This window comes from Xanthomonas sp. AC360 (genome assembly GCF_979258225.1).
Window position 1 is genome coordinate 574,573 of sequence record NZ_OZ409846.1, and the last position, 54,874, is coordinate 629,446.

Genomic DNA, 54,874 nt, shown 5'->3' on the forward strand with positions numbered 1-54,874 from the left:
CGCAGGCCTTGCGCTTGCGGCCGCTTCGACCGGCAGTTGGGCTGCCAACGGCAAGGTGGCCATTGCGCCGTCCACACCGTTGCCGCCGCCCGATGCATTGCCGATTCCCTTCGCTGCCGCGCCTGCACTGACGCCGATGCGCGCATCGGTCGATCGCATCATCGCCATCGACGGCTGCACGCGGCCGTTCCGTGCGCAGGGTCCGCGCATCGAGGCAGAACGCATCGGGCGCAAGACCGTGGTGCACAACTACGGGCACGGCGGCAGCGGTTGGTCGTTGTCGTGGGGCGCAGCCGAACACACATTGCGACTGGTGCGCGCGGCCGATGCAAACGTGCGCGAGCTGGCAGTGATCGGCTGTGGCGCGATTGGGCTGACCACGGCGGTGGCAGCGCAACGCGCCGGCCTGCGCGTGCGCATTTATGCGCGCGAGCGGCTGCCGGACGTGCGCTCGTTCTATGCCACCGGCGTGTGGTCGCCGGATTCGCGCGTCTGCACCAGCGAGTACGCCACAGCCGATTTCAAGACGCGCTGGGAAGAGATGGCGCGGATCTCGTTTCGCCGATATCAGACGCTGCTTGGCCTGCCCGGCGAGCCGATCGAATGGCGCGATGGCTATGCCTTGTCGGATGTGCCGTTCGATCAACCGGTCACCTCGGCCGAGGCGCACGAACCAGACTACCCGCCACTGGAGCGCACGCTGCTGCACGACCTAGGCCCGCGCTCGCAAGCACCGACTGCCGGCAACCACCCGTTCCCGGTGCCGTTCGTGCGGCGCTACAGCCAGCTGACCTTCAACATCAGCGCATATGCGCGGCTGTTGCTGCAGGATTTTCTGCAGGCGGGCGGCGAGCTTTACACGCGCAGCTTCGACGATCCGCGTCAGTTTGCCGACCTGCGCGAAAAAATCGTGGTCAACGCCACCGGCTACGGCGCGCGTGCACTGCTGGGCGACGACAGCGTGATTCCGGTGCGTGGGCAGACCGCACGCCTGATCCCGCAACCGGAGGTCACCTACGGTCTGGTCTGGCGCGGCCACAATCTCAATGTGGTGCCGCGTCGCGACGGGCTGCTGGTACAGGCGCAGGGCGCCAACGACTTCAATAATGCCGATGCAACTCCCGACCGGGCCGCAACCGAAGCGGCAGTACGCACGCTGGCGCAGTTGTTTACGACGACCTGAGCCAAGCGGATCATCGCGCTGCTATGCACGGCGCCTTGAGCACCTCACCCATCGCCGAGTGAGGCATTCAAGGCGATGGCCAGTGCGGCATCGCCGTTGACCAGCGCGTCCCAGCGCAAGCGCACGCCCTTGCGTTTTCCTTTCTCGACCAGCTTCAACCCGTCGGGGTCGATGATCAACGTATATGCCTGGTCGCCGATCTGTAGCTCGCGACGTAACGGTTTATCCAGCGGGGTCATAGGACATCTCGTGCAAGCGTGTGAATTGCGTTGTAGCGCATCCGTCTATGGCGCATGCACACACGCCATCGACATGCAGGCCTTCGCCGATATATTGCCTGCGCATGGCCTGTCGCTATTTCAGTAAGACGGCATCTGTAATAACGCCGCGTCGCATTTGTACAGCCCGATGCAGGCGGCAGCGATGCACGCACGCTCACGTAGAAACATCTGCCCGCCAGCTTGGCGTGCGCTAACGCGCGCCTACGTGAGCGATGCGTGTACGCACTCGTTACGGCACAGGTCGCCATCGCATCGGGATCACCGTTTCCACCAATCGCGCTAACACTCGCAAGACTAGCTTAGCGATCACGCGGTACGGCCTGAGGCCAGACGCTTTGGCCGGCTGGCTAATCACGTATCAGAAAACCATCGTGCTCGCGTTTGTCGAACGCGAGCAACCAAAACGCATTGTCGCCAGGCGGCGAACGCGATATTTCAAACCTCTGACCAACAACGGGAGCCACCCATGGCGATCAAGACGATCGAAGAACTTTTTATCCACGAGCTGTCGGACATCTATAGCGCCGAAAAGCAACTCACCAAATCGCTACCGCGTTTGGCACGTGCTGCGACCGAGCCGAAATTGAAAGACGCGTTCGAAACCCATCTGGAAGAAACCCAGGGTCAAATCGAGCGCATTGACCAGGTGGTCGACGTGCTGGGCATCAAGCTCAAGCGCATCAAGTGCGCGGCGATGGAAGGCCTGGTGGAAGAAAGCCGCGAAGTGATCGATGAAATCGAAGCCGGCCCCGTGCGTGACGCCGCACTGATCGGTGGCGCACAGAAAGTGGAGCATTACGAGATCGCTTCGTACGGCACCATTGCGGCAATGGCCAAGCAACTCGGCTACAGCGATGCGCTGCCGCTGCTGCTGGCCACACTGGAAGAAGAAAAGGCCACCGACGAAAAGCTGACCCTGCTTGCGGAACAAGGCGGCAACCAGAAAGCAGCCAGGACCAGCAAGGCGGCCTGATCGACCATGCGGAACGGCGATATTGCTGGGACGGCGCTGTGGATCAAGGACAGCACCGTACCACCAGTGGAATCGCCACCGCTCGGTACCACGGCACGCGCGCGCTTCAGCGCGCATGCCGTGACCGGGTTCGCCATTTGGCGGCGTAGCAAGGTCACGGTGCGGATCGCTCGGCGTCCATCGCTCTTCAGTTTGGCGATAGAAACGCTTTACTGGACGATTCAATCGTTTGGTCGGCGTCACTCAGCTCTTTGAGATTGACTGCAAACGTCGGTGGGTCATACCCAGCTCGTTTCCAGTATCTGCACAAGGTCACTGTCTACCACTGCATCGCACGGACAGACACTGCATCGCGCGGACAGACCAACTCCCCGCAGGTCCTAAGCTTCCATGTCCTGAAACAACACCACCTCGCCACGCGAAACCTCCGACTCGGAGGGCGGTTATACGAGTAGAGCCAACGTTGAGACATCGATGGGTTGGTATTTAAGGATGCACTGATCTGCACGCGCAGCGCTTCCGCACGACTGCTAACCGTCACCAGATCGCAGACCCAGCACACCCAGTCAGACGAGCACGACGGATCAGTTGTCGTCGGGCGGCAGTGCTGCCGGCGATGCCTCGGGGTGCGGGTCGTCGGCCAGTTGCTGGGCACGCTCTTGCTCGCCCAGCTGATTGAGCAATTCAGTGGCGGACTGATGCGCGTTACGCAGCGTCTCCATTGGCTTGGAGGTATCGCTGCGCAAGGCGTACAACGCAAAGCCCATCACGTTGAGACGGTTACGCAACTGATGCAGCAGCTCGCGCTGCCGTCCCTGCAATGCAGCGTCCGTCACTACGCGTCCTTGTCGCTCAACCGGTTGTGCAATGTCCGCACGCTGATCCCCAACTCGCGTGCCGCCGCCTTCTTGTTGAAGCGCGTACGTGCCAGGGCCGATTCGATCATGGCGTCCTCGGCCTGACGCATGGTCCAGCCGGCCGGAATCAGCAACCCGTCTTCGTCGGCCTGCGGCACGGTCTGCTCCACATCCGGCGCAGTCAGCAGATCGCCGTCCGAGCGCAGATACAGATAGTGGATGAACGAGCGCAGCTCGCGCACGTTGCCCGGCCAGGTGTGATACGCCAGATAGCGCAGCAGCGACTTGGTCGGCAGCTTGCGCTTGCCGTATTTCACGTTGAGTTCGTTGATCACGCGCAACCCCAGCACGCGCGCATCGCCGCGGCGTTCACGCAGCGCCGGCACCTGGATCGGGTACTCGTTGAGGCGGTAGAACAAATCCTCGCGCAGCACCGCGTGCTCGCGCTGCACATGCTGATGCGTGGCCGCAACCACGCGGGCATCCAGCGCAATCTCTTCGTTGCCGCCAATACGCATGAAACTACGCGACTCGATCGCCCGCAGCAGATAGACCTGCAACCGCTTGGGCATTTCGCCGATCTCATCCAGAAACAGCGTGCCATCGGCGGCCTGTTCCAGGAATCCGGCGTGACGACGGTCGGCGCCGGTGAAGCTGCCGCGCTCGTGGCCGAACAGCTGGCTGGCCAGCAACTCTTCCGGAATCGCGCCGCAGTTGACCGGCACGAAGCGACCGCGACGGCCGGACACCCGGTGGATGGCACGAGCGACCAGATCCTTGCCGGTGCCGGTCTCGCCGGTCACCAGCACATTCAAATCGGTCGGCGCCACGCGCACGATGTCCTTGCGCAACAGCACGATGCTGTCGCTATTGCCAATGATGCCCAGATTGCCCTGCTGCGCCTCACGCAGGCCGCCCAGCACGCGCTCCAGGCGCTCCGGCGCGAACGGCTTGGTCAAGAACTCGCTGACGCCGAACTGCTGCGCGCGGCCCTGGGTTTCATAGGCGTAATCGCCCGACACCACCACGATCTTCGGTGTGTGGTCCGGGTCCAACCGTTCGATGAGATCGAAACCGCTGCCGTCGGGCAGGCCAACGTCCACGACCAGTAGATCGGGGAAATTGCTGTCCAACCAACGGCTGGCTTCGCCAAGAGTGTGAATGCCCTTGGCACGGAAGCCGCTATCGGTGGCTAACTCCACCACCTGATCGCAGAACTCCACGTCGTCGTCGATGATGGCGCAGGAAAGACGGTCCATGAGCGCTTCTGTCCGCAATGACTAGTACATGTTCAGTTGAGAATTGTGACGGCGGCGCGAAGAGTGCGCCTGCGTATCACCACGAGATTGCACGCTGCAGTCACGACCATCGTGATCGAACGGCGCCCTTCCCCCTAAGTCGAGCTCGCCGCGTCATACGCGAAGTACGCACGGCTGGGCCTGAATTTGCCAGTGCCAAGCGTCATGGTCGGGGTCGGTGGCCGCGCCGGGCATGCCGAAACGCCAAACAGTGCAAGGTTTGCCAGCACGGTTGCCGCGCATTCTTGGAGTGCGCAGCCGGGCTGAACTCAATGGATCAGTTCGCTTGTGCTGTTGCATCGCAACCGGTGGTTTGGCCGGAAGTGACGTGACCTGATGCCGACATATGTATTAAACCAGTCGGCCAGTGAACGTAGCGGCCTGAGACGTGATCCACTGCCGGCGCGTGCCGTGTGGAGACGGCGTGCAGGCCATCCTCACAGCAACGTACTTTCAACGCGCAAACATTGCTCCCTGACCTAGCCGAGCGAGGTGTCTCATGCATGCAGTGTCGGTACATCGCCACGCCGATGTGCAAAACGAATTGACGTATTGGCGGGACCAGCATCGGCGTGGCCAGCTCGGCTATCACTCCTTCGATGGCATCCCCGAAAGTACTGTGCGCGCCGTCTGCGATGCCTACAACGCGCAGCCGGATCTGACCGAACATCAGGCGATCAAGGCAGTGCGCGACGCATTGTGTCTGACCCCGGGTTCGACCAATGCGGCCCTTGCCGACTGGCTGGCACCACGCTGCCTGCGGCATTTACGCAGCGCGTAGTCGGCGCGCCGTTGCAGGCAACGCTTCGGCCGGCACGGATAACGGGCGCGGCAACGCGGCCCTGCCACCTTGCAGTTGCGCTCGCTATGCCGGTTCACCCTTTAGTGCCGCATGCGCACACACTTGCGGTCCGCAGCATGACGAGGCGCACGCGATAGCGCAGCGCTTTCCCGAGATGCTGACGTTGTACGTCAGCCCCGATCCCACGATCACGATCACCAATAACCATCACCTTTGCCACGCCAGTGTCGCCGTGAACGTACCCACGCTCGTCCGGCACTAGGGAGATCCCTGTGGAAGCGCTGTTGTTGTCCCGCATCCAGTTCGCCTTCGTCATTTCGTTCCATGTGTTGTTCCCCGCCTTCACCATTGGCCTTGCGAATCTGCTGGGCTTTCTGGAATGGCGTTGGCTACGCACGCACGACGAGGGGTGGAAGCGGCTGTACTTTTTCTGGTTGCGCATCTTCGCCGTCTCCTTCGGCATGGGCGTGGTCAGCGGCATCGTGATGGCGTTCCAGTTCGGCGCCAACTGGCCGGAGCTCAGCCGCATTGCCGGCAGTGTGATCGGGCCGCTGCTGAGCTATGAAGTGCTCACCGCGTTTTTTCTGGAAGCAAGCTTTCTTGGCGTGATGCTGTTCGGCTGGGGTCGCGTGTCGGAGAAGCTGCACTTCTTTGCGACCTGCATGGTGGCGATTGGTACGCTGGTGTCCACCTTCTGGATCCTGTCGTCCAATAGCTGGCTGCATACGCCGCAGGGCTACGCGATGGTCAACGGCATCGTGCATCCGGTGAGCTGGATGCAGATCATCTTCAACCCATCGTTTCCTTATCGGCTTGCGCATATGGCGCTGGGCTCGTTCATCACCACCTGCTTCGTGGTGGGCGGTGTGGCGGCGTATTACTTGCGAAAGGGCGTGCATCTGACAGAGGCGGCGCGCATGTTGCGGCTGTCGGTGGCGTTTGCGGCCATCGTGCTGCCTATCCAGGTGATGGTCGGTGACCAGCACGGCCTCAACACGCTCGAACATCAGCCGCTCAAGGTGGCGGCGATGGAAGCGCACTGGCATAACGAAAAAGCCGGCGCCGGTGTGCCGCTGGTGGTGTTTGCGTTGCCCAATGCCGAGGCCGAGCGCAACGACTATGAAGTCGCTATTCCGCGTCTGGGCAGCCTGATCCTGACCCACAGCACCGATGGCGAGATCACCCCGCTGACCTCGGTGCCACGCGATCAGCGGCCACCGGTGGCGCCGGTGTTCTTTGCGTTCCGCATCATGGTCGGCCTGGGTATGGCGATGCTGTTGCTGTCGTGGATTTCCGCCATTGCCTGGTGGCGCGGCCGGCTGCACGCAAAAGCGCTGATCCTGGCCTGGAACGTGATGCTACCGGCCGGCTTTATCGCCCTGGTTGCCGGCTGGTTCGTCACCGAGATCGGGCGACAGCCGTGGGTGGTGTATGGACTGCTGCGCACCGCCGACGCGGTGGGCCCGCAATCGACAGCCACCGTGGCGGTGTCGCTGCTGGTGTACGTGCTGGGCTACGCGTTCGTGTTCGGTTTCGGCATCTTCTATCTGACCAAGCTGGTCCGCGCCGGCCCGCACCCCAGTCACGACGGCCCGGACGTAGCCGGCGGCGAACACACCCCAGCACGCCCGTTGTCGGCAGCAGACACCGCGTTGGAGCAGGAGAACGCACCGTGGAAATAAGTTACTGGTTACCGGTGGCGTGGTTTGGCGTCATCGGCTTTGGCGTGCTGATGTACGTGGTGCTCGATGGCTTTGTGTTGGGATTGGGCATGTTGGCGCCGTTCGCACGCGACGAGCAGGAAGTGGACCTGATGATGAACACCGCCGCGCCGATCTGGGACGGCAACGAGACCTGGCTGGTGCTCGGTGGCGCAGGCTTGTTCGCGGCATTTCCAGCGGCGTACGCGGTGATCCTGTCCGGGCTGTATCTGCCGGTGCTGTTGATGGTGATGGCGCTGGTGTTCCGCGGCGTGGCCTTCGAGTTCCGCTTCAAGGCGCAGCGCTCGCGGCGGCTGTGGACGCTGTCGTTCATCGCGGGCTCGATCCTTACCGCATTCGCGCAAGGCATCATTCTGGGAGCGCTGGTGGAAGGCATGGCGTTGGAGAATGGGCGCTATATCGGCGGGGTATTCGGCTGGTTCAGCCCGTTCACCATGCTCACCGGTGCGGCCTTGGTGTTTGGCTATGCGCTGCTCGGCAGCACCTGGCTGATCCTCAAGACCGAGGGGCGCACGCACACCCTGGCGCGTCAGCTGACCAAGCCGCTGGTCGGTGTGGTGGTGACTTTCTTGGTGCTGGTCAGCGCGTGGCTGCCGTTCCTGAGTTCGCACGTGATGGCGCGCTGGTTTGCGCATGGCAACTTTTGGTGGTTGTCGCCCATTCCGGTGGTGACCGCGGCAGTGGCACTGGCGCTGTGGCGCAGCAGCGACAGCTCACGCAGCGATGCCTCTCCGTTCTTGCTGACGCTGGCGATCTTCGTGCTGGGCTTTATCGGGCTGGTGCTGGGCATGTGGCCGTATCTGGTACCGCCGAGCTACACCATCTGGCAAGCGGCCGCGCCACCGTCGTCGCAGATCTTTCCGATGGTTGGCCTGGTCGTGCTGTTGCCGCTGGTGTTGGGGTATACGGTGTGGTCGTATCGCGTGTTCCGCGGCAAGATCGCGGCGGATGTGGGCTATCACCATTGAGCCTGCTCCAGCGCTGCGCGGCGTGGAGTGCGGACATGACATCGCAACGTGGCAGATAGCACAACGTCAGCATTTGCGGGCGCTGTGCTATCGAATTACGAGAAGATCTCAGCGCTTTTCCGATCCGTCCGGCCGTTCGTAATCGTGCTCCGGGTCGGCCTTGTTCACGTCATGGTCCTCGTCGGGCATGTCGTGCACTTTCCAGTCCGCATCTTCGTTGCGTCTTTCCTGCGGCGTAAATGGCTTGCTCTGATCGGCGTCAGGGCCCCATGGTTTTTTCGGTTCGGTCCCCATCCGCATCTCCTGCGTCACGGTGTGATGTCACGATAGGCAAAGGCACATTGCAGTGCGGTGAACGACATTGTGTGATGGCGTGAAGTGCTCTCTAGTGGGTCCGCCTAGTGTCTGCGCCGCGGGCTTACGACCACCATCATCCGCCGGTTTGCGAATGTGGCGCCTCGACCGGTTTGGATTGTGGCGAGTCCTTCTGGCGCAGCCAGATCGTCAAGACCACCAGTGAAAACACCGCCAGAAATTCGCTTTGCCAGTTTTGCATCGACTCGAACCAGAACCCGGCATCGGTGAAATGGTCGAGCACGCTGATCGGCGGCAGGCCCTTCTGTGCACGTTCCAGCAACTCCAACCGCCAACTGCCGATCAGATGCAACACAAAACTCATCAGGAACAGGATGCCAAACGCGATCGCCAGCGAATGCTGGTACAGGCGCAACCACAGCCCACCGGCACGTACCGGCCAAGGCGCAGGGCCTGGCTTGATCGACGTGTGCTCTTCATCGGGGTCGAGCGGGCGCGATTCCGCGGACCCCACCTGACGCAACTTGACCGTCAGCAACACGTACATGCCCATCTGCAAAAATTCGCTTTCCCAATTCTCGAACAACGCAGACATGAAGTGCGGGCTGTGCAGATAGGCCACCAGCTGCAGCGTGGGCAATCCATGCTCGCGCAGCTCCGTGTTGTAGGCGTGGAGCCCGGCATAGATCTGGCAGCCGATGAAAAACAAGGTCAGCGCAAGCAGACACAACGACAGCCCGTTACGGCGCAAAAACATGGTGGGTCTCCTGACAATGCGCTCAGTATCGAATGCAGTGAGCAAGAACACATGAAGTTCGCAACGACGCGCACGCCGATCAATGCAACGCCGTAACCGAACAGACAGCTGCGCCACCCACGCGTGGGTCGCCAGCACACGCGCTGCCGACATCGCCTAGTCCTGATGTTTACGTTTGCATGCTCACACTGGCTTTCACCGCAGCACTCGCGCGCTGCACGTCAGCGAACCCAATGTCAGGAGACGATCATGCCCGTACCCAATTATCCGCGTCCGCCATTCAAGCCCCAGCAGCAAAGCTTCCCGGGCCGCACCGAAAAGATGGACCCACGCCCGGACCACGGCGAAGACAGTTATGTCGGCCATGGGCAATTGAAGGGCAAGCGTGCGTTGATCACCGGTGGCGACAGCGGCATCGGTGCGGCCGTTGCGATCGCCTATGCACGCGAAGGCGCCGATGTGGCCATCGCATTTCTGCCTGATGAGCAGGAAGATGCCGCCAAGATCGGAGCACTGATCGAGAAAGCCGGCGTCAAGGCATTGTTGGTGGGATGCGACATCAGCGACCCTAGCCAGGCAGCCGCATTGATTGACAAGGTCAACAGCACCTTCGGCGGTCTGGATATCCTGGTCAACAATGCCGGCTATCAGAAATATTTCCAAAACTTCGAAGACATTACGTTGGACGAGTGGCGCAAGACCTTCGACACCAACGTACACGCCGTCTTCAATCTGGTGCAGCTGTCTGTGCCCTTGATGAAAGATGGTGGCTCCATCATCAACACTGCATCGGTGCAATCGAAGAAGCCGACCCCCAACATCCTGCCTTACGCGGCCACCAAGGGTGCCTTGGCCAATCTCACCATCGGCCTAGCCGGCGTACTTGCCGAAAAGAAGATCCGTGTCAACGCAGTGCTGCCCGGCCCGATCTGGACGCCATTCATTCCCTCCGGTATGGACGAAGAATCGGTGCAGAATTTCGGAGCGCAGACACCGATGGGACGTCCTGGGCAGCCGGTGGAATTGGCCTCGGCCTACGTCATGCTCGCAGCCGACACGGCCAGCTACACCTCGGGCACGCTGCTGACGATCTCCGGCGGCGCTGTCACGCTTTGACGCGCGCGTGATGTGATCGCGCCCGCGTCACCCGTAGGGGATGTGGGTTTGTTCGACCGAGATAGGGTTGCCGCTTACTTGGAATCAAGCCGGCATATCCGCGACAGCATGAGAAACACATTATTCGGCTTGCCGATTCAATCCAACGCAAGACCGCACTGCGTCAGTTGCGCCAGGTGGCTACAGTGCGCAGTCGCGCACCATACTTCAGTCAAAAAGACAGGCAGCTTTGGCTGCCTGTCTTATCTACGTTGCGCGATGATCAACTTGAAGTTCAATACTCGCGCCCGACGGTCACGTGACCCAATATTCAAATCACCCGCCTAAGACCATGGTCGAACATCACGATGTTGCTGGCTCTAGAGCGGCTAGTAGAGTGCCACTGACTTCTGTCAAATGGGGCGTGGAAGGTACTTTCAGAATCAATTGTACGAGTGGCACATGCCTCATTGAGCGACCATCACGTCTGCCTAGCCACAACGCAGCCGTTTATTAGCTGCGCTGCAGCACTGCTAGCTGATCTCAGTGCGGCTGGGTCTGCTTCGCGCTGAGTGCCTTGGCATGGTCCAAATGCTCGGCGATGGTTTCGCGCGTGCGCTGCAGCTCCTTACCCAGATCGCTGGAGCCCGGCTCACTGCTCAATTGTTTATCCAGCAGTTCCAGTGCCTGCACGTGGCTGCGCACGGCGGTTTGCAGATACTGCGTTTCGAATGCCTGCCCGTGCAACGCTTGCAGTTGGTCGCGTGCGCTCTTCGAGCGCGCAGATGCGGCTTGCCCCAGCGGACCGCTACGGTCTGGTGCGAAACGGCTGAGGTCGGTCAATGCAGCGCTATGCGCTTCATCCATCTTGCGTGCGAAATCCAGCAGCTCGCCTTCGACGCCCTTGACCACGGCCAGCTGCGCTAGCGTGCGCTCCTGCTCGTTGAAGATGGCCAACGCGCCCAGCGCCTGCTGGCGGTCGCGTGCATCACCAACACTGGCGCGCAGCGGGTCGCCATGCGGCGGTGTGGTCCCAATGGCGGATTGCACGGTTTGGCGATCCTCGCGTGCGCCCTGCTCGAGTTGCGTGTCTGCTGCGAGGCCCTGACTACGCTGCCAAGCTTTATATGCCACATAACCCATAGCGCCGGCCGTCACCATCTTGAAAAGTCCCATACCTATCTCCTGACTGATCGCATGTGGCGATCATGAATTGTCTGGGTTGCATCACCGCATCCGCGTTGCAACGCAGTGCTGCGCGTAAAGTCAGCCTGCGAGCGCGCGGGTTATCCAGACGTGACATGCGCATCAACGTGATGTCGTCGAGCAAGCGCGTGCACACCGTGCGCACGCACCGTGCTGACTGGCTTAACGACCGGATGCAAACACTGCTCTGCGTTGCCGCGCCCCGTCGGCCTTCAGGAGATCCACATGCTTGCCCTCAACTACCACGGCTCACGCGATGTGCGGGTCGAAACCGTACCGGACCCGGTTCTGGTCGAACGCGATGATTTGATCTTGCGCGTCACCGCCACGGCAATTTGCGGCTCGGATCTGCATCTGTACCGCGGCAAGATTCCGGACCTGCGCCATGGCGATATTCTCGGCCACGAGTTCATGGGCATCGTTGAAGAGGTCGGCCCGGACGTTACCGCAGTCAAGCCGGGCGACCGCGTAGTGATTCCGTTCGTGGTGGCGTGTGGGCGCTGCTTCCACTGCATGCTGCAAGAATTTTCTGCGTGCGAAACTACCAATACCGGCAAGGGCGCCGCGCTGAATCACAAGGACATGCGCCCGCCTGCGGCCTTGTTTGGTTTCAGCCACCTCTACGGCGGCCTGTCTGGCGGGCAGGCCGAATTTGTGCGTGTGCCCAAGGCCAACGTCGGGCCGCTGGTGGTGCCGGATGCGCTACATGATGAGCAGGTGTTGTTCCTGTCCGACATCCTGCCGACCGGGTATCAGGCTGTCGTCGATGCGGGCGTCAGGCAGGGCTCCACGGTGGCGATCTTCGGCGCCGGCCCGGTGGGCCTGATGGCTGCAGCGTGCTGCCGCATGCTGGGCGCAGAACGCATCTTCATGGTCGACCGGCATGCGTACCGTCTGGACTTCGCATCCAAGGCCTACGGCGTGATCCCGATCAACTTCGACGAGATCGACGATCCGGCAGATGTGATCGTGTCGCAGACCGACGGCCGTGGCGTGGATGCCAGCATCGAGGCGGTGGGCTTTGAGGCCGAAGGCAGCGCAATCGAAACCGCGCTCACCAACCTCAAGCTGGAAGGCAGCAGCGGTGTGGCGATCCGCCAATGCATCGCGGCTACGCGGCGCTGCGGCGTGGTCAGCGTGCCCGGCGTGTATGCCGGATTCATTCACGCTTTTATGCTGGGCGATGCCTTCGACAAGGGGCTGAGCTTCAAGATGGGCCAGACGCACGTGCAAAAACACATGCCATATCTGCTGGAGCGCATCGGCAACGGTGAGCTCAAGCCCAATGCCATCATTTCGCACCGCATGCCGCTGGCCGATGCAGCGCAGGGCTACGCGTTGTTCGACAAGAAGCAGGACGACTGCCGCAAGGTGGTCCTGACGCCGTAAGCGTCGCATCCAACTACATCAACCAGGAAGGCCCGGTCACCGACCGGGCCTTCCTGGTTGTGATCGCAGACAGCGTTTATCACTCCTCGGCAGCTGGGGTGTCGTAATCGCCGCGCTCAGTCCAGCGGTTTGGCCGGCACGAACGGCGATACCGGGTCGCTGGCCGGGAAGGTTTCTTCCACCGCCTCGTCCTGCAGCGCGTCCTGCTTCTGCTTGGCGCTGTGGCCCTGGTCGTGACCTGCGGGCTGGTCGTGCGCGGATGGAGGCTGCTTGGATGTGTTCATGGCGGTACTCCTGATGCGTGCTACGGACACCACCACGCTACGGCGCGCCATCAATGGCAGGGGTGAAACCCGTCTTCGCACCGGCGTGACAAAGGCAACGCGGCACGGGCCTATTCTTCAGGCCAGTTGCTCAGCGACCGTGACGACCAAGTCAGCACAGCGAGTCACCTGCATCAATCAAGCGGCACGTCCAGGCGCCAATGCCGCCCGTCATCTCGGTGCATCCGCGCTTTGCCGAGTCGCCGGCGTGCGTTGCTGCCGGTGGGAAGCTCGCCGAGACGCGCCGCTCAGCCCGCACGTCGCTTGGTGCGCGGTCAGAGCGGGACCTGCGGGCGCCGGTTCACATCCGGCCGCGCGCAGGGTGTATGGTGCAACTGCGGCCGGAGACCGGTGTCGCCTTCACTTCAATCTGGCCTTTTCCATCAAGAATCTCTGCGAACGCTGCGATGCCGTCTGTTGCCGGCTCACCGTCATGGTCGATCCAACCGACCGTATCCCCGAGCATCTGACCAGCGTGACACCGCAAGGCTGGCACGTGATGGCGCGCGATGAGGAAGGTTGGTGCGTGGCGATCGATTCCGCGCGCATGTGCTGCTCGATCTATGAAACGCGCCCGGCGATCTGTCGGCGTTTTGTCATGTCCGGCCCGTACTGCCGCGACGTGCGTGCCACCTACGACGATCAGCGCCGGCGGGGCATCCCCTTGACGCTCTACAACGCATGAGGATTCGCGATGAATAACTCCCGCCGCCAGTCGATGACCGTGAGCAATCAACCGGGCAAGCCGCGCCTGTCCGAACAGCGTCTGGCTGCCGACCTGGAAGCGTTTCAGCAATCCGGCGGCGCGATCGAACGCCTGGGCGACACGCCGCTGCGCCGTGAGAAGAAGCGCGGCGCGCCAGACAATGCCGTGGTCACACCGGCCAAGGCGCCCGCCGACGCGGAGTAAGCCTCACCCGCCAAGCGCGCGGCATTGCGCTTGCGTTTGCCTTTGACGCCGTGTATTCGCTGCGGATGTCGCATCACATGCGGGCCCGCGAATCCTTGAGTCAGTGAATCGACCGCGCCTTGTCTAGCACCCGGCTGCCGTATGCACGCGACCGCTCCACAGCGAACGCGCTGAGCGTTCTCCGCCTCGCCAACAATGTGTGTCCTACGCAGAAAGCAGCGCGCTCGGCCGGCGCTAGCGTCATCACGCCAACGCCGTCTTCGCACACCCGTCGGGCAGGTCTACGTCCTTGCCTGCAGCGGCTTGCTGCCGCCGTGTCGCCAGATAGCGACGCCATTGCGTACCCAGCGCTGCACACACTTCATCTGCCGCCAGCGCCCCATGCACGCAAGCCAGATTGAGCTCACGGTGCCAATGAATGCCGGATTGGCCGCCCGGCCAGGGCGTCATGCGATACCCCGCCGGCAGCATCACGCCCGGCAATGATGTGCCACACAGCATCTGCCCATCGTGCGGGCCACCGACCAGATGCACACGCACGCCTTCGACTGTTTCGCTCACACCTTGGCTCCTCAACAAGGTGCCGGATCACCGCATCCGGCACGGGTTGGGGGCGCCGCTGCACTGGCGGGCAACGCAGGCGCGTCGCATCTCCACTGCCCAGCGCATTGCGATAGCGCCCCGACCGACACTGCGTGACCGGCGAAGATCACGAACGTGCCATCGATGCGCCAACCGTAAAAATGCGCACAGCAGGCGTGCGTGAAAACGACAGAAAGATGAGGTGAGCACGCGGATCGTCACGCATGCGACGGTGGCACAACGTGCACGGTGCAGTGGCGGCAGCCGCACGCCAGCACCAGACCGCGAGAGGCAGTTACAGCAGCTGCGCGCGATCGATGGCGCCGAGGCCTTGTGCCAGTGAGGCCATTTCGTTGGCCAGATTGATCATGTTGCCGCCGGCCTGCGCCGCCACACCCATGATGCGTTGATAAGCGTCCCAGAAGTCCGGTCCACTGCCATAGGCGTCGTGGAACCCTTGCAGCTCCAAGACCAGCAGATCGGACACTTGCATGTCGGAGTGGTCCATTGCGTTCCTCGTTGGGGTGTTCCCCGGCCGGCAGCTTATACCCGTTCACATTACAAAACAGAAGTAATTCGGCGACGGTGCGCGACAACCTGAACTGGTTAGAGAGACACGTACAGAGGTAGCTGGAACAGTGTGTCCATCGCGCCCAGGCTCGCCCAACGGCACGGTTTTTATGCTGCGTAGAGCAGTGCACAGCTCAACTGCACGGTCGTGCTCGTCAGTGTGCGATCACCGGCACGCGGTCGTCAGAGATGCGCGTGACAGGTGATCTGGCGCTGCCCGACCTGCATCGGTATCGATGCGGAAAACTTCCAATCAGAGCGACTAACGCCACGTCGCGCGCAGTCGTCAGGTGGGTGCGGATGGCGTGCTCAGAACCGCAGTGCATGAGGGGGTGCATGCGCACCGAGCACCGGACGCACACACCTGGCGATGAGCACCGTCGTTTTGTTAGCTGCACGCAGTGTCAGGTGCGCTCAATCGCACGCACAGCAGCTAGCACATGGATGCATCGTCCGCGGCTTGATGCATCGCCTCCATCGCCAACCCAACGCGCGAGTGCTCGCTGACGGCACTGGCGCTGGTACATACATTGGCCGGCGCCACACCGCTTTTTTCCTGCTGCACTTACCCCGTTCTGCGCGGCAGCTGCGCCAGCAGCTTGTCCAGCGTGATCGGATAGTCGCGCACGCGGATACCGGTGGCGTTGTAGATCGCGTTGGCCAGCGCCGGCGCCACGCCGGTCAAGCCCAACTCGCCCACGCCTTTGGCCTTCAACGGCGACATGGTGGGGTCCACCTCGTCGATGAAATGCGCCTCCAGATGCGGGATATCCGCATGCACCGGCACTTCGTAGCCGGCCAGGTCGTGATTGACGAACAGGCCCAGCCGCGTATCCACCGCCATCTCTTCCATCAACGCCGCGCCCACGCCCATCACCATGCCGCCGATCACCTGGCTGCGCGCGGTCTTGGGATTGAGGATGCGTCCGGCGGCGCAGACCGCCAGCAGCCGGCGCACGCGGATTTCGCCGGTGTCGGCATCCACAGCCACCTGCGCAAAGTGCGCGCCGAAGGTCTGCTGCGCGTACTGCTGCTTGAGCGTGCCGTATTCCATGGCGTCCTCGGCGACCAGCTCGCCATGCTCGGCCGCCTGCGCCAGCGGGATGGCGCGGCCGCCGACATGCACCATGCCATCGGCAAACCGGGCCTGGTCTGCGGCAATGCCCAGGCGCTGCGCCACTGTCTCGCGCAGCTGCATGCAGGCGGCATAGACGCCGGCAGTGACCGAGGCAGCGCCCTGCTGCCCGCCCGAACCGGGCGTTTCCGGAAAGCTGGAATCGCCCAGCCGCACCACCACCTGCTGCAGCGGCACGCCGAGCAGTTCGGCCGCGGTCTGCGCCACGATGGTGTAACTGCCGGTGCCGATATCGGTCATATCGGTTTCGATGGTCAGCGTGCCGCTGCGGTCCAGCCGCGCACGCGCGCCGGCCTTGGAGATCGGCGCGCCGCGAATGGCGCTGGCCATGCCCATGCCGATCAGCCACCGGCCATCGCGCACGCTGGCGGGGGTGGGATTGCGTTGCGACCAGCCGAAGCGTTGCGCGCCGCTGCGCAGGCAGGCCACGAACGGCCGCGTGGAGAACGGGCGCTGCGGCTGTTCCGGGTCCACCTGGGTGTCGTTGACGATGCGCAGCTGCACCGGGTCCATGCCCACGCGTTCGGCCAGTTCATCCATCGCCACTTCCAGCGCCATCATCCCCGGCGCCTCGCCGGGCGCGCGCATGGCGTTGCCTTCGGCCAGATCCAGCACCGCCAGCCGTACCGCAGTCATCCTGTTGGCGCCGGCATACAGCGCACGGGTGGACAAGGTGGCCGGCTCGCTGCGACCGCCGCGCAGATTGCCCGACCAACTCTCATGCCCGATCGCGGTCAGCCGGCCGTCGGCGGTGGCGCCCAGGCGCAGGCGTTGGATGGTGGCAGGCCGGTGGATGGTGCTGTTGAACATCAGCGGACGCTGCAAGGCCAGCTTGACCGGCCGTGCGGTGATACGCGCAGCCAGCGCGGCCAGCACCAGATCTGCCTGCGCGGTGCCCTTGCCGCCGAAGCCACCACCAATGAACGGCGACAGCAGCCGGATGCGCTCCTTCGGCACGCCCAGTGCCTTGCCCAGATCGCGCGTGCCCCAGTTCATCTGCTGGATGGCGGTGTGGCAGATCAGCTGCTCGCCTTCCCAGCGCGCGATGGTGGCGTGCGGTTCCAGCATCGCGTGCGCCTGATCGGGGGTGCGGTAGGTGGCATCGACGGTGAACGGCGCGGCGGCATAGGCGGCGTCGAAATCGCCTTGTGCGGTCTGTGGCGGCCCACCGAACGGGGCCTGCGGCGCCACCGGGGCGCTGGCCTGCTGGGCGGCCAGGTCGTACTGCCCGCGCTCGCGCGCGTAACGCACCCGCACCAGCGCCGCACCCGCACGGGCCTGCTCGAAGGTCTCGGCCACCACCACGGCCACCGCCTGGTGGTAGTGATCCACCTGCGGCGCTGCCAGAAACCGCTGCACGTAGAACTCGCCGGTGCCCAGGGTGGGCACGTTCTGGTAGGTGAGCACGGCGATCACCCCGGCCGCCGCCCGTGCGGCGGCGGTGTCCATCTCGGTGATACGGCCCTTGCCGATCGCCGCGCCGACGATGTAGCCGTAGGCCATCTGCCCGGGCTGGTCATGCCATTCATAGGCGTAGCGGGCCTGCCCGGTCACCTTGAGCGGCCCGTCCACGCGGTCGACCGGCTGGCCCAGCACCTTGAGTTGGTCGCTGGGGTTGGGTCCTGCGGGAGTGTCGAACTTCATGCGGATGCTCCTGAGGGGGGCGGGCGGCCTGCGCCGCAGCGGCAGGTCTGCGATGGCGCCAGATCCGGCGATAGCGAGTGCCTGGACGTGACGGCTAATGCCTGGGCGCGACGACAGCCTTGCATGGCGGGCGCCGGCTGCTCTGCTGTGGTTGTAGCAAACCCGCGCGCCGCGCGATGCCACGTAGGCGGCATGCGGTCATGAATTTCGTTCATGAATCGGCGCAAGCGCAGGCGCCGCAACCATCTCACCTGACGCTGCCGGCTCGACCGATTGCAGCGGCCGTCTGCGCTGACAACGCTCCGGCCAGTCACCTCCCGCCAGAGCCCGATTCCCGAATGCCACCCTGACTGCAGTTCTGCCCAACCATGAACGTCACCAGCCACCGCAGCGCACGCCCGGTGTCGCCGGCCGACCCGCTGTCATTCCCGTGTAAAATGCGCGGTCTTTGACCGGAACAATGGCGAAAGCTGCTCCACGGGCGCCCCTCTCGGGCCCGGCGTTCATTCGCCTGCTCGCACGCCTCAGCGATGTCCGCGTCGCCCAGTCCAACCATGCGCTGGCCGACCGGCTGAGCCAGTGGATCGACTGGACACGCGCAGTGGCCGTGTCCAAGGCGCTGGATGGCAAGCTGCCCGAGACCGACGACCTGCCAGAACCGCGTCCGCTCGATGCCGACGCCTGCGCTCGCGTGCGCGCCGGCCTTGCGACCAGCAGCGTGGCCGATCTGGATGCGCTGGTCGCGCGGTTGCGCAGCGATGCGCGCGCTGCGACGGACACGGAGGCAGCGCCGCCGGTGCCCGACTACGCGCCGTTCCGGCAGCACTACCTGGCGATGCAACGTGCCATGCGCACCGCCACCGGCGATCTGCGTGGGCGGCTGCGCGACCTGCTGGCACTGGTGTCCAGCGACATGGCACGGCTGGCCGAAGTGGATGCGGTGATGGAGCTGACCTTGAGCCCGCGCGAGCAGACCTTGTTGAACACCGTGCCGGGCCTGCTGGGCACGCATTTCGACCGCCTGCGCGAGGCCGCGTACGCGCACGGCGCGCCAACCGATCAGGAGATCGCGCCGCGCGCGGTGTCCGATGGCTGGCTGGATGTATTTCGTAAAGACATGCAGAGCGTGTTGCTCGCCGAACTGGATGTTCGTTTTCACCCGATCGAAGGCCTGCTTGCAGCGCTTCGTACCCGCTAACTGGGACGTCATGTTCAAAACTCTTGTACACGTGTGTGTGTTTCTTGTCGGCCTGTTGGCGGTTTGTTGGGTCGGGTTCGGCTATCTGGGTAACAACCCGTTGGGTGCCTGCGTCGCGGCGCTGATCGGCGCGTGTTATCTCGCCGGTGCGCTGGAGCTGTATCGCTATCGTCAGGCCAGCGCCACGCTGGACACTGCAGTGACCGGGCTCACCGCCGCGCCGTCAGCGCTGGACGCGTGGCTGGAGCAGCTGCACCCGAGCCTGCGCAATGCGGTGCGTCTGCGCATCCAGGGTGCGCGTGTGGCGTTGCCGGCGCCGGTGCTGACGTCGTATCTGGTCGGTCTGCTGGTATTGCTGGGCATGCTCGGCACCCTGCTCGGCATGATGGCCACGCTCAAGGGCACCGGGTTTGCGCTGCAAAGCGCCACCGACCTGCAGGCCATTCGTGGCTCGCTGGCGGCTCCGGTAGAAGGCCTGGCGTTCGCCTTCGGCACCTCCATCGCCGGTGTTGCCACCTCGGCCATGCTGGGCCTGTTGTCGGCGCTGTGCCGCCGCGAGCGGCTGCAGGCCGTGCAGCGGCTGGATCTGAAGATCGCGTCCGAATTGCATCCGCATTCGGACGCGCACCAGCGCGGTGAAGTGTTCAAGCTGCAGCAGCAACAAAGCGCGTTGATGCCGGCATTGATCGATCGCCTGCAGGCATTGATGGGCAGCATCGAGCAGCAGAGCATTGCCGCCGACGAACGTCTAGCCGCACAGCAGGCCGAGTTCCATGCCAGAACCGAAGCGGCCTACACGCGGCTTGCGACCTCGATGGAGCAATCGCTGCAGGCCGGCGTGGCAGACAGCGCGCGCGCGGTTGGCGCGGCATTGCAGCCGGCGATGGAGACCACCATGGCCAGCATCGCGCGCGACACCGCCGCGCTGCACGCGCAGCTTACCCAGGCTGTGCAACAGCAGCTGGACGGCATCAGCAGCGGATTCGATCGCAGTGCCAGCAGTGCCGCGCAACAGTGGACCACCGCGCTTGCCGCGCAGGAACATGCACAGCTGGCGCTCGACACGCAGCTGCAGACCACGCTTACGCAGATCGCCCAGCACACCACTGCATTGCAGGAAGGCGTGAGCACAGCGGTGCAGCAGCAACTGCATGGCCTCGACGCCGGTTTCAAGGACAGCGCACGCACTGCGGCCGAGCACTGGCAGGCGGCACTGGCCGCGCAGGAGCGCGCGCAGCAGGCGCTCATCGAGCAGATGCAGGCCATGCTGGCGCAGGTCGAGCAACGCAACAGCGCGCTGCAGGACAGCGTCGGCACCGCCGTGCAGCAACAGTTGCGCGCACTCGATGACGGCTTTGCGCGCAGCACCGCCACCAACGCCGACACCTGGGCGTCGGTGCTTGCCGAACAACAACGCACCACCCAGTCGCTCGGTACGCAGTTGCAGGCCATGCTGGAACAGCTTGCCGAGCAGACCACCACCTTGCAGCACGGCGTGCAGCAGGCGGTACAGCAGCAGCTGGACGGGTTGACCAGCGGCTTTGAGACCAGCACCGCCGCCACCGCAGCCACCTGGACCGCTGCGGTGGCCGAACAGCAGCGCGCCAATCACACGCTCACGCACGATTTGCAGAACGCACTGACGCAGTTCGCCAGCACCTTCGATGCGCGTTCGAACGCGCTGGTGGATGCGGTGTCCAAGCGCATGGAGCAGTCCAGCAGCGAGACCGCCACTGCCTGGAGCGACGCGCTGGCCCAACAGCAAGACGCCAGCGCCGCGTTGGCCACCCAGCACCAGAACGCGCTGGCCGCCGCAACCGCCAGCTTCGATACGCATGCCGCAGACCTGGTCGGCACCTTGCAGCACTCGCACACCGAGTTGCAGGCCGCGCTGGAAGCGCGCGATGCGCAGCGTCTTGCAGTGTGGAGCGAGCGCTTCACCGCGATGAGCGCCACCTTGGCCACGCAGTGGGAACAGACCGGCGAACGCGTCACCCAGCAACAGCAGGCCATCTGCGACACCCTGGCCAGCACCGCCAGCGAACTGTCCACGCAGGCGCAGGCGCAAACCAGCGCCACGATTGCCGAGGTCTCGCGCCTGATGCAGATCGCCTCCGAAGCGCCCAAGGCGGCGGCCGATGTGGTGGCCGAGCTGCGCCAGAACCTGTCGGAAAGCATGGTGCGCGACACCGCCATGCTGGAAGAACGCAGCCGCCTGTTGGCCACGCTGGACACCTTGCTAAACGCGGTTAATCACGCCTCCACCGAACAACGCGAAGCCGTCGATGCGCTGGTCACCACCTCGGCCGACCTGCTGCAGCGCGTGGGCAGCCAACTCACCGAACAGATCGGCAGCGAAACCGGCAAGCTCGGTGCGGTAGCCGCGCACGTCAGTGGCAGCGCGGTGGAAGTGGCCAGCCTGGGCGAAGCCTTCGGCATGGCGGTGCAGTTGTTCAGCAGCTCCACCGGCGAGCTCAACGAACGTCTGCAACACGTGGCCACCGCACTGGATGCTTCGCTGGCGCGCAGCGACGACCAGCTGGCGTATTACGTCGCGCAGGCGCGTGAAGTGGTCGACCTCAGCATGCTGTCGCAGAAGCAGATCATCGAAGAACTGCGTCAGCTTGAGGGCCGCCGCAGCGATGCCGGCGCAACGGAGCCGGCATGAGCGACGAGATCGAAAGCGACGGCGAATCGGGCACCCCGATCTGGGCCGCATTCGGCGACCTGATGTCGGTGCTGCTGGGCGCGTTCGTGCTCATCCTGGTCGGGGTGATCGGCGTGCAGCTACAGCTGTCCAGCCGTCTCGATCAGGAGGTCAAACAGCGCCAGGCCGAAGCGCAGCGCCGCAAGACCCTGGAACAGGCGCTGGCCGCACCGCTGGCCGCCGGCCGCGTCACGCTGGTCGATGGCCGCATCGGTATTCGCGGCAACGTGCTGTTTGCATTCAACTCCGATCAACTGCAGCCGGAAGGACGCGAAGTGTTGAAGTCGCTTGCGGCGCCATTGGCGCAGTACCTGAGCGCGCGCGAGGAACTGCTGATGGTCAGCGGCTTTACCGACGACCGCCCGGTGCTGGGCGGCAACCGCCGCTATGCCGACAACTGGGAATTGTCCGCGCAGCGCGCGCTCACCGTGACCCGCGCACTGATCGCCGAAGGCGTGCCGGCCGCATCGGTATTTGCTGCGGCGTTCGGCGCGCAGCAACCGGTGGACTCCAACGCCGACGAAGCGCGCCGCGCCAAGAATCGCCGTGTGGAGATCGCCCCGATCGCGCGCCCGTCCGGTGCGCCGCGCGCCGCGCCCAAGCAGTCCGCCGCTACACGATGAGCACACCGGCATCCGCACGCGCGCGCCTGGAGCGTTGGCGCAGCCAGGGCGCCGATCGGCTGGACCCGGTGCGCTTCCATCTGATGCAGACCCTGGCGACGCGTGCCGAAACCCAGGCCGATGCAGTGCGTGCGGTACTGGAACAAACGCTTGCCGGCCTGGTCGATGCGTATGCGGCCACCATCAAAAAAACTGCGCGCGGCGCGAAGGCCGGCGTTGCGTCGCAGCCAACGCAGCGTAGCCCGCTCGGTGCCCTGACCGACCAGCTGGCAGGCCACGCCGCGTTGATGGAAGTGGACAGCAGAAAGACCGCGGCCGCCGATGCGCAGCTGTTTCCAGAGCTGCCGGCGCTGGACGATTTCCGCCGCACCTGGACCACCGTGCGTACTGCCAGCCAGGTGCGTCAATCGCTGCAGGACGCTCCCAAGGATGCCGGCCCGCTCAATTCCAGCGTGCTGGTGCATCGCTGCATCACCCTGATGCGCGAACGCTCGCCCGGCTATCTGCAGCACTTCCTCGGCTATGTCGATGCGTTGTCGTGGCTGGAGCAGATGCAACACGGCGGCGTCGAAACGGCCGCACCGCTGGCCGCCGGCAAGAAGCGCAGCCGTAGTGGCACCTCGAAGCGGCGCAGCACTGGGTGAGTGCGGTGCTTGTGTCATTCACCGTGCAAGGTGTTTACCCACCACCACATGTCGTGCGGCGCTGCTGCGCTAGCGTCAAAGCATAGTGATCGAGCCGCCGATGCTGCATCGTCTACGCGGCTGATAGAGACACCGACCGATCAAGAGATCGTATGGAGCTGCATCGTGAGGCCCCCGCATACCTTCCACGACGCGCAACGCATGCGCATGTCCTGGCGACTACTTGGAGCGGGTAAAAAACTGATCGAGCCATCGTCCGGTGAGTGTGGACCGCATGCTCCGAAGCGGAGCCTGCGAGTGGCGCATGCCGCACCGAGCACCGGCCGCCCCTGCCTTGCGATAGGCGCAGTCGTTTCGTTAACCGCGCCTAGCTGCCCTGCAGCGCCGACTTGGCGGCAGCGTCGAAACGCGGCGCACGCGGGAAGTCGTCGCGTGTAAACGGCCGGTCGCGGAACAGATACCCGTAATAGAACGTACGCAATGCCTGGTGATAGGCGCGAATGCGATCCTGATAGGCCAGTTGCGCCTGCAGATCGGTGTGGGCCAAGCGCGTGAGCGCGGCCTGCACTGCCACCGGCGGCAACACACTGGCCACGCGCCGCGCGAGCGCTTCGCGGCGCAGCAAGCCCTGACGATAGGCGGCGACCTGCGGGGCGACCTGCTGATCGCCGTTTTCGTGGAAGGCGAAATACCACTTGTAGTGAAACGCATCGGTCAACGGCGGCGAATCCGCCCACTGTGGATTGCCTGCGTAGAACCGCTGCAGCGTGGCCTGGCGTGGAATATCCCAGGCATGGTTCACCGCCTCGCGTTGCAGCCGCGCAATTTCGGTGCCCTGATTGACCGGTACTGCCTGATTGATCGCCACATGCGCCAAGGCCGGCGCCACCAGCGCCAGCACCACCCAACAGGTGGCCAGCGCTGTCGCATGCGCGGCCGGCCGCCAATGGATGCGACCCACCACCACCGCCAGCAGCACCCAGAACAGCAGATAGACGCAGGTCAGCGCCAGTACTGCCAGTTGCTGCAGCAACGACACCGCATTGAAGCTTGCAGCGATCGCGAACGGCACACACAAACACGCCAGCACCGCCACCGCACGCACCACCACCCGGCGCACCAGCAAGGCGGTGCCCGCGCCTGGCAATGCGGCCAACATGCGCGCACGCCCGGCCTCGCGCTCGCCGGAGCGCAGATCGAACAGCAACGCGATCACGAACAGCGGCAACAGAAACACCAGTACAAAGGCGTAATCGAAACGCCCGGCCAGCGCCAGCTCGGGGTTATAGCTGTCGCCATCGTAGATCTGCGCTTCCAGACCCAGCGCGCGTATCCGCAAAATGTACGGCGACACATCGCGCATGCCCACTGCGGCGAAGGCCAATGACGATGGCGTGTCCCAGGTCGGGTGGAAACTGTAGTACGCCGCGCTGCCGGCATCGTTGGAGCGCGCGACATACGCTTCCACTGCCGCGCTGTCTTCCTGTTGCAGCGGTGCGATGCGTGCGATGTTGGCGCGTTGCGCGTCGATGACGTGCTGCCCGGAGAGCAGGCTGCACACCGTCAGCAGGGTGAGCAGCAGCAACCCGGCCACGGCCGCGCGTGCGCGTAGCAACAACAGCGCTTCGTATTTCCACAGCACCATCAACGTGCCACTCCCACGCGCCGTCCGGCGGCCAGCAATATGCACAAGGCAGCCAGCATCCACGCTGCGATCAGACCCAGCGGCGCAGCTGCCACGCCTACGACGTCGGCATTGGACGCCGGGGTAAAGGTAAAGATCGGAATGCGCTGCCAATGCGCCGACGCAATGCGCTTGCGTTGATCGGCACCGGCATCCTGCGCGGTGTCGTCGGCCATGCTCACCGCATCGGCCTGCAGCTGATTGAGCTGTTGCACCAGCGTGTAACGGTAACGCTCGGCCTGTGCGAGAAAGCGTTCGTGCGCGCGCAGATCGGTTTCCGCCAGGGTCATCGAGACCTCGCGCAACGCTACCGTCGGGCTCAGCAAGGCAAACGTGCGCACCAGCAGATTCTGCTGTTGCTGGATGCGTGCATCGCGCGCCGCGTAGCGCTCGAACAGGCTGGCGGTGAGCCGCTCGCCTTCCAGTGCCAGCAACCCTTTGTAATTGACCGGCAGGTCTTCCACCCGTTGCACGCCGTAACGCGCCAGCACCTGTTGTTTGAACTGCGCAAAGTGCGGGTCGTCCGGGTTGTGGCTGTCGCCGAGCGTGCGCAGGTCGCGCTGGATCGCCACATCGGTTTCCAACCGCGTGGGCAGCCGGTACGCCGCACTGGCCACATCCGGCGCCACGCGCGGCACCAGCAGGGCCAGCCACACCCACAACGCCAGCGACACCAGCAGCGCATCGCGGCCGCGCCGGCACAGCATCGACACAGCCAACACCAGGCCACACCACACCAGCAGATACACGCCATAGGCCAGCACCAGCAGCGCGACCAGCACCGCCTGGCCCGGCAACAACGCGATCGGTATCAGGCCGACCAAGGCCGGCAACAGACAGACGCCGGCCACGGCGGCCAGCGCGAGATATTTGCCGCCGAGCAGTTGCCGGCGCGTGGCGCCCTGCAGCAGCAACACGCGCAGCGTGCCGGTCTCCTGTTCGCGGGCCACCGCGCCATACCCCAGAAACACCAGCATCAACGGTGCCAGCACCTGCAGCACGAAGGCCGGTGTCAGTTGACCGAAGCGCACCAACAGCGAGCTCTGACGCACATCGCCAAAGTTGGCGGTGTTCTGTCGATGACCTTCGAGAAACATGCTGTTGCCGGTGAAGGCATCCACGCCCGAATCGAACGCGGCCAGGGCCGGCAACGGGCGATAGATGAAATGACCGTAATGCACCACCCGATGCGGGTGACGGTCCGGCTGCGCGTCGAAGGCCTGCTGCGCAGCCTGTTGCTGACGCGCCCGGAATTCGGTGACCTCACGCTGGTGATGCGCGGCGGTCAAAGCCGCCACCAAGGTCAGCAGCATCAGCAACACCACGCCGATGGCGGCGGAGCGATTGCGGGCCATGAAACGCAGCTCTTCGCGCGCAACCAACCACACAGGGCTCATGCATGCACGCTCATGCAGCGCGTTCCTGCGGCCGTGCAAAGCGTGCGTGCAAGGTGCGCACATCGAAGCCGCTGTCGCCGGCGCCGAGGTCTTCGACGATGCGGCCGTCTTCGAGAAATCCAATCCGGTCGGCCACGTCCACCGCACCCAGCAGATCGTGCGTGACCATCAGCACCGCGCCACCGCGCTCGCGCACGCCGCTGACCAGTTGGTTGAAGTCGGCAATGGCGCGCGGGTCCAGACCGGAGGTGGGCTCATCCAGCAACAGCACCGGCACCTGCCGCAGCGTGGCCACGGCAATGGCCACCTTCTGGCGCATGCCCTTGGAAAATCCGGCCAGGCGCTGGCTCCAGGCTTCGCGCTGCAAGCCTGCGGCCGCAAACGCATGGCCGATGTCGGCCTGGCTGCAGCGCTGCCCGGCGAGCGCAAGCAAGTAGTCGGCATTTTCCAGCGCGCTCAGATGCTCGTAGAGCGCGACGTTTTCCGGCAGATACGCCAACCGCGCGCGTGCCTTGCCAGGCGCGGCGACCGGGTCGATGCCGTCTACCCGCACACTGCCGGAAGCGGGTTTGACGAAGCCCAGCAGCGCCGACAGGGTGGAGGATTTGCCGGCGCCGTTGCCGCCGAGCAGCGCGTACACGCTGCCGGGCGCGATGTGCAGATTCAGCCCTTTCACCACCGCGCGCCCGGCATAGGCGACGTGCAGATCGTGGATGGAAATCGCGGCATTTGGCTGCAGATTTGGGAGCATGGCATGGGGTGGGCGAGCAAAGTGATACGTTATCACATAGCTATGATTGCTTGAGTTGGTGGTTGCTGAATTGAGTTGACGCGCATGTCGGCAACCTTGATTTGAGGATGGTTAGGCGTCACGCGTAACAAGCGTTGCATGAGCCGGCTTATTGCAGGGTTGGGGCTTAGCGATAGCGGCGCTCAAAGCGCTTATCTGCGACCAATTGTCTGCTGGCCGACGGCCTCTTACCCCAGACCTTCTCCCAGTGCAGAGGGACCTCGGCTGCGATTGCTTCGAGGCAATCTGGTGTGCGTGCGTGGTCGCGAAGTGAGTCGGATGTGCCGTCCGTGAGATTCCAACTGCAGTGCCGCTGCCTTGAGGGCGCCGACATATTTGTTACAATATTACGCAAACAGCACCACGCTGCGCTCGCATTTCCAGGCATCGTCATAGCCGCCATGCAACGCACTTGGTCAAGGCCGACACGCTTGATCAGGACAGCCGCTGTCCATCGAGCCCAATGTCCTTGCGCAGACCGCTACACCCGTCTCGCGCGTCATCACTGCAGCCTCTCCAACGGAATCACGACGCCCCACATGAGCCCCGATCCACGTACGACCGCTGTGCATCCTGCTTTGTTCGACGCACTGGCATCGCAACCGAGCACGTGCCCTGCGGTCAATCGCGCTACGCGCCGCATCAACGCTGCCTCCGCCACCGTCCTGCTCGCAGCGCTATTCAGTGCCGCACAGCTCGGCGCGCAGCCCATCGATACCACCGCGCTGCTACCGCCGGTGCGCGCGTGGCAGGGTGCAAGCGAAGCATTCATTGCCGGGCCAGGCGATCCGTGGCGCACCCCGGTGGAACGCAGCGATTTTGCGAGCACGCCCAGCTATGCGCAGACGCGCGAATGGCTGGAGCGCCTGGTCGCCGCCTCGCCGGTGTTGTCGCTGGAAGTGTTAGGCAAAACGGGCGAAGGGCGCGAGTTGCTGCTGGTCCGTGCGCACAAGGGCAAACCCGGGAAGCCGGTGGTGTTGGCGCAGGCCGGCATCCATGGCGGCGAGATCGACGGCAAGGACGCGGGATTGATGCTGTTGCGCGATATCGCACAGCGCGGCAAGGACCATCTGCTCGACGATGTGGATTTTGTCTTCGTGCCGATCCTCAATATCGACGGCCACGAACAGCGCGGCCCGCTGATTGGTGCAGCACTGCGTGGCCCGCAACAGATGGGCTGGAACAGCACCACGCGCGGCCTCAACCTCAATCGCGACTATCTCGCGCTGGAAGCGCCGGAAACGCGTGCGATGGTGGCGCTGCTGCACGCACTCGACCCGGCGTTGTATCTGGATCTGCACGTCAGCGATGGGCTGGATCATCAATATGACATCACCTTTACCTACGCCGGTTGGGGCACCTACGCGCGCTCACGTGCCACCGCCGAGTGGCTGCAGCAGCGCTTCACGCCGGTGGTCAGCGACGCACTGCGCAAGCTAGGCCATTCCCCCGCCATCTACCCCAGCCTGGTCGACAAGGACAACCCGCGCTCCGGGCTGCGCAACGCGCCGGAAGGCCCGCGCTACTCCACCGGCTACGGTGACTTCGCCGGCATTCCCACCGTGCTGGTGGAAAATCACCACCTGAAGTCGTATCGGCAACGCGTGCTCGGCGATTACGTGCTGCTGGAAGCGGCGCTGCAGTTGGTCGGCCGGGATGCGCATGCCATCGCAGCAGCCAAGCAGGCAGATCGCGCGGCTCGGCCGCAGGAGCTGATGGTGGCATGGGAACGCCTGCCGCAGCCGATAGCGCAGGTACCGTTCAAGGGAGTGAGCTATACCCGTGCGCTGTCGCCGGTTTCCGGTCGCCAGGAGCTGCGCTGGGAAGGCCGCGATGAAACTTGGACGATGCCGGTGATTGGCTACCGGCAAACGCAGGCGGTGCAGTATCCACTGGCGTGGTGGATTCCACCGGGCAACGACGACGTGGTGGACCTGCTCAAGGCCCACGGCATCCGCCACGAGCGTCTGTCGCAGCCACGCACACGCGTGGTGCAGCAGATCCGCATCCTCAAGGACGCCGACACGCACCAACCGCATCCAAGCCGCGTGGAAGAAACCTTCCCGGCGGGGAGCGTTCGCGTGCCAGCCGATCAACCGATGCGCATGTTGGCCGCTGCATTGCTCGAACCGCAGAGCAGCGATTCGCTACTGGTCAGTGGGCGCTTCCGCAATGCCGGCAGTCCCGACAGCGGGTTGTATGGCACCGAGCTGGTGACTTTCACCGAAGGGCTGCTGCAACACGACGCCGCACTGCGCGCCGAATTCGACCGCAAGCTCGCCAGCGATGCCTCATTCCGCGCCGATGGCGATGCACGCCTGCAATGGATCTACGCGCGCTCGCCGTTCGCGGCGATCAGCGGCTGGCGTTATCCGGTCCGACGCGAACTGGCAGAGTAAGACAATGGGATTGGTCGTGCGTTGAACTGGCTGCGTCGTTCGCAGCGCACGATTGCCTCTCTACGGTGCGTGCGTGTTCTCACGACGCGGCGCGTGCGTCCGGGACTGCGTCGCTGCGTGCAAGTTGCAGATGAGGTGAAATCATCGCCTCGACTTGTCAACTGTTGAAACGGAACGTCAGTCGTAGGAAGTGAGCTTGAACGCATACACCAGCGGCACCTGCATCAAACCCGCCAGTTCGTAGGCGCTGCCAATTTTCCATGAGACGTGAGGTAGCGCCTGCCCCGCGCCATCGCCCTTGCGTAAACCGAACGCATCACGCGCGACTCAACGCAACCTCGGGCGCACCACATGCACATGCGCAGCCATCAGCTCGATCACCCAATCGATGAAGACCCGCAGTTTGGCGCTCACGTGGCGATTGGGTGCAAACGCGATCGACAAGGGCATCGGCTCCAGCTGCCAGTCTTCGAACACCGGTACCAGCTCGCCGCTGGCCACGTGTGCGGTGGCCATATACACCGGCAGCCACAACACGCCCATACCGGCCAGCCCGGCGGCGAGATAGGCATTACCGTCGTCGGCGGCAACGACATGCCGGCCGTGCACGGTCACCGCTTCGTCGCCACGTTGCATCGCGTAGGGCACGGTGGTGGTGGTACCCCAACGCATGAAACCGACGCAGCGGTGGCGGGTGTTTTCCAGCTCGGAAGGATGCGCAGGCGTGCCCAGCCGTTGCAGATAACTTGGCGCCGCATACACGCCGGCCTGCAGATCACCCACCCGCCGCGCGATCAACGACTGATCGGCGATGGTGCCGCCGCGCACCACGCAATCCACGTTCTCGCCGATCAGATCCACGCGCCGGTCGCTGACGCCCATATCCAGCTGGATATCCGGATAGCGCGCATGAAACGCCGGTACCGCCGGCATCAGGATCAAGCGCGCAAACGGGCTGGGCACATCCACGCGCAAGCGTCCGCGCGGTAGCGTCGATGCATCGGACAAGCTGGTTTCGGCATCGTCCATGTCCGCCAACAGGCGTACCACGCGCTCGTAATAGGCGGCGCCGTCGGCGGTCACGTGCACCCTGCGGGTGGTGCGGTTGAGCAGCGTCACCCGCAACCGCGCTTCGAGTTGCTGCACCAGATGCGTCACGCTGGCCCGGCTCATCTCCAGCGTGTCGGCCGCCTTGGTGAAACTGCCGGTCTCAACCACACGCGCAAACGCCTGCATCGCATCGAACCGATCCATCGCCACTCCTGCGCCAAGATTAGTTGGATTCTACAAACAGTGTTGCTCAAGGCTGCGGATTTATCGCGCGCGGCCAGGCGCTTAGTGTGAGCGTCCGTTCTGTCGCACTTTGAAGGAGAGTCCCATGGCTACACGTGACGTTGTTTTTCCGCAGGGCCGCCACGCGCTGTACGAGCGTCATCGGTATTCGCCGGCGGTGCGTGCCGATGGATTGATGTTCGTCGCCGGCCAGGTCGGCAGCCGCGAAGACGGCTCGCCCGAGCCGGAGCTGGACGCAGAGATCGCGCGTGCGTTCGCCAATCTCGATGCCATCCTCAGCGCCGCCGGCTGCACATCGCAGGACGTGGTCGATGTCACCTGGTTCATGGTGAACCCCGAGGTCGTGTTCGATGCGGCGTGGGACCGCTGGGTCAGCTACTGGGGCCCGGCGCCCTACCCCGCCGTCACCGCCGTCGGTGTGACCTGGCTGGCTGGCTTCCGCTTCGAGATCAAGGTGGTGGTCAAGTTGCCGACTTCCGGTCAGTAAGCTCGTCCAACGCGCGCTGCGGTCGGATCTGCAGCAATCGCGCTCGGTTGATGGCCGCAGCGGCACTGGCGAAAACGGATGAGTGCCGTTGATCGACTGGTGGAAAAAGCCATGGCCGCAGCACGCGCGATGGAAAAGCAGTCCGGCAGGTTGACGCCGTTGGTGTCGCTGTTCCAGCTAGAGCCTGCAAGCGGACAGCACCTGGAAAGAAACGTCGCATAGCGCATCGACCACTCGAACGGCGTGTCTCACGACACGCGCAAATGCCCCTCTTTCGCACGAACTGCGGAAGGGGGGTTTTTGTGTCTGCCGGCGCGACGATGTGGTGATGCGGCGCCGTTGCCAGGCGAAGCGCGCGTGCTTGGTGCGTCGATGACCTTCGCGGTGTGGAAACCGATCGTGTCCACGCACCAGAGGTACAGACGCCACTGCCGACTCTCGGCGTCCGTGGCTACCCAGACGCCAATCGCGGCGTACTTGTCGGTGCGCTGTGTGAAGTGTGAAGTGTGAAGTGTGATCCAGTCGCGTATGCAGGTGCTCCAGGCATAACCGAAGGCTTATCACCTGCGCGACGTATGCACGGAAATGTGTGATCTGTATCGCACCTTCATCGAAAAAAATGGTGCAAGTGCACATTCCTCACGCTGACGTCACCAACGAGAAACATTTGCATGCGATAGCTGTTGTGCTCGCTAGAGACCGAGCCAACCTGTCCCCCGACCAGCGCATTTTCCGCTGAACGTCGATCTGCTCTATGAGCAATCGGCGGTGGCGTTGTGCGTCCGAACGATTCCTAGGAGATTCACTCCCATGCGCTTCAGGACCCTGCTTGCCGTTCTGCTACTCACCGGTTTCAGTGCCGCTGCCCAGGCACAAGTCGTCACCCTCAATAAGGGCGGTTACACGCTGCGCTACGACTGCACCAACCACACCGCGCTGCGCTACGAATACGTCCTGCAAGCCGACACCGGATCGGCCGCGCGCCCATCCAGTTTCAATCTGGACACCGAACTGCCCAGCGGTTGCGGCGGACAGACCACCGCGGCGTCGTATGCCAGCGTGCGCAGCGGCTACGACCGCGGCCATCTGGTGACCTCCAACCACATGGATTACAACGCGACCTACATCCGTCGCGCCAACCTGATGTCCAACATCGTGCCGCAGGTGTCCAGCTTCAATCAGGGCATCTGGGTGCGCGCAGAGAACGTGGCCGAGTGCTACCGCGATATCGCCAGCGTGCAGGTCTACGGCGGGGTGATCTACAGCGACACCAGCAACGACTATTTTCTGAGCAGCCACGGCATTCGCACACCGGATTTCTTCTGGAAGACCATCATCACCGCCAACCCCGGCGGCGGCACGCGCGCCATCAGCTGGTTGATTCCCAACAGCGCCAATCTGGGTTCGCTGGACAGCTACATCGTCAGCATCGACGAGCTTGAAGACCTGTACGGCGCCAGCACCATCGGCATCACCGCACCGGCCGCCGTCAAGGCAATGCTGCCCACCACCACCTGGCCGCAGCCGAGCAACTGCGACCTGGGCTGAGTCGCCTACGCAGGCAGCAACGGCCCAGCCCGGTGGCATCGAGCTGGGTCGTTGCAACTGGTCGCGGCTGTGCGTGCGGCAGCTTGCGTACTGAGCCGACAAATTCTTGCAAGGTTGCGCCACGCGGATGTGCGTAGTGCTGTGCAGCACTGCCATCGCTGCGGTTCCGTCGCCTCTGTTGGCGAACACTCTCCGCAGCATATTGCTGCGTGCACGCTAGTGCGCGGCGTCGAGACCATCAAACCAGTCCGCATACGGCGTGTTCTTGACCAGATGCCGAGTGAGGTCGTCCGCACCGTCGGTCCACCACACCGGGCCGCGTTCTCCCAAGGCGATCTTGGCGGCATCGACCTCGGCACGTGCGCGCGCCAGCTGCTGCGCGTCGTCGTGACGCTTGGCTGCCTTGACCGCACGACGTGCATCCATCAGCTCGGCGACCAACCTCGCGCGCACCGCTGCGCTCAGGTGTGGATCGGATGTGCGCCACAACCGGCCACGTACGATCAGGTAGCGCCCGTCGGGCGTGGTGAGCGGCGCTTTGGCCGTGCTCATGGCTGCCTTATCGGGCGCTTGCAAGCTACCGCATCACGGCACGCGCCGATCACGCCACTGGCGCAAAGCGCGAACGCATCACGCCATCCACGTCCACCTGTTGCATGAACATGGCGTACGGCCGCACCCACAGGCCGATCTCGCTGTCCAGCGGCCGATACAGCACCAGCGGCTCCAGGGTTTCACTGCTGCGCACAACGCCAAGCACCTCGTAGCGACCGCCCTTGAAGTGGCGATACTCGCCCAGTGCGATTGTCGGTAATGGCGGCAACGTTTCCATGGCACTCAACAGTCTGGAAGGCTGTGCAGTGTAGGTCGGACGCTGCGTGCTTACGAGTGAGGTCGATGCGCACATGGCGGCTGTCGTATCCGCGTCCCATGCTGCACTGGGGATGCCAGCGGCGCAGCACAGACGGGCGAGAGGCCGATGGCGGCGTCTGGACCGTCGCAGCAACAGGCATCCGCAACAGCGGGCGGCGACATCAGCAAAGTAGTGCTTCTCATCGATCACGCCCCCGCTGCACGTGTGCACGACGCTGTGCAGCACCACGCCCAGGCCTATTGGTCTTCGTCGCGATCGCCATCGATGCTGTCGTCGTCATCGATCTCGCTGTCCTGCGCGGGGCCATCCTGCAGCAGATCATCGTTCTTGCCAGGCGCCTTGATCCCGGCGGGCGGGCTAGGATCGTCGATCTGGACGTTATCGTTCTCTTGAGTGCGCATGCGCGTCTCCTGCAGCAGAAAGCCGTGTAGCCACCCTCCTCCCGCCGCCGTGACGCGCACGTGTGGCTTGCGCACGGCGGCGGGAGCGGCATGCAGCGTTATCACGTGCACGCGCTGGCGAAGGCGCGGGCGCTGTGCACCCAACGGTGGGCGAGCGCGAGAAGCCGGAGGGGCACACGGCTGATGTCGATTGCGATGTCCCCACATTGGGGCGGCTCGCCGCGCTGTGGCTTTAGAGCCGCTGACAAAACGTTGCGAGCAGTCGTCAGGTGAATGTGGACCGCACGCTCAGAGCCAGCGTGTACGCATATAAATACCGCACCGAGCACCGGCAGCGCCTCCTGGCGTTGAGCGCAGTCGTGTCGTTAGCCGCTCTTAAATAACCGAGTCAGCCTGCAACACAACGGTCTTGCATCCGTCCGCTGTCAGCAGCCGTAGGTACAGAACGCCCATCGGAGAACCTCCCCATGCCGAGCCTGCTCTGTGACCTGGAAGACCTGCTCGCCGCCTGGAAGGCGGAAGCGCACACCTTCGACGCCTGCAACATGCCGGCCTCCGCACTTGCCCTGCGCGACTGCCACCGCCGGCTCACCGCGTTGATGGCTGCGCATGCGCTTGCGCCACACCCATCAGACACAGCCGCGATAGCCAGCGAACGAGCCAACTCGCCAGCTGCCGTGTAGTGACACCCGCGTAGGCGTAGGCGCACGCGCATCGCGGTGCATGCACTGGCCGGCGCGTGTCGCGTGGTCGTAGATGCCGCGCATCGCAGCACTGGTCGGCGTAATCCAGCACTCACGCGAGCGCACCGGGTTCGGCCCACGGCGTCAGTCGTCGCCGCTGGCCCGTTCGCCCATCAATTCGCGCTCGCGCTTTTCCAGCTCTTCGGCGTAGCGCTTGCGCACGAAGCCTTCGGACAACACGCCCAGCACCCGGCGGTCGGTATCGATCACCGCCAGCTCGTCGGCCTGCGTTGCATCGAAGACCTTCATGATCGCCACGATGTCGGTGTCTGCCAGCAACGCCGCATCGCGATGTCTGGCGTAGTCGCTGACCGGCGCATCCGGTTGCACGTTGTCGGCATACAACACCGCCAGCGGCACCACGCCGGCATAGTGCCCGGCCGCATCTTCCAGCACCACGCGCTGGGTCGAGCCCAATGGGAAGCGCCGCCGGAATTCGCCCACGCTGATGTCGTGCGCGGTGTGGTTGGCATCCTTGCGCATCATCTTGCCGGCTGACAGATTGCGGACCCAGCCCACGTCGCGTGCGCTGCGGATATTTTCGCCACGCAGATGCAGCCGCCAGGTCGAAAACGAATAACCAAACACCTGACGCACCACCGTATTGGCCACCAGCACTGCCACCATCACCGCGCTGGCCAGCACAAAGTCGTGCGTGCCCTCCAGGATCAGCATCGCCATGGTCATCGGTGCACCCACGATCGCCGCCGCCAGTGCGGCCATACCAACCAACGCGGCGCTGGTCGCGTCCACCACTGCCGCGCCCACCAACAGGTTTACGGCCACTGCGAACAGGCTGCCGACCAACGAGCCCATGAACAGGGACGCAAAGAACAAGCCACCACGGAAGCCGAAGCCCAACGAAATGCCGGAGGCAATGCACTTGAGCACCAACAGCGTAGCCAGTACCTGCAAGGTGGTGCTGCTGGTCATATCCAGGTGCAACGCGCCGTGGCCGGAGGACAGCACCTGTGGCGAGTACATCGCCAATGGAATCAACAGCAACCCGCCGATGACCGGGCGGCCCCACAGCGGCAGATTGATGCGCCCCACACTGCGTTCGATGCCGGCCACCAGGCGCATGACGGCGATGCCGATCAACGCGCACACCAACCCCAGCGCAACGTAGATCGCGTAGTCGCGTGGCTGCAACTGGTACGCCACCGCCGCCGGTAACGAGTACGGCGCTGCGCCCAGCGCGCTGGCCATGAACGCGCCGGCCAATGCCGCAGCCGCCACCGGTGCCAACGCCGATGGCGTGTAGGCGCCGATCACGATCTCAAACGCGTAGAACGCACCCGCCAGCGGCGCACCGAAGGCGCCGGCGATGGCACCCGCCGCACCGGCACCGACCAGGGTGCGCATGTCCGCGCGGCGCACCCGCAGGATGCGACCGAGCTGCGAGCCGGCGCCGGACCCCATTTGCGTATACGTCGCCTCCAACCCGACCGATGCGCCGAAGCCGTTGGACAACAAGGTCTGCACCGCAACGATCAGGTTATCGCGCATCGACATGCGCCCGCCGTGCAGCGCATTGGCTTCCACCGCATCCACCAGCGGCCGCTTGCGCCGTCGCGCCATCAACGCCACCAAGCCCACCAGCAGCCCGCCCAGCGGAAGCACCAGCAATTGCGTGGGCGTGATCGAGGTTGCCGTGCTGAGCCGCGCATCCGGCCCCAACCCGTACAACCAGGCCTGCAACGCGTGCGCGATCCCGGCCTGCAGCACCATCAATGCGGCAGCGACCAATCCCACCAGCGCAGCCAGCCCGATAAACCACAGGTCGTTGGCACGCAACTGCCGGCGCAACCACTCGACGGGTCGGCGCAGCTGCGCGGCAGTGGACGACTGCGCAGGAAGGACATTGTGAGACTGTGGCTGCATGGCACCAGGGGTTCGCTGGATCGGCACGTCGCGAGTAGCGACCTCAACCGTGAAAATTAGAGTGGTTAACAAAACGACTGCGTAGCCGCCGAGCGTGTGTGGTGGTTGCTCGGAATCGGCATGTACCACTCGTACACTGCGGTTCTGCGTGCGCCGTCCACACCCAGCTGACGACGACTCGCTACCTTTTTGCCGCCCTTAGTGTGCATCAGCTTCGCTGACCTGACGCAATCTGGCAGCCGCAGCGCCCCTGAATGCTGCGCGCTGGATGCGCGATGGCCTGTGCCACATGCGGGGTTGCTACAGTCGACGGTGGCACCGAGTGACTGCAGTCCCTCGCCATACCCCGCAGCAGTAGCCGATACACGATAAGGAGCCTCGATGTTCAACCTGCTGCTGGTAGTGATCGCGATCGAAGGCGTTCTGTCGATCAGTTGGAACCGCATGTACTTCGGATGGGGTTTGCCGGTGTTCCGGCGCCGGATTCCGGCAAGCCGTCAGGCACTGGACTGTTTTTCATTGGCGCAGGTGGAACATGCGCTCGATCAGTCACGCTGGCCGGAACTGAGATTCCATCCGTTGTCCGAACATGTCTACGCGTTTCGCGAGACGTTTCTGGTGATCATCGGCCCGATGTACCCACCGATCATGCGCGGGCACATCGCGGTCGACCGCAGGCACCGCGAGATCACTATCACCGGCTACTGCAACTGGACCATGGCGTATATTGTGGCTGGGATCCTGGTCCCCGCAATCATCATCAAGCCAGGCGTAACGCTGATGTTCTTGGCGCTGCTCATGGTGGTCTATCTGCTGCAACGCAGACGGTTTATCGGTGTCGAAACAACCGTACAGACGCTGCTGCAGACCAACACCACTCCGCTCATCCCACGCCTCCCCGACGGGTCCAGGCGCGCATCGCCAGAATGACAGCCGCCGCGCGCCGCGCGTTGCCGTGCATCACTCCACCGGGCACAGCGGCTTTTCGTCGGGCCGCAGCGTGAGCACACGCACGCCGGTGCGCGTCACCGCCACCGTGTGCTCGAACTGCGCCGACAACTTGCCATCGCGGGTGTACACCGGCCACTGGTCAGGCTGCGAACGGATCGCTGCGCGGCCCTGATTGATCATCGGCTCGATGGTGAACACCATGCCTTCCTGCAGCGTCAAACCGGTGCCTGCGTGGCCGTGATGCAGGATCTGCGGGTCTTCGTGCATCTCGCGCCCGATGCCATGCCCGCAATACTCCTTGACCACGCTATAGCCGTGGTCGCGCGCATGCCGCGCAATGGCCTGCCCGATATCGCCCAGGCGCGCACCGGGCCGTACCACAGCGATGCCTTTCCACATCGCCTGATAGGCAGTCTGCACCAGCCGCCGCGCCGGATAGGCAACCTCGCCCACCAGATACGTCGTGCTGGAATCCGCAATAAAACCGTTCTTTTCCAGCGTGATATCCAGATTGACGATCTGCCCGCTGCGCAGCACATCGTCGGCCGACGGCACACCGTGGCAAACCACATCGTCGATCGACGCGTTGAGCACAAATTCGAACCCGTACTGCCCCTTGCTTGCAGGCCGTGCGTCGAGCATATCCACAATCATGCGCTCGACAAAGGCATTGAGCTCCAACGTGCTGCGCGCTTCCAGCGGCAGCCGATCCAGCGCATAAAACACCTGGGCAAGCAGCTGCCCGGAGATCGCCATCAGTGCGATCTCATCCGGCGACTTGATCATGCACGCCCTGGTTTTGCCGGATGCGGCTTCAAGGCTTGCGGCCGCACTCCCGCCGCGCGCAGCTCTTGCGCCACGATGTCCTGGAACGAGGATTCCGGATGCATCTCGCACAATATGCCGACCTTGATCCAGAAAGTGGCTTGCGCATTGATCGACCGGCTGGTGACGGTACAGGCGCGCCGCAGTTGATCGTGCAGGTCGTCATCGATATTGACGATGCCCATGGTGGCTCCCGGCTTGGAATATACGCATCGTATACGAACCGTATATTAGACGACAAGCCGCGCGATGGGATGAGCAACCCGTGCAGCAGGGTTCGGTACGCATCGGCGGTGGCCTGAGGGCGCTCACCCGTAGGGCCCTGCATGCCGACGCAGGATCAGACCTGGGGCTGGCGCACGCGCACTTTGCCGACGCCCTACCGCAGCGCCGGCCACAGCATGAAATGCGCAACGGCTGAGAGTGTTGCAATCACCACGAACACGATGCATGGCAACACCGCGCCGAACACGAAGGTCATGCCCAGCACAAAACCGAACAGATACTCGGCGCGGTAAGCACGGGCGACCACGGCGCAAAGCAGGATCGTCATCAACACGCCAACTGCCGCCGACGCATCGCCTTGCCGCATCGCGCGCGCGCAGCTGACATAGAATCCGCAGTATGAGACAGCGGCGGACACCTCTACGCATATTTGCCTGGTTGGCCATCATGGCTGCCATGCTGATGGCCGTGGCACCGGTTGTCTCACGCTTGGCGCAGGCGGCTGCCGTCGCACCTCCCATCGTCAGCGAGCTTTGCCACCACGGCGATACAGCAGTTGCGGCGATTACCGAAGCGGCCACGTCCACTGCACACGCATGGGGCGGCGCGCCACTCGGCACCGACCACACCCAGCAACACGATGCATGCGATTACTGCGCATTTGCGGCGCGCATGCTGCCGGTGCTGCTTGCCGCATGGTTGCCGCTTGCTGCGCCCGCTCCGCCGGTGTTCGCCTCGCCCGATACGCTGCCGATCGATAACGGGCGATTCCGCTACGCGCACGCTCCACGCGGGCCGCCGGCCAGCGCTTAAACGTCCAACCGACAGGGATGGCATCGGCGGCACTCGTCGCCGTCCACGTGTCGCTGCCCCGCGCGTCCGACCACACCACCGCGATGCCTGGCTGCCTTGTGTTGCACACGGGCTCCAGCGCAGGCGGCAGCACTCGCGTACCTGTCTCTTATTCGATACCGGCACCCGTCACGGGAGCCGCTTGCCTGGATCTGTCCATGCACACCGACTTGCCCCACCCGCACCGCCTTTCCATGGCGCTGCGCAGCGCCATGGCCGCGCCACTGCTCTGCACTGCGTTCTCTGCAATCGCACAGGACACGCCCAACACGCTGTCCACCATCTTCGTCAGCCAGGACCAAGCCGTACGCGACACACCTGCATCGACCGGCACGTCGCTGGGGCTGAGCCCGTTCCAGACACCGGCCAGCCTGGATGTCATCACCCGCGATCAACTCGATGCACGCGGCGACAGTAACGTCACCGACGCCATTAGCCGCGCCGGTGCCATCAGTGCCATGGCGCATCCAGGCAACGGGCTGAGCGCGCTCTCCACCCGCGGCTTTACCGACAGCGCATCGGTCATGCGCCTGTATGACGGCCTGCGCCAGTACGGCGGCATGGGCGTCACCTTTCCATTCGACACCTGGTCCATCGAACGCATCGAAGTCCTGCGTGGGCCGGCCTCGGTGATCTATGGCGATGGCGCCATTGGCGGCGTCGTCAACATCATCCCGAAAATGCCGAGCGCCGGTGCCATTCAAAACGATATCCAGGCCACTCTCGGGACCCAGGACACCGCACGCCTGGCCTTCGGCAGCGGCGGCGGCCTGACCGATGCACTGTCCTACCGCATGGATGTCAGCGGCAATGCCACCGGCGGTTGGGTAGACCGTGGCCGCGCCGCAGATGCCACTTTTTCCGGCGCACTGCGCTGGCAGATCGCCCCCACCTTGCACACCACCCTGCGTTACGCCTACGGCTATCAGACCCCGATGCGCTACTTCGGCACGCCACTGGTGGATGGACGCCAGCTACCCACGCTGCGCCACAAGAATTACAACATCGGCGATGGCGTCATCCGCTTCCGCGACCAGTGGACCCAGCTGGACACAGTATGGACGCCCACCTCCGCACTCACGCTCAGCATGCGCCTGTACCACATCGACAGCCAGCGCGATTGGCGCAACGCCGAAGCCTATCTTTACGACACCGCCACGCGGTTGATCGACCGCTCCGACAACACGGCCATCGGTCACGACCAACAACAGACCGGGCTTACCGCCAATAGTGTCGTGCGAGGACGCGTGGGAGGGTTCGACAACACGTTTTCGTTCGGTGTCGATGCCAATGACAGCCGCTTTCAGCACACCAACAACACCTATGTCGGCAGCGCCGGTCCGGTGGACCCGTACGCACCGGTGCCCGGGCGTTTCAGCAGCGACATTCCCACCATTCCGCGGTATCGCAACAGTGCCCGGCAGTACGCGGTATTCCTGGAAAACCGGCTCGCACTGAGCACGGCCTGGTCGGTGCTGGGCGGGATGCGCTATGACCACGCCACGCTCGATCGGCAGAACCTTGTCGCCGGTACGCAGGCCTTCAGTACCACGTTTTCCAACGTTGGCTGGCGTGTCGGCACGGTCTACGATCTGCAGCCCGGCTTGGCGCTCTACGCGCAGTACGCGCGCGCCGCAGACCCGGTTGGCGGCTTGCTCATGCTCAGCCCGGCCAACAGCCGCTTTGCGATGTCGCAAGGCCGGCAAACCGAGGTGGGGCTGAAACAGGCATTTGCGCAAGGACGCGGCGAATGGACGCTGGCCGCGTATCACATCCGCAAATCCGACTTACTCACCCGCGACCCCGTCGACCCCGATCTGCGCGTGCAGGTCGGTGCGCAAAGCACGCGCGGCATCGAAGCATCGCTCTCGCTCGCCACGCGCAACGGCTGGCAACTGGATCTCAACGCAACCGCATTACGCGCCCGCTACGACGACTTCACCGAGGCCACCGGTGCCCCTGCAGTTGCCATCTCGCGGGCAGGCAACGTCCCGCCCAATGTCGCCGCACGGCTCGCCAATGCATGGCTCAGCTGGAACTTTCAGCCCGATTGGACAGCCGCCGCGGGCCTGCGTTATGTGGGCACGCGCTATGCCGATACCGCCAACGCGCTGGCACTGCCCGGCTACACCACCACCGATGTATCGCTACGCTGGCAGGTGCGTCAGGACACGGCACTGACGGCACGCATCTATAACCTGTTCGACAAGGCGTACTTCACCACCGCGTACTACACCGAAACGCAGTGGCTGTACGGCCCGGATCGACGCGTGGAATTCACCGTGAACCATCGCTTCTAGGCAACCTGTCGCGCAGCGTGTGGCTGTAGTCCAGCCACACGCTGTTTGCGGGTTTCGATCGATGTACCACGTTGCTCGCTGCTTTGGGTTTGCAGCTGCCCACGCATCAACCGTTGGAATCGCACGACGACACGGCCCGCATCTGCAGACCATGCCGTGGCGCTTGTGCCAAACGCTTGCTCAAGGTCTGGCAAGCGGGCAGACCGCTGCAATCTCCCGCATGCTCATTGCCACGCCATCCTCCGGTTGCGTCACCGCAACAGTGTCTGCTGGCAGCGATTCGCCCCATTTTCGCAGTGCATCGAAGACGCCATGCAGCCCTTCACCCAATGGCGTGAGTTCGTACACCACGCGCGGCGGCGTCTGCGCATACGCGGTGCGCGCCACCAGACCGGAGGCCTCAAAGCGCCGCAGGTGACTGGTCAATGTATGTGCGCTGATGCCCTGCAATAGCTGCCTGAGTTCGGTGAACCGGCGCGGCCCCGCAAGCAGCTCGCGCACGATCAACGACGCCCATGGCCCCTCCAGCAACCGGAAAAAACGCGCGACACCACAACACGGAGTTGTTGACCTTTCCATCGGCTGGCTGATCCTGGCAGTGAACGACCCATGGCTGCCAGCACGCCGCCGTGCTGGCACATCGATTCCCAACGACGCTGCCTAGTGCATATGCTGGTCATGCGATTCGGCATCGGGCGCCGATGCGCCGATGGGACGAACGTCGAAGTGCACCTCGACGCGTGGCGCATGCTCGAACACCAGCGTAGCCACCACCGGCTTGCCCTGTTCGAATGGCGCGTGCGGTGCAATGAACATCAGATGCGTGCCGCCGCTACCCAGCACCACGTCTTTGCCTGGCGGCAAGACCAGCCCCTGTTCCAGATGGCGCATCTTCATCACACCCGCATCCATCGTCATCTCATGGATTTCCACCTGTGCACTGGCCGGCGATTCCACCGCCACCAGGCGATCCGGTGTTGCCGACTGATTCCGCAAGGTGAGGTAGCCGCCCGCTACCGGCGCGCCCGGCGGCGTTGCGCGCGACCACGCGCCGCTCGCCACCACCACAGGCGCTGCAGCCGGCGCTGCGGTCGAGACAGGTGCCACAACAGCGGGCGCCGGGCTGGCCTCGGGCGCAGGTGCGCGCTCGCAGGCCACCATCGACAAAGCAGACAATGCACTCACCATCAGCAGATGTAACTTCATTTCGCTCTCCTTGGGTCGAGCCGTGCGTACGCCACAGCGCTTTGCATCGCGGTCATCGACGTTGAAATTCGGGAAGCCGGCAGGTCGCTTTTACGACAGTTAGAGCACTTGCCGGATATCGTGCACAACCGAGTCCACTGTCTGCTCGTGGGCCAGGCCCACGCGCAGCTGTCCATCGCGATCGAAAAGAAAACTGCGGGTGGAGTGATCGATGGTGTACGTCGGCCCCATCGGCACTTTTGCATAACTCACTTTCAGATTGCCTGCCGCCACCCGGATGTCGCCCTCGCTGCCGGTCAAACCAATAAAGTCCGGATCGAATGCCTTCACGTAGGTCCTGAGTACGTTTGGCTTATCGCGTTGCGGGTCCAGCGTGGCGAACGCGAACTGCACCTTCGCCGCATCCGCACCCAGCTTGCGCTTGACCTGCGCCGCACGCGCCAGCGTCGTCGGGCACACATCCGGGCAATGGGTGAAGCCGAAGAACAACACCAACGCCTTGCCACGAAAACTGCGCAATGGCCGTGGCGTGCCTTCGGTGTCGTAAAGGTAAAAATCCATTCCGCGCGCCATCGCGCTGAGGTCTGCGCCATTGGGAGCGGACCCACCGCCCCATTGCCCACATCCGGCCAATACGCAGACCAGACACCCCAGCATTACGTGCGACAGTCGTCGCTTCCACACAGATCGCATTGCTTGCATCCTGATTCCCATCCATTAAGAGCGGCCTTGCGCATGCCGTTCTATCGCGCGCCATTGATTGCGAATCGGCAGCAATCGCAGCCCTTGCTGCACACATTGGTCCGCCGTGTCATTCACCGGCGCTCCTGCGGTTGTACGCCAACTGCCTGGTCGCAGTGCTCCGCGTTCGGAATGCCATCGCTCGAAGCAATCCGACTCGGCTGTTGCGGTTCGCCTGCAGTCAGCCGGCGCAACTGGGCAGGGGTAATCAACGCCAGTGTCGGCACCAGCGTCAAAAGGGCAAGGCAAGGCGTCGCCGCCGCACGGGGCGGCAAAGCAAAGTAGGTCATCTACACGCTCCAGAACATCCAACATCACACCCGCTGACGGGTGCGGCTCTCCATCCGATGTTTCAGGCAAACAGCGGTGGACCGCGTGGCGCATGTGCCAACCAGCGTGCGGCTGATGGAGCCTCAGCGGCAAGACGCTCAACTGCACGCCGACCCCGACGGAGCGCAAACAGCACCCACGCCAGCAGCAGCCAGGGCAGCAGCCGCGCGGCGAGCAGGCAGTAATCGCAGGCAAACGCATGGCCGCCATCGGTGTGGTGCCGATCGTGTTCGGCGCTCGGCCACCGCTTGGCTGTCCCGGCCTGGGCGTCTGCTGCCAACTGCGCGGTATGTACACCGAAGGCATCGGCCGTCTCGCCAGCTGGCCAGGGCTGACTGTGGCAAAGCGGCCCGTCCAGAACGCCGGAGGCGTTCTCGAGCGTGCGGCTGACCAAGGGCGCGACCAACAGCAATAGCAGCGCCAGGCAAGCCAGGCGCTGCATCATGCTGAACAAGGGCGAGGGACGGAGGCGCACCCGCAAAGTGTAATGAAAAAACCGCACGCCACCTGCGACCCTTCGTCGCAGCCGGACACCTGGGTTCGCTCGGTGCTACGCACTGCATGCACTGCGCACCGCATCCGGGCCAGGCGCATCCCGCGCGGCGATCGGTCTGCACCATCAGCACCGGGCGCCACGCGCGCGCCGTTGCCTCACTGACCCTGCAGATACTCTTGCGTGGATCGCACTGCCGCATAGCCAAACTGAAACGCCGCCATCATTGTCGCGTGCACGTGGGCCGCAGGCACCTTGGTGCCATCGAAGTCCAGGTCCATCGTGGCGCAGGCATCGTGCAGCACTGTCACCGTATAGCCCATGTCGGCGGCGGCGCGTACGCAGGCATCCACGCACATGTGGCTCATCGCGCCAACAATCACCACGTCCGTCACACCGTGTTGCTGCAGCTGCTGCGCAAGCGGCGTCTCGCGAAAGGTGTTGACGTGCTGCTTGACGATGACCACTTCGCCATCCTGTGGCGCAACTGTGTCATGGGTCTGCGCGCCCTGCGAACCGGCCACGAGGAACGGGGCACCCGCAGCCGCCTCATGACGCACATGCAACACCGGAACGCCCGTGTCGCGCGCATTGACGATCACCGACAACGCATTTGCTGCAGCCGGTTCGATGCCGGTCAGTGGCAGCTTCCCACCTGGGAAATAATCGTTCTGCAGATCGATGACGATGACGGCCTTGGTCATGGTGTTTCTCGCGTTGAATGCCATGCATCAGCATGCGCCTGCCCGGTGATCACGACGAGTGGCACCGCCGACATCACCGGGCCGTTAGCGACATCCCACCGCCGCTCGACGTGCCGGAGACGCGCGTCGAAAAAGCTGATGGCCGGTAAGCTCAGGTCGCCCTGGCACTGCTTGCACCCGCAAACCGCTGCCGATAGTCGCTGGGCGACAGTCCAAGAATGCGTTTGAATACCTTGCGAAACGCCGCCGCATCCTGGTAACCGACGTCCCACGCAATCGCATCGATAGTCATGGCATTTGCTTCCAGCAAGGCGCGCGCCCGGCCGATCCGCAGCCGCTGGCAATACTCCGTGCTGGTCATACCGGTCGCCTTCTGGAACCGGCGCAAGAACGTGCGTGCCTCCAGCCCCGCGTGTGCTACCAGACGGGTCAGCGCCACATCCTGCGCACCGGTCTCCTGCAGCCAGTGCTGCACCCGCAGGATGGCCGCGTCGCCATGCGTCAAACGTGGCGAAAATACACTGTAATAGCGCTGCTGCCGGCCCGGCGGGTCGACCAGCAGCACGCGTGCGGTTTCCAGCATGACTGCCGCCCCCAGCAGGCGATCCACCAGCCGCAGACCCAGATCTGTCCACGACATCACGCCACCGGCGGACATGACATCGCCCTCGTCGATGAGCATCTCGTCCGAATCGACCCGGACCGCCGGAAAGCGCTGCTGCAGTGCGTCTGCATGCAGCCAGTGCGTGGTCATGCGACGTCCGTCCATCACGCCGGTGCCGGCCAGCAAGAACGCACCCGCACACACCGAGCACAGCATGACACCTTGGGCATGTTGCGCACGCAGCCAGTCAATCAGGCTGCCATTGCGCTCCTCATCCGGCGCATCGCCCAGACTTGGCGGCAGGATCAACGCACACAGGCGCGCACCAACGTGTGTATCGCTCTCAACTACACGCGACGGCGCAGCGCTGGGCGTTGCCTGCTGCCAATGCGTGACCTGGATCAATGCGCCCTCGGCTGCACCGCTCGCGCTTGCAAGCCGGTTAGCCACCGCAAACAAATCGGTAAGGCCAAGCACGGCCGCCTGCTGCGCATTGGCATACAGCACCACACCAACCTCGACCCTTTGCCTGGATGTCATCTCGTTCTCCACGCCGACTTGCATTCAGCAGCGCGCCATTAGTGCAGTTGAAGTAACCGAAGTACGCCGTCCATGCTCCTGCGCCACAGCTTCCCTCTCACGTCCACAGGAGTATGCCAATGACTTACATCATCCATGGTGCCACCGGCGCACAAGGCGCCCCGCTGCTCAATGTGCTGTTGCACGCCGGCAAGCAGGCCGTGGCCGCAGTGCGCAACGCCGACGCGGTCACCGGCCCCTCGGTGCAGATCGATAATGGCTCCGTCCAATCATTGACCGATGCCTATCGCGGCGCGCAGGGCGTCTTCATACACCTGCCTCAGGCGCCCGAGGACGTGCGCGTGGCCTATGCCACCAATATCGTCCAGGCCATCGACGCCGCAAAGCCCGCGCGCGTGCTGATTTCCACCAGCGGCAGCATCGTCGATGAACCGGACAACGCATTGCAGGCAGCCCCCAACTCGGCCATCGCCCTCCTGATCGATGGCGTGCAGCGCAGCGGTGTCTCCAGCGCCGTCATCGCCCCACGCCTGTATCTGGAAAACCTGCTGCTGCCCATGGTCATCGGCGGCGTGCACGCCAACGGCGTCCTCGGTTATCCGATCCGGGAAGATTTCCCGGTGTCCTGGAGCTCGCACCTGGACATCGCCGACGTTGCTGCCCTGCTGTTCGATCAGCCTGCCATCACCGGTGTGGTCGGCGTCGGCCAACTACCAGGCCTGCTGGGCGCAGACCTTGCTGCAGCAATGGCCAAGCACTTCAAGCGCGGTGTGCACTTTCAACCCGTGCAACCCGAAGCATTCGGCGAGCAATTGCAGCCCCTGCTCGGCCCCGCTGCCATGGCCGTCGCCGGGTTCTACCAGGCCCTTTGGCAAACCCCTGCCAACACCATCAACCCCGCCACCAGCGCCCAGCAATTGCTCGGCAGCACGCCGCGCAGCGTCGAACAGTGGTTGAAAGATCTGCTCGGCTAACGATGACAGCTAGTGCAGTGACTACCCGGCTGAGTCGGCGGCGCGGCACAGGCATCGCTTAAGCCTGTACTGCGCCGGCAACTGCGTGATCGTGAGCGCGAATCACTGGCTGCCGATAGAAGGCTGCGCATTCTTAAGCATTGCGGCCGAGCCGCGGCACGGGCGGGGACGTTCATACCTGCGGTACCGCCGCATTGCCGCGCCTGCCTCGTAGCTGCACACAGCAGCGTGTGCTTCGTGCAACCCTAAAGTCCGGGCCACACCTCAGAAGCGGTTGCGGTCTGGCTCAACCGCAGTGCAGGTTCCCTAGAAGGTTTCCGAGCCTTATTCGTCATGAATCCACTGTGCCAATCTCTCGAAATCGTCGTCACATTCATGCCGTTAAACTTGAAGGCAGCTTGGATCCTGTCCGGCGTGATGCTTATCGGCACTACACCCGACGAAACCGCTTGCATCGTCTGGTGGCCTACCAGGATTTGAACCTGAAACCCAAGGATTATGAGTTTTTAGTCGACGCGCCATGCCCAAGAAAATCAAGCGTAAGGAAACGTAATTAATAGAAAAAAGTAAGCTGCGCCAGCAATTTCACGCAGCTTGGCGAAGGCGTACAAAAATCAGCTCTGTACTGCTTAAGTACCGCCAAAGGACTAATCAATGCCAATCCAACCCAAGGCGTTTGTCACCTCACGCGCCACCGATCTCCCAACGGGTTCAGTCTTGACGACCGGCGGCAATTGGTTCGCCCATGCCAACATCGCGGCGCGGCGCGGGATGCGACAACAGAGTGCAGCTGTGGCCCTGACTGTCAACGGAATCATCCAGAATTATCACGCATGAGAACCGCCTCTCACTGGCTCCTCCTGCGACGGCCGGCATTACGTAATTACGAGGTACGTAACATTTTACGAAATCAATTGACTGGCTTGACCGAATCACTGCCGACCCACTTGCATGGTTGGAGAAGAACCCAGGGCTATGGAAAAACTGCGAGCGCAAGCTCAATGCCAGCTTGCAGATGATCCACTTGGCTTTGCTGCTCGGAAGAATTTGAACGGGCTTTGATAGGTTGCACAGGCTGCCAGGGGCCGACTTATATTATAAATAGATAATACCTAATTATAATATATTTCCCCACCCCCCTGTCCATAGGCTGAATCTGACTTGCGTATCGCGGCTGTCAGCCCGGATTTGTAGTTAAATGATAAATCCCATGATAACGCTTGGATAATAAATTGAAGAAAATCTACCTGATAGTTGCGCTACTAGCATCGGCGATAAGTTCCCAGACCGTGCTTGCGCAGGAACCAAGCTTTTACAATTGTCAAAATAAAGCGATCCGAGTGAACATCCCATCTATGCCCCTAGGCAAGGCAGTTGCTCGGTTCACAGAACTGACACGTTGCCCGGTATCGATCGATGCTGACGAAGTCGCAAACACGGATGTGAAAGAACTTCCGACTTTCATCGTGAAAGGTAAGCTGACTCCCCGCAAAGCGCTCGATTTGATGCTCTCGAGTACGCCATTGAAGGCAAAGGAAATCAGGGGCGGCTTCTCCATTTACGAAGACAACAATTACGACAGCAAACCATAAAGGACGCTCGTCAAGGCGTGTAAAGCGGGGACCCGCTGATACGAAAAGAGATGGCACTCTGCGGATGAGAAATTGAGCGTCATCGCATTCGAATGGTCGGAAGGTGTGCAGTTCGCTTTGCTTTGCGATCTGCACTTCTCCCCCCAATATCTCGCGCACTCATTGCAAAGCGATCACCGACATAGCCGCCATCGCAGAACGGACCCCGTAAGCGCTTCAAATTCGGTTTGTTGCGCTCAAGTGCCAGCAGCGCAATGAATCGTCCCGACTTCTGTAGACACCCCGCAGCCTCATGATGATTGCTGCTTTCCAAACTCTACCGGCGACAGCCCGTCGTTATGACCGTGCTGTCGCCGCGTGTTGTAAAACATCTAGATGTAGCTGAAGACATCGCACTTGGCTTCCTCGCGTATCACATAGACCCGTCGCTTGGTGCGCTCACGTTTCAGGAGCTGGAAGAAGCTTTCAGCAACTGCGTTGTCGTGGCCATTGCCGCGACGGATCATGCTGCTGACCAAGCCGTGTGCCTTCAAAAAGTCCTGCCAGTCGTTCCCGGTGAACTGTGTGCCTTGGTCGGAGTGGACCAGCAGTCCTGCAGGCGGCTGACGTCGCCATACGGCCATTATCAATGCGTGTAGCACCAGGTCGGTATGCATGGTCGATTGCATCGCCCAGCCCACGATCGTCCTTGAGGAAAGATCCAACACCACGGCCAGGTACACCCCCGTGCGTTCGAATGTAGGTGATGCCGGTGACCCATGCTTGATTAGCCACGCCAGGATCGAACTGACGCGCCAGTTGATTGCTGGTCACGGCGGCCAGTTTCTCGCCACGAACACCGGGCCGGCGGCCATAGTCGACCTGGGTACGCAAGCCTTCATGTCGCATCAGTCGCGCTGTCCGATGCTTGCCGCACGACTCAGCTATATCGCGAAGGTCACAGTTGATCTTGCGGTCACCATACACACAGCCGCTTTCCAGCAAGGACGGCTTGATCAGACCGAGAACGCGCGCGTCATTCTTGTCACGTTGCGACATCGGCGCGCTCCGCCATGCGTCGTATCCGCCGGGGTGTAGGCAGAACGCCCTGCACATATTCCGAAGGCGAAAGTCCCGCTCATGATCGAGCATAAACGCATATTTATTACGGCCAGCTTGGCAAAGTGCGCTGCGGCCTTTTTTAGTGTGTCTCGCTCGTCGGTGACCCGCCGCAACTCCGAGGTCTGTTCGATTGCCGCCGAATGCGTGGACGATGGGTAGGCCTAGTGCTTCCGCCAACCATATAGGCTGTGGATTGAGATGCCGAGCCGGCTGGCCACATCGGCCACTGAGTGGCCACGGTCGGTGACCTGCTTGACCGCCTCGACCTTGAACGCTTCGATGTATCGCTTGCTGCTCATAGACACCCCTATTGCTACCGTGAGTTACGGCTGCAAGGTATCGTAGGAAGGCCGGGGCGATTCATGGACTGCTTTTTGGTGGGCCCACCAGGATTCGAACCTGGAACCAAAGGATTATGAGTCCTCTGCTCTAACCGTTGAGCTATAGGCCCTGCTGCACAGCGCTCGCTGATGCCGCATGCCATGCGTCGGGCCCTCAGGAGTCGAGCAAGTTTACCTGTCTGTCAGCGAGCTTGTCTGCTGCGGCGCCGTCTTCTCTGCGGGTTCGTATCTGCGCCAGCTTGCTGCGATTCTGCAGGCGCCTGGTGTCTGCTGGACGCTTGGTAGATGGATGCCTGCACACCACAAACGCGCCCACACACCCACACCATCAAGCATCCGCTGTCTCACGCTGCTTATCGATCAACTGGCGACCTGCACGAAACCCCTGCGCGATGGCGTCCTGGTAGGTGTCCCAGGTCTGGGTCCGGTCGTTGATGCGTGGCAGACGCGTGCCGCCGCCGTCAGCGTAAACATCGACCCACAGTGTCCACTTGGCTGTGGGCGAAGCCTGTTCGACGCGTACACGGATTTCATGCTCGCAATACGTGGTGGTTTCGAAGCGGCTTTGTCTGCTCATCGGACGGTCTCAGGTTCCTGTCGCGCTCGAAGGTAAGGCGCCGGTTGCAATCTCGCGTGAGATTGCAGGAAACATCCACTTAATAGTGCGTTGCGGTGCGGCTTCGTCGCAAAGGCGTGAAGCCACGCCGTCCGAATCTGCGCCGCTGCTGCCCGGCTAGCATCGCCGGGCAGGTGCCTGAAACGCAACAGCCCCGCATGTGCGGGGCTGTTGTGCGACCACTATCCAGCAACGACTAGGGTCAGTCGATGTCCAGGAACGAGCGCAACTGTTCCGAGCGGCTGGGATGACGCAGCTTGCGCAACGCCTTGGCTTCTATCTGCCGGATCCGCTCGCGGGTGACGTCGAACTGCTTGCCGACTTCTTCCAGCGTGTGATCGGTGTTCATGTCGATACCGAAGCGCATCCGCAGCACCTTGGCCTCGCGCGGGGTCAAGCCGGCCAACACGTCCCGCACCGTCTCGGAGAGATTGATGTTGGTGGTGTTGTCGATCGGGGACTCCACATTGGTGTCCTCGATGAAGTCGCCCAGATGCGAATCCTCGTCGTCGCCGATCGGGGTTTCCATCGAGATCGGCTCCTTGGCGATTTTCATCACCTTGCGGATCTTGTCTTCCGGCATGTCCATTTCCTTGGCCAGTTCCTCCGGCGTGGCCTCGCGGCCAAACTGCTGGAGCATCTGACGGGAAATGCGGTTCAACTTGTTGATCGTTTCGATCATGTGCACCGGAATACGGATGGTGCGCGCCTGATCGGCGATCGAACGGGTGATGGCCTGACGGATCCACCACGTCGCATACGTGGAGAACTTGTAACCGCGACGGTATTCGAACTTGTCCACGGCCTTCATCAGACCGATGTTGCCTTCCTGGATCAGGTCCAGGAACTGCAGGCCGCGGTTGGTGTACTTCTTGGCGATGGAGATGACCAGACGCAGGTTGGCCTCGACCATTTCCTTCTTGGCCTTGCGCGCCTTGGCTTCGCCATAGGCCATCGCACGGCTGATCTCCTTGATCTCGCCCAGGGTCAGGTAGTTGGCCTTTTCCATCTCGATCGAGCCCTGCTGCTCGGACACGATCTGGTCCTTGACGTCGCGCAGCGCGGACGACCACTTCTGCTTGCGCTTAAGTGCGTCTTCCACCCATTCCAGGTTGGTCTGGTTGCCTTCCCAAGAGCGGATGAAGTCCTTGCGCGGCATGCGTGCCACGGTGGTCGCCAGGTGCAGCACCTTGCGCTCGTGGTCCTTGATGCCGTTGACCACGCCACGCAGCTGGGTGACCAGCGCGTCGGTCAGCGGCAGCGGCAGCTTGAGCGTGGTGAAGATGGCGGCCATGTCTTCGCGCGCCTTGACCACCAGCTTGTGCTCGGCGCCGTTCTTGGCATAGATCTTCTTGAACTTGGCGTATTCGTTGGCCAGATTCTCCATGCGCGTAGCGACTTCGACCGGGTCCGGACCGGTCGGGCCGGCCTCTTCTTCGGCAGCGTCGTCGTCGCCATCTTCGGCGTCGTCGTCGTCGGCAGCATCGTCTTCGGAGACGGCAACCGGGCCGGCGGCGGCCAACGCGGCAGCGGCGGCATCGGCTTCTTCGATCAGGTCGTTGAAGCCGACCACGATCTCGGCCAGACGCTTCTTGCCTTCCTTGTGCGCTTCGTAATCGGCGAGCAGCATTTCGGTCGACAGCGGGAACACGCCCAGTGCTGCCTGGACCTGGCTCAGGCCTTCTTCGATGCGCTTGGCGATGGCGATTTCGCCTTCGCGGGTCAGCAGCTCGACCGTGCCCATTTCGCGCATGTACATGCGCACCGGGTCGGTGGTACGGCCACCTTCGGTATCGAGCGCGGTCAGCGCTGCGGCGGCTTCTTCGGCGGCAGTGTCGTCAACCTCGCGGTTGCCGGTGTTGCCATCGTTGAGCAGCAGGGTTTCGGCATCGGGGGCAACTTCATGGACATCAATGCCCATGCCGTTGATCATGCTGATGATGTCTTCGATCTGCTCCGGGTCGACGAGGTCGTCGGGCAGATGGTCATTGACTTCGGCGTAGGTCAGATAGCCCTGTTCCAGGCCCTTGCTGATCAGTAGCTTGATGTCGGATTGCTGGGCAGGACGTTCGTTGGCCATGAGTGCTCGCGCCACCGGCTTTGAGATTGGAAAGAGAACCTAGCATTATACCAGCGTGAAGCCCGGTCTGCCGGAATCAAGACGGGACCGCTGGTAGAACTGCGCTGGCTAGGGTCTGAGAAGGAAGGTCACCGGGCCGTCATTGACCAGGTCGACAACCATATGGGCACCGAAGCGCCCGGTTTCCACCCCGCCGTGGTGGTTTTCGCGGCAGATCGCCACCAATTGATTGAACGCCCGTTCAGCCTCCAACGGCGGCGCCGCAGTGCTGAAGCCTGGCCGGTTACCGGAACTGGTGTCGGCGGCCAGGGTGAACTGGCTGACCAGCAACAGACCGCCGGCAGTGTCGGTGAGCGAGCGATTCATCTTGCCGTCATCGTCGCCAAACACCCGGTAGCTCAGCAGGCGCTCGGCAAGGCGCCGGATCTGCGCGTCGCTGTCGCCGGGCTCCACGCCGACCAGCGCCAGCAACCCGGGGCCGATTTGCCCGACGACCTGGCCCTCGACACTGACCGAGGCCCGGGTAACGCGTTGAATCAATGCAAGCATCGGCTTTCTCGCCCAGCAAACTGTGCCGCGCAGCATGCCCAGCGCTGTCCGCACTGTCACGCGCGGGCCTTCGCCGGCTGCGCTGTTTAGAATTGCGCGGATGAAACCTGATGTCCGCGCCCGACTGCTCTATGCCACCGCCGCCACCGTGGGCCGCCTGCCGTGGCCGCTGCTCAAACGCGTGGCCGATGCGCTGGCCTGGAGCTGGCGCAAGCTCAACGCGCGCGAAGCCCGCGTGGCCCGCCGCAACCTGGAACTGGCCTACCCGGAATTACCCGCCGCGCAGCGCGCGCAGCTGCACGCGCAAATCCTGCAATCGACCGCGCGCCAGACCCTGGAAGTGCTGCGCACCTGGACCCGCCCGCCGGCCGACAACCTGGCACGCCTGCAGCGCAACGGGCAGGAGCTCTACGACGCGGCGCTGGCGTCCGGACGTGGCGTGATCGTGGCGGCGCCGCACTTCGGCAACTGGGAGCTGCTCAACCAGTGGCTGTCCGAGCGCGGGCCGATCGCCATCGTGTACCGGCCGCCCGAGTCGGAGGCGGTCGACGGATTTCTGCAGCTGGCGCGCGGCGGCGACAACGTGCGCCAGGTACGTGCGGAAGGCCCGGCGGTGCGGCAGTTGTTCAAGGTACTCAAGGACGGCGGCGCGGTCGGCATCCTGCCCGACCAGCAGCCGAAGATGGGCGATGGCGTGTTTGCGCCGTTCTTCGGTATCCCGGCCTTGACCATGACCCTGGTCAACCGACTGGCCGAGCGCACCGGCGCCACCGTGCTGTACGGCTGGTGCGAACGCGCTGGCGGGGACCTGCAGTTTGCCCTGCACGTGCAACCGGCCGACCCGGCAGTGGCCGACCCCGACCCGGTGCGTGCCGCCAGCGCACTCAATGCCGGCATCGAACAGATCGCCCGGCGCGACCCGGCGCAGTATCAGTGGACCTACAAGCGCTACACGCTGCGCCCACCCGGCAGCGGCGAGGCCAACCCCTACGCGACCGAGCGGCATCCGCATTGATCGCCGCGCCGCGCCCGCCTGATCGAGCGCAGCAACCGGGCCGGGCGCGTCAGTCGTCGTGCGGGTCTGCAGGCGTGGCCAGAATGCGTTGATAGAACGCCAGATCCAGCCAGCGCCCGAACTTGAACCCGGCCTCGCGCACGGTGCCGGCATG

At 63.4% G+C, this 54,874-nt stretch carries 57 protein-coding genes, 1 tRNA gene, 3 other RNA genes and 2 pseudogenes (2 of these 63 running past the window's edge); 27 read left to right on the forward strand and 36 right to left on the reverse strand.

Annotated elements, in window-relative coordinates; all coding sequences use genetic code 11:
- A protein-coding gene (locus ACZZ0O_RS02445) for an FAD-dependent oxidoreductase (protein ID WP_463592118.1) crosses the window boundary here: on the forward strand, positions 1-1,183 show its 3' portion. 26 nt of this gene lie to the left of the window's left edge; 1,183 of the gene's 1,209 nt are visible here — the last part of the coding sequence; its start codon lies beyond the left edge, outside the window; its stop codon occupies positions 1,181-1,183.
- 44 nt (positions 1,184-1,227) lie between these two features.
- On the opposite strand, the gene ACZZ0O_RS02450 is transcribed toward ACZZ0O_RS02445, so the two are convergent.
- The gene (locus ACZZ0O_RS02450; RefSeq protein ID WP_115528999.1) at positions 1,228-1,422 is read right to left on the reverse strand and encodes a hypothetical protein; all 195 of its coding nucleotides are present in this window, start codon (positions 1,420-1,422) and stop codon (positions 1,228-1,230) included.
- Positions 1,423-1,930: 508 nt separating this feature from the next.
- Here ACZZ0O_RS02450 and ACZZ0O_RS02455 point away from each other — a divergent pair.
- Complete coding sequence (locus ACZZ0O_RS02455; protein WP_463592119.1) at positions 1,931-2,437, forward strand: YciE/YciF ferroxidase family protein; 507 nt, start codon at positions 1,931-1,933, stop codon at positions 2,435-2,437.
- 584 nt (positions 2,438-3,021) lie between these two features.
- Here ACZZ0O_RS02455 and ACZZ0O_RS02460 read toward each other — a convergent pair.
- Positions 3,022-3,273 carry a hypothetical protein gene (locus ACZZ0O_RS02460; protein ID WP_430544207.1) on the reverse strand — a complete coding sequence of 84 codons (252 nt, stop codon included), beginning with the start codon at positions 3,271-3,273 and terminating at the stop codon, positions 3,022-3,024.
- The gene (locus ACZZ0O_RS02465; RefSeq protein ID WP_115529002.1) at positions 3,273-4,553 is read right to left on the reverse strand and encodes a sigma-54-dependent transcriptional regulator; all 1,281 of its coding nucleotides are present in this window, start codon (positions 4,551-4,553) and stop codon (positions 3,273-3,275) included. Before ACZZ0O_RS02465 ends, ACZZ0O_RS02460 begins: the two co-directional genes overlap by 1 nt.
- Before the next feature lie 538 nt (positions 4,554-5,091).
- Here ACZZ0O_RS02465 and ACZZ0O_RS02470 point away from each other — a divergent pair.
- From ACZZ0O_RS02470 to cydB, 3 genes are all read left to right on the forward strand, one after another.
- Positions 5,092-5,373 (forward strand): hypothetical protein, encoded by a 282-nt coding sequence (locus ACZZ0O_RS02470; protein WP_115529003.1) that lies wholly within the window; start codon positions 5,092-5,094, stop codon positions 5,371-5,373.
- A gap of 293 nt (positions 5,374-5,666) precedes the next feature.
- Positions 5,667-7,076, forward strand: coding sequence for a cytochrome ubiquinol oxidase subunit I (locus ACZZ0O_RS02475; protein WP_463592120.1), 1,410 nt, complete (start codon positions 5,667-5,669; stop codon positions 7,074-7,076).
- Entirely contained in the window at positions 7,067-8,083 is a 1,017-nt protein-coding gene (gene cydB, locus ACZZ0O_RS02480) for a cytochrome d ubiquinol oxidase subunit II (RefSeq protein WP_463592121.1), read from the forward strand. The genes ACZZ0O_RS02475 and cydB overlap by 10 nt, the downstream gene beginning before the upstream one ends.
- Before the next feature lie 108 nt (positions 8,084-8,191).
- On the opposite strand, the gene ACZZ0O_RS02485 is transcribed toward cydB, so the two are convergent.
- Positions 8,192-8,377 carry a hypothetical protein gene (locus ACZZ0O_RS02485; RefSeq protein ID WP_463592122.1) on the reverse strand — a complete coding sequence of 62 codons (186 nt, stop codon included), beginning with the start codon at positions 8,375-8,377 and terminating at the stop codon, positions 8,192-8,194.
- A gap of 136 nt (positions 8,378-8,513) precedes the next feature.
- Complete coding sequence (locus ACZZ0O_RS02490; RefSeq protein WP_463592123.1) at positions 8,514-9,155, reverse strand: DUF6766 family protein; 642 nt, start codon at positions 9,153-9,155, stop codon at positions 8,514-8,516.
- A gap of 249 nt (positions 9,156-9,404) precedes the next feature.
- On the opposite strand from ACZZ0O_RS02490, the gene ACZZ0O_RS02495 reads away from it, so the two are divergent.
- The gene (locus tag ACZZ0O_RS02495; RefSeq protein ID WP_463592124.1) at positions 9,405-10,271 is read left to right on the forward strand and encodes a glucose 1-dehydrogenase; all 867 of its coding nucleotides are present in this window, start codon (positions 9,405-9,407) and stop codon (positions 10,269-10,271) included.
- Between the two features lie 522 nt (positions 10,272-10,793).
- On the opposite strand, the gene ACZZ0O_RS02500 is transcribed toward ACZZ0O_RS02495, so the two are convergent.
- Complete coding sequence (locus ACZZ0O_RS02500; RefSeq protein ID WP_463592125.1) at positions 10,794-11,426, reverse strand: DUF4142 domain-containing protein; 633 nt, start codon at positions 11,424-11,426, stop codon at positions 10,794-10,796.
- A gap of 255 nt (positions 11,427-11,681) precedes the next feature.
- Between ACZZ0O_RS02500 and ACZZ0O_RS02505 the strand changes: the two genes are divergently transcribed.
- Positions 11,682-12,845: a zinc-dependent alcohol dehydrogenase gene (locus tag ACZZ0O_RS02505; protein ID WP_463592126.1), complete on the forward strand. Its 1,164-nt coding sequence runs from the start codon at positions 11,682-11,684 to the stop codon at positions 12,843-12,845.
- Between the two features lie 116 nt (positions 12,846-12,961).
- Here the strand turns inward: ACZZ0O_RS02505 and ACZZ0O_RS02510 are convergent, their stop codons facing one another.
- Entirely contained in the window at positions 12,962-13,129 is a 168-nt protein-coding gene (locus tag ACZZ0O_RS02510) for a hypothetical protein (protein ID WP_463592127.1), read from the reverse strand.
- 472 nt (positions 13,130-13,601) lie between these two features.
- On the opposite strand from ACZZ0O_RS02510, the gene ACZZ0O_RS02515 reads away from it, so the two are divergent.
- Positions 13,602-13,853: a YkgJ family cysteine cluster protein gene (locus tag ACZZ0O_RS02515; protein WP_055847802.1), complete on the forward strand. Its 252-nt coding sequence runs from the start codon at positions 13,602-13,604 to the stop codon at positions 13,851-13,853.
- 9 nt (positions 13,854-13,862) lie between these two features.
- The gene (locus tag ACZZ0O_RS02520; RefSeq protein ID WP_055847800.1) at positions 13,863-14,078 is read left to right on the forward strand and encodes a hypothetical protein; all 216 of its coding nucleotides are present in this window, start codon (positions 13,863-13,865) and stop codon (positions 14,076-14,078) included.
- A 243-nt stretch (positions 14,079-14,321) separates the two neighbouring features.
- Here the strand turns inward: ACZZ0O_RS02520 and ACZZ0O_RS02525 are convergent, their stop codons facing one another.
- From ACZZ0O_RS02525 to paoC, 4 genes are all read right to left on the reverse strand, one after another.
- Positions 14,322-14,639 carry a hypothetical protein gene (locus ACZZ0O_RS02525; RefSeq protein WP_463592128.1) on the reverse strand — a complete coding sequence of 106 codons (318 nt, stop codon included), beginning with the start codon at positions 14,637-14,639 and terminating at the stop codon, positions 14,322-14,324.
- 316 nt (positions 14,640-14,955) lie between these two features.
- Complete coding sequence (locus ACZZ0O_RS02530; RefSeq protein ID WP_055847794.1) at positions 14,956-15,168, reverse strand: hypothetical protein; 213 nt, start codon at positions 15,166-15,168, stop codon at positions 14,956-14,958.
- 322 nt (positions 15,169-15,490) lie between these two features.
- Positions 15,491-15,568, reverse strand: a non-coding RNA gene (locus tag ACZZ0O_RS02535) — sX9 sRNA.
- Positions 15,569-15,795: 227 nt separating this feature from the next.
- Positions 15,796-18,009, reverse strand: coding sequence for an aldehyde oxidoreductase molybdenum-binding subunit PaoC (paoC, locus tag ACZZ0O_RS02540; protein ID WP_463592129.1), 2,214 nt, complete (start codon positions 18,007-18,009; stop codon positions 15,796-15,798).
- A 460-nt stretch (positions 18,010-18,469) separates the two neighbouring features.
- On the opposite strand from paoC, the gene ACZZ0O_RS02545 reads away from it, so the two are divergent.
- Genes ACZZ0O_RS02545 through ACZZ0O_RS02560 form a run of 4 tightly spaced genes read left to right on the forward strand, consistent with a single transcriptional unit; the run spans position 18,470 to position 23,181 of the window.
- Positions 18,470-19,207, forward strand: a complete 738-nt coding sequence (locus ACZZ0O_RS02545) for a DUF3348 domain-containing protein (protein WP_463592130.1) — start codon at positions 18,470-18,472, stop codon at positions 19,205-19,207.
- A gap of 10 nt (positions 19,208-19,217) precedes the next feature.
- Entirely contained in the window at positions 19,218-21,875 is a 2,658-nt protein-coding gene (locus ACZZ0O_RS02550; protein ID WP_463592131.1) for a DUF802 domain-containing protein, read from the forward strand.
- Positions 21,872-22,537, forward strand: a complete 666-nt coding sequence (locus tag ACZZ0O_RS02555) for an OmpA family protein (RefSeq protein ID WP_463592132.1) — start codon at positions 21,872-21,874, stop codon at positions 22,535-22,537. The genes ACZZ0O_RS02550 and ACZZ0O_RS02555 overlap by 4 nt, the downstream gene beginning before the upstream one ends.
- Positions 22,534-23,181 (forward strand): DUF2894 domain-containing protein, encoded by a 648-nt coding sequence (locus tag ACZZ0O_RS02560; protein WP_463592133.1) that lies wholly within the window; start codon positions 22,534-22,536, stop codon positions 23,179-23,181. The genes ACZZ0O_RS02555 and ACZZ0O_RS02560 overlap by 4 nt, the downstream gene beginning before the upstream one ends.
- Before the next feature lie 367 nt (positions 23,182-23,548).
- Here ACZZ0O_RS02560 and ACZZ0O_RS02565 read toward each other — a convergent pair whose 3' ends face one another.
- From ACZZ0O_RS02565 to ACZZ0O_RS02575, 3 genes are read right to left on the reverse strand one after another with little or no spacing between them, the layout of a single operon-like run.
- The gene (locus ACZZ0O_RS02565; RefSeq protein WP_463592134.1) at positions 23,549-24,826 is read right to left on the reverse strand and encodes a DUF3526 domain-containing protein; all 1,278 of its coding nucleotides are present in this window, start codon (positions 24,824-24,826) and stop codon (positions 23,549-23,551) included.
- A complete protein-coding gene (locus tag ACZZ0O_RS02570; protein WP_463592135.1) occupies positions 24,826-26,262 on the reverse strand; it encodes an ABC transporter permease in 1,437 nt (478 codons plus the stop codon). The genes ACZZ0O_RS02565 and ACZZ0O_RS02570 overlap by 1 nt, the downstream gene beginning before the upstream one ends.
- 10 nt (positions 26,263-26,272) lie before the next feature.
- Positions 26,273-27,013: an ABC transporter ATP-binding protein gene (locus ACZZ0O_RS02575; protein WP_463592136.1), complete on the reverse strand. Its 741-nt coding sequence runs from the start codon at positions 27,011-27,013 to the stop codon at positions 26,273-26,275.
- A gap of 578 nt (positions 27,014-27,591) precedes the next feature.
- Between ACZZ0O_RS02575 and ACZZ0O_RS02580 the strand changes: the two genes are divergently transcribed.
- Positions 27,592-29,451: a M14 family metallopeptidase gene (locus ACZZ0O_RS02580; protein WP_463592137.1), complete on the forward strand. Its 1,860-nt coding sequence runs from the start codon at positions 27,592-27,594 to the stop codon at positions 29,449-29,451.
- 327 nt (positions 29,452-29,778) lie between these two features.
- On the opposite strand, the gene ACZZ0O_RS02585 is transcribed toward ACZZ0O_RS02580, so the two are convergent.
- Positions 29,779-30,705, reverse strand: a complete 927-nt coding sequence (locus tag ACZZ0O_RS02585; protein ID WP_463592138.1) for a LysR family transcriptional regulator — start codon at positions 30,703-30,705, stop codon at positions 29,779-29,781.
- 124 nt (positions 30,706-30,829) lie between these two features.
- Here ACZZ0O_RS02585 and ACZZ0O_RS02590 point away from each other — a divergent pair, with 124 nt between their 5' ends.
- The 3 genes from ACZZ0O_RS02590 (at position 30,830) to ACZZ0O_RS02600 (ending at position 32,779) form a co-directional block, all read left to right on the forward strand.
- Positions 30,830-31,231 carry a Rid family hydrolase gene (locus ACZZ0O_RS02590; RefSeq protein ID WP_463592139.1) on the forward strand — a complete coding sequence of 134 codons (402 nt, stop codon included), beginning with the start codon at positions 30,830-30,832 and terminating at the stop codon, positions 31,229-31,231.
- Positions 31,232-31,309: 78 nt separating this feature from the next.
- A complete protein-coding gene (locus ACZZ0O_RS02595; RefSeq protein WP_463592563.1) occupies positions 31,310-31,453 on the forward strand; it encodes a hypothetical protein in 144 nt (47 codons plus the stop codon).
- A 588-nt stretch (positions 31,454-32,041) separates the two neighbouring features.
- Positions 32,042-32,779, forward strand: a complete 738-nt coding sequence (locus ACZZ0O_RS02600) for a DNA/RNA non-specific endonuclease (RefSeq protein ID WP_055847762.1) — start codon at positions 32,042-32,044, stop codon at positions 32,777-32,779.
- Between the two features lie 216 nt (positions 32,780-32,995).
- On the opposite strand, the gene ACZZ0O_RS02605 is transcribed toward ACZZ0O_RS02600, so the two are convergent.
- From ACZZ0O_RS02605 to ACZZ0O_RS02620, 4 genes are all read right to left on the reverse strand, one after another.
- Complete coding sequence (locus ACZZ0O_RS02605) at positions 32,996-33,331, reverse strand: hypothetical protein (protein WP_463592140.1); 336 nt, start codon at positions 33,329-33,331, stop codon at positions 32,996-32,998.
- Between the two features lie 49 nt (positions 33,332-33,380).
- A complete protein-coding gene (locus ACZZ0O_RS02610; RefSeq protein ID WP_463592141.1) occupies positions 33,381-33,611 on the reverse strand; it encodes a DUF1653 domain-containing protein in 231 nt (76 codons plus the stop codon).
- Between the two features lie 278 nt (positions 33,612-33,889).
- A complete protein-coding gene (locus ACZZ0O_RS02615; protein ID WP_463592142.1) occupies positions 33,890-34,054 on the reverse strand; it encodes a hypothetical protein in 165 nt (54 codons plus the stop codon).
- A 239-nt stretch (positions 34,055-34,293) separates the two neighbouring features.
- Positions 34,294-34,363, reverse strand: a non-coding RNA gene (locus ACZZ0O_RS02620) — sX9 sRNA.
- Positions 34,364-34,521: 158 nt separating this feature from the next.
- Between ACZZ0O_RS02620 and ACZZ0O_RS02625 the strand changes: the two genes are divergently transcribed.
- On the forward strand, positions 34,522-34,737 hold the full coding sequence (locus ACZZ0O_RS02625; protein WP_323515046.1) for a hypothetical protein: 216 nt from the start codon (positions 34,522-34,524) through the stop codon (positions 34,735-34,737).
- A 144-nt stretch (positions 34,738-34,881) separates the two neighbouring features.
- On the opposite strand, the gene ACZZ0O_RS02630 is transcribed toward ACZZ0O_RS02625, so the two are convergent.
- Entirely contained in the window at positions 34,882-36,681 is a 1,800-nt protein-coding gene (locus ACZZ0O_RS02630) for a chloride channel protein (RefSeq protein ID WP_463592143.1), read from the reverse strand.
- 120 nt (positions 36,682-36,801) lie between these two features.
- On the opposite strand from ACZZ0O_RS02630, the gene ACZZ0O_RS02635 reads away from it, so the two are divergent.
- A non-coding RNA gene (locus tag ACZZ0O_RS02635) (sX9 sRNA) lies at positions 36,802-36,875 on the forward strand.
- A gap of 187 nt (positions 36,876-37,062) precedes the next feature.
- Positions 37,063-37,611, forward strand: coding sequence for a hypothetical protein (locus tag ACZZ0O_RS02640; protein WP_115514030.1), 549 nt, complete (start codon positions 37,063-37,065; stop codon positions 37,609-37,611).
- A gap of 30 nt (positions 37,612-37,641) precedes the next feature.
- Here the strand turns inward: ACZZ0O_RS02640 and map are convergent, their stop codons facing one another.
- The 3 genes from map to ACZZ0O_RS02655 form a co-directional block, all read right to left on the reverse strand.
- Positions 37,642-38,418, reverse strand: coding sequence for a type I methionyl aminopeptidase (gene map / locus ACZZ0O_RS02645; protein ID WP_463592144.1), 777 nt, complete (start codon positions 38,416-38,418; stop codon positions 37,642-37,644).
- Complete coding sequence (locus ACZZ0O_RS02650) at positions 38,415-38,642, reverse strand: ParD-like family protein (protein ID WP_463592145.1); 228 nt, start codon at positions 38,640-38,642, stop codon at positions 38,415-38,417. Before ACZZ0O_RS02650 ends, map begins: the two co-directional genes overlap by 4 nt.
- A 194-nt stretch (positions 38,643-38,836) precedes the next feature.
- On the reverse strand, positions 38,837-39,010 hold the full coding sequence (locus tag ACZZ0O_RS02655; RefSeq protein WP_463592146.1) for a hypothetical protein: 174 nt from the start codon (positions 39,008-39,010) through the stop codon (positions 38,837-38,839).
- A 71-nt stretch (positions 39,011-39,081) separates the two neighbouring features.
- Between ACZZ0O_RS02655 and ACZZ0O_RS02660 the strand changes: the two genes are divergently transcribed.
- A complete protein-coding gene (locus ACZZ0O_RS02660; protein ID WP_463592147.1) occupies positions 39,082-39,495 on the forward strand; it encodes a DUF2946 family protein in 414 nt (137 codons plus the stop codon).
- A 197-nt stretch (positions 39,496-39,692) separates the two neighbouring features.
- The gene (locus ACZZ0O_RS02665) at positions 39,693-41,834 is read left to right on the forward strand and encodes a TonB-dependent receptor (RefSeq protein WP_463592148.1); all 2,142 of its coding nucleotides are present in this window, start codon (positions 39,693-39,695) and stop codon (positions 41,832-41,834) included.
- Between the two features lie 180 nt (positions 41,835-42,014).
- Here ACZZ0O_RS02665 and ACZZ0O_RS02670 read toward each other — a convergent pair whose 3' ends face one another.
- The 7 genes from ACZZ0O_RS02670 to ACZZ0O_RS02700 all read right to left on the reverse strand — a co-directional run bounded on the left by ACZZ0O_RS02670 (position 42,015) and on the right by ACZZ0O_RS02700 (position 46,452).
- Positions 42,015-42,413: a winged helix-turn-helix transcriptional regulator gene (locus ACZZ0O_RS02670; protein WP_115554717.1), complete on the reverse strand. Its 399-nt coding sequence runs from the start codon at positions 42,411-42,413 to the stop codon at positions 42,015-42,017.
- Between the two features lie 81 nt (positions 42,414-42,494).
- Positions 42,495-43,040 carry a copper chaperone PCu(A)C gene (locus ACZZ0O_RS02675; RefSeq protein ID WP_463592149.1) on the reverse strand — a complete coding sequence of 182 codons (546 nt, stop codon included), beginning with the start codon at positions 43,038-43,040 and terminating at the stop codon, positions 42,495-42,497.
- Positions 43,041-43,139: 99 nt separating this feature from the next.
- On the reverse strand, positions 43,140-43,601 hold the full coding sequence (locus tag ACZZ0O_RS02680) for an SCO family protein (RefSeq protein ID WP_236699221.1): 462 nt from the start codon (positions 43,599-43,601) through the stop codon (positions 43,140-43,142).
- Between the two features lie 254 nt (positions 43,602-43,855).
- A complete protein-coding gene (locus ACZZ0O_RS02685; RefSeq protein ID WP_463592150.1) occupies positions 43,856-44,071 on the reverse strand; it encodes a hypothetical protein in 216 nt (71 codons plus the stop codon).
- Positions 44,072-44,133: 62 nt separating this feature from the next.
- The gene (locus tag ACZZ0O_RS02690; RefSeq protein WP_463592151.1) at positions 44,134-44,553 is read right to left on the reverse strand and encodes a DUF2946 family protein; all 420 of its coding nucleotides are present in this window, start codon (positions 44,551-44,553) and stop codon (positions 44,134-44,136) included.
- A 209-nt stretch (positions 44,554-44,762) separates the two neighbouring features.
- The gene (locus tag ACZZ0O_RS02695) at positions 44,763-45,308 is read right to left on the reverse strand and encodes a cysteine hydrolase family protein (RefSeq protein WP_463592152.1); all 546 of its coding nucleotides are present in this window, start codon (positions 45,306-45,308) and stop codon (positions 44,763-44,765) included.
- 151 nt (positions 45,309-45,459) lie between these two features.
- On the reverse strand, positions 45,460-46,452 hold the full coding sequence (locus tag ACZZ0O_RS02700; RefSeq protein ID WP_463592153.1) for a GlxA family transcriptional regulator: 993 nt from the start codon (positions 46,450-46,452) through the stop codon (positions 45,460-45,462).
- A 119-nt stretch (positions 46,453-46,571) separates the two neighbouring features.
- Here ACZZ0O_RS02700 and ACZZ0O_RS02705 point away from each other — a divergent pair, with 119 nt between their 5' ends.
- The 4 genes and pseudogenes from ACZZ0O_RS02705 (at position 46,572) to ACZZ0O_RS02720 (ending at position 49,018) form a co-directional block, all read left to right on the forward strand.
- Positions 46,572-47,426, forward strand: a complete 855-nt coding sequence (locus ACZZ0O_RS02705; RefSeq protein WP_463592154.1) for an NmrA family NAD(P)-binding protein — start codon at positions 46,572-46,574, stop codon at positions 47,424-47,426.
- 654 nt (positions 47,427-48,080) lie between these two features.
- Complete coding sequence (locus ACZZ0O_RS02710) at positions 48,081-48,263, forward strand: hypothetical protein (protein WP_463592155.1); 183 nt, start codon at positions 48,081-48,083, stop codon at positions 48,261-48,263.
- Between the two features lie 112 nt (positions 48,264-48,375).
- A pseudogene (locus tag ACZZ0O_RS02715) lies at positions 48,376-48,477 on the forward strand (IS5/IS1182 family transposase); the annotation flags it as partial.
- Positions 48,478-48,658: 181 nt separating this feature from the next.
- On the forward strand, positions 48,659-49,018 hold the full coding sequence (locus tag ACZZ0O_RS02720; RefSeq protein WP_115529033.1) for a hypothetical protein: 360 nt from the start codon (positions 48,659-48,661) through the stop codon (positions 49,016-49,018).
- 216 nt (positions 49,019-49,234) lie between these two features.
- Here the strand turns inward: ACZZ0O_RS02720 and ACZZ0O_RS02725 are convergent.
- From ACZZ0O_RS02725 to dtd, 5 genes and pseudogenes are all read right to left on the reverse strand, one after another.
- Positions 49,235-50,418 (reverse strand): annotated as a pseudogene (locus ACZZ0O_RS02725) (IS3 family transposase).
- A 76-nt stretch (positions 50,419-50,494) separates the two neighbouring features.
- Positions 50,495-50,570: transfer RNA gene (locus tag ACZZ0O_RS02730), tRNA-Ile, on the reverse strand.
- Between the two features lie 218 nt (positions 50,571-50,788).
- Positions 50,789-51,037 carry a hypothetical protein gene (locus ACZZ0O_RS02735; protein WP_463592156.1) on the reverse strand — a complete coding sequence of 83 codons (249 nt, stop codon included), beginning with the start codon at positions 51,035-51,037 and terminating at the stop codon, positions 50,789-50,791.
- 241 nt (positions 51,038-51,278) lie between these two features.
- Entirely contained in the window at positions 51,279-53,156 is a 1,878-nt protein-coding gene (gene rpoD, locus ACZZ0O_RS02740) for an RNA polymerase sigma factor RpoD (protein WP_055847682.1), read from the reverse strand.
- A 108-nt stretch (positions 53,157-53,264) separates the two neighbouring features.
- Positions 53,265-53,705 (reverse strand): D-aminoacyl-tRNA deacylase, encoded by a 441-nt coding sequence (dtd, locus tag ACZZ0O_RS02745; RefSeq protein ID WP_463592538.1) that lies wholly within the window; start codon positions 53,703-53,705, stop codon positions 53,265-53,267.
- Between dtd and ACZZ0O_RS02750 the strand changes: the two genes are divergently transcribed.
- Positions 53,704-54,720, forward strand: coding sequence for a lauroyl acyltransferase (locus tag ACZZ0O_RS02750; protein WP_193552917.1), 1,017 nt, complete (start codon positions 53,704-53,706; stop codon positions 54,718-54,720). The two genes, dtd and ACZZ0O_RS02750, sit on opposite strands and share 2 nt — an antisense overlap.
- 49 nt (positions 54,721-54,769) lie before the next feature.
- Here ACZZ0O_RS02750 and ACZZ0O_RS02755 read toward each other — a convergent pair whose 3' ends face one another.
- Positions 54,770-54,874 carry the 3' end of a GNAT family N-acetyltransferase gene (locus ACZZ0O_RS02755; protein WP_055847672.1) on the reverse strand. The gene runs 417 nt beyond the window's last position, so 105 of the gene's 522 nt are visible here — the last part of the coding sequence; the start codon falls outside the window, past its right edge; it ends in the stop codon at positions 54,770-54,772.

Bases quoted from the DNA above. Each gene is read 5' to 3' on its own strand.
- ACZZ0O_RS02580 (WP_463592137.1), top strand. From the start codon at position 27,592: ATGAGCCCCGATCCACGTACGACCGCTGTGCATCCTGCTTTGTTCGAC.
- ACZZ0O_RS02665 (WP_463592148.1), top strand. From the start codon at position 39,693: ATGCACACCGACTTGCCCCACCCGCACCGCCTTTCCATGGCGCTGCGC.
- ACZZ0O_RS02680 (WP_236699221.1), bottom strand. From the start codon at position 43,601: ATGGATTTTTACCTTTACGACACCGAAGGCACGCCACGGCCATTGCGC.
- ACZZ0O_RS02585 (WP_463592138.1), bottom strand. From the start codon at position 30,705: ATGGATCGGTTCGATGCGATGCAGGCGTTTGCGCGTGTGGTTGAGACC.
- ACZZ0O_RS02590 (WP_463592139.1), top strand. From the start codon at position 30,830: ATGGCTACACGTGACGTTGTTTTTCCGCAGGGCCGCCACGCGCTGTAC.
- ACZZ0O_RS02485 (WP_463592122.1), bottom strand. From the start codon at position 8,377: ATGGGGACCGAACCGAAAAAACCATGGGGCCCTGACGCCGATCAGAGC.
- ACZZ0O_RS02690 (WP_463592151.1), bottom strand. From the start codon at position 44,553: ATGCAGCGCCTGGCTTGCCTGGCGCTGCTATTGCTGTTGGTCGCGCCC.
- ACZZ0O_RS02565 (WP_463592134.1), bottom strand. From the start codon at position 24,826: ATGGTGCTGTGGAAATACGAAGCGCTGTTGTTGCTACGCGCACGCGCG.
- ACZZ0O_RS02550 (WP_463592131.1), top strand. From the start codon at position 19,218: ATGTTCAAAACTCTTGTACACGTGTGTGTGTTTCTTGTCGGCCTGTTG.
- ACZZ0O_RS02625 (WP_323515046.1), top strand. From the start codon at position 34,522: ATGCCGAGCCTGCTCTGTGACCTGGAAGACCTGCTCGCCGCCTGGAAG.
- ACZZ0O_RS02510 (WP_463592127.1), bottom strand. From the start codon at position 13,129: ATGAACACATCCAAGCAGCCTCCATCCGCGCACGACCAGCCCGCAGGT.
- ACZZ0O_RS02490 (WP_463592123.1), bottom strand. From the start codon at position 9,155: ATGTTTTTGCGCCGTAACGGGCTGTCGTTGTGTCTGCTTGCGCTGACC.
- ACZZ0O_RS02695 (WP_463592152.1), bottom strand. From the start codon at position 45,308: ATGACCAAGGCCGTCATCGTCATCGATCTGCAGAACGATTATTTCCCA.
- ACZZ0O_RS02630 (WP_463592143.1), bottom strand. From the start codon at position 36,681: ATGCAGCCACAGTCTCACAATGTCCTTCCTGCGCAGTCGTCCACTGCC.
- ACZZ0O_RS02700 (WP_463592153.1), bottom strand. From the start codon at position 46,452: ATGACATCCAGGCAAAGGGTCGAGGTTGGTGTGGTGCTGTATGCCAAT.
- ACZZ0O_RS02560 (WP_463592133.1), top strand. From the start codon at position 22,534: ATGAGCACACCGGCATCCGCACGCGCGCGCCTGGAGCGTTGGCGCAGC.
- ACZZ0O_RS02675 (WP_463592149.1), bottom strand. From the start codon at position 43,040: ATGAAGTTACATCTGCTGATGGTGAGTGCATTGTCTGCTTTGTCGATG.
- ACZZ0O_RS02530 (WP_055847794.1), bottom strand. From the start codon at position 15,168: ATGGACCACTCCGACATGCAAGTGTCCGATCTGCTGGTCTTGGAGCTG.
- ACZZ0O_RS02575 (WP_463592136.1), bottom strand. From the start codon at position 27,013: ATGCTCCCAAATCTGCAGCCAAATGCCGCGATTTCCATCCACGATCTG.
- dtd (WP_463592538.1), bottom strand. From the start codon at position 53,705: ATGCTTGCATTGATTCAACGCGTTACCCGGGCCTCGGTCAGTGTCGAG.
- ACZZ0O_RS02450 (WP_115528999.1), bottom strand. From the start codon at position 1,422: ATGACCCCGCTGGATAAACCGTTACGTCGCGAGCTACAGATCGGCGAC.
- ACZZ0O_RS02640 (WP_115514030.1), top strand. From the start codon at position 37,063: ATGTTCAACCTGCTGCTGGTAGTGATCGCGATCGAAGGCGTTCTGTCG.
- ACZZ0O_RS02455 (WP_463592119.1), top strand. From the start codon at position 1,931: ATGGCGATCAAGACGATCGAAGAACTTTTTATCCACGAGCTGTCGGAC.
- ACZZ0O_RS02505 (WP_463592126.1), top strand. From the start codon at position 11,682: ATGCTTGCCCTCAACTACCACGGCTCACGCGATGTGCGGGTCGAAACC.
- ACZZ0O_RS02520 (WP_055847800.1), top strand. From the start codon at position 13,863: ATGAATAACTCCCGCCGCCAGTCGATGACCGTGAGCAATCAACCGGGC.
- ACZZ0O_RS02650 (WP_463592145.1), bottom strand. From the start codon at position 38,642: ATGGGCATCGTCAATATCGATGACGACCTGCACGATCAACTGCGGCGC.
- ACZZ0O_RS02545 (WP_463592130.1), top strand. From the start codon at position 18,470: ATGGCGAAAGCTGCTCCACGGGCGCCCCTCTCGGGCCCGGCGTTCATT.
- ACZZ0O_RS02605 (WP_463592140.1), bottom strand. From the start codon at position 33,331: ATGAGCACGGCCAAAGCGCCGCTCACCACGCCCGACGGGCGCTACCTG.
- ACZZ0O_RS02655 (WP_463592146.1), bottom strand. From the start codon at position 39,010: ATGACGATCCTGCTTTGCGCCGTGGTCGCCCGTGCTTACCGCGCCGAG.
- map (WP_463592144.1), bottom strand. From the start codon at position 38,418: ATGATCAAGTCGCCGGATGAGATCGCACTGATGGCGATCTCCGGGCAG.
- paoC (WP_463592129.1), bottom strand. From the start codon at position 18,009: ATGAAGTTCGACACTCCCGCAGGACCCAACCCCAGCGACCAACTCAAG.
- ACZZ0O_RS02660 (WP_463592147.1), top strand. From the start codon at position 39,082: ATGAGACAGCGGCGGACACCTCTACGCATATTTGCCTGGTTGGCCATC.
- ACZZ0O_RS02685 (WP_463592150.1), bottom strand. From the start codon at position 44,071: ATGACCTACTTTGCTTTGCCGCCCCGTGCGGCGGCGACGCCTTGCCTT.
- ACZZ0O_RS02735 (WP_463592156.1), bottom strand. From the start codon at position 51,037: ATGAGCAGACAAAGCCGCTTCGAAACCACCACGTATTGCGAGCATGAA.
- ACZZ0O_RS02600 (WP_055847762.1), top strand. From the start codon at position 32,042: ATGCGCTTCAGGACCCTGCTTGCCGTTCTGCTACTCACCGGTTTCAGT.
- ACZZ0O_RS02610 (WP_463592141.1), bottom strand. From the start codon at position 33,611: ATGGAAACGTTGCCGCCATTACCGACAATCGCACTGGGCGAGTATCGC.
- ACZZ0O_RS02470 (WP_115529003.1), top strand. From the start codon at position 5,092: ATGCATGCAGTGTCGGTACATCGCCACGCCGATGTGCAAAACGAATTG.
- ACZZ0O_RS02555 (WP_463592132.1), top strand. From the start codon at position 21,872: ATGAGCGACGAGATCGAAAGCGACGGCGAATCGGGCACCCCGATCTGG.
- ACZZ0O_RS02515 (WP_055847802.1), top strand. From the start codon at position 13,602: ATGGTCGATCCAACCGACCGTATCCCCGAGCATCTGACCAGCGTGACA.
- ACZZ0O_RS02710 (WP_463592155.1), top strand. From the start codon at position 48,081: ATGCCAATCCAACCCAAGGCGTTTGTCACCTCACGCGCCACCGATCTC.
- rpoD (WP_055847682.1), bottom strand. From the start codon at position 53,156: ATGGCCAACGAACGTCCTGCCCAGCAATCCGACATCAAGCTACTGATC.
- ACZZ0O_RS02615 (WP_463592142.1), bottom strand. From the start codon at position 34,054: ATGCGCACTCAAGAGAACGATAACGTCCAGATCGACGATCCTAGCCCG.
- ACZZ0O_RS02570 (WP_463592135.1), bottom strand. From the start codon at position 26,262: ATGAGCCCTGTGTGGTTGGTTGCGCGCGAAGAGCTGCGTTTCATGGCC.
- ACZZ0O_RS02670 (WP_115554717.1), bottom strand. From the start codon at position 42,413: ATGGAAAGGTCAACAACTCCGTGTTGTGGTGTCGCGCGTTTTTTCCGG.
- ACZZ0O_RS02500 (WP_463592125.1), bottom strand. From the start codon at position 11,426: ATGGGACTTTTCAAGATGGTGACGGCCGGCGCTATGGGTTATGTGGCA.
- ACZZ0O_RS02705 (WP_463592154.1), top strand. From the start codon at position 46,572: ATGACTTACATCATCCATGGTGCCACCGGCGCACAAGGCGCCCCGCTG.
- ACZZ0O_RS02595 (WP_463592563.1), top strand. From the start codon at position 31,310: ATGAGTGCCGTTGATCGACTGGTGGAAAAAGCCATGGCCGCAGCACGC.
- ACZZ0O_RS02495 (WP_463592124.1), top strand. From the start codon at position 9,405: ATGCCCGTACCCAATTATCCGCGTCCGCCATTCAAGCCCCAGCAGCAA.
- ACZZ0O_RS02465 (WP_115529002.1), bottom strand. From the start codon at position 4,553: ATGGACCGTCTTTCCTGCGCCATCATCGACGACGACGTGGAGTTCTGC.